Origin of the sequence: Exiguobacterium sp. S22-S28 (assembly GCF_043359615.1) — a bacterium.
Lineage (GTDB): Bacteria > Bacillota > Bacilli > Exiguobacteriales > Exiguobacteriaceae > Exiguobacterium_A.
This window is the reverse complement of record NZ_JBHFFC010000007.1, coordinates 1-57,460: the sequence shown is the minus strand read 5'-3', so window position 1 is coordinate 57,460 and position 57,460 is coordinate 1. Positions and strand designations below refer to the sequence as shown.

At 48.1% G+C, this 57,460-nt stretch carries 54 protein-coding genes and 1 riboswitch; of the genes, 16 read left to right on the top strand and 38 right to left on the bottom strand.

The window, feature by feature from the left end; translation table 11 throughout:
* Window positions 1-21 precede the first annotated feature (21 nt).
* Window positions 22-1,515 (bottom strand): malate:quinone oxidoreductase, encoded by a 1,494-nt coding sequence (locus ACHA8N_RS02345; RefSeq protein WP_393964593.1) that lies wholly within the window; start codon window positions 1,513-1,515, stop codon window positions 22-24.
* A gap of 237 nt (window positions 1,516-1,752) precedes the next feature.
* Between ACHA8N_RS02345 and ACHA8N_RS02340 the strand changes: the two genes are divergently transcribed.
* Window positions 1,753-3,279, top strand: a complete 1,527-nt coding sequence (locus ACHA8N_RS02340; RefSeq protein ID WP_393964592.1) for a cryptochrome/photolyase family protein — start codon at window positions 1,753-1,755, stop codon at window positions 3,277-3,279.
* An 88-nt stretch (window positions 3,280-3,367) separates the two neighbouring features.
* On the opposite strand, the gene ACHA8N_RS02335 is transcribed toward ACHA8N_RS02340, so the two are convergent.
* Window positions 3,368-4,735, bottom strand: a complete 1,368-nt coding sequence (locus tag ACHA8N_RS02335; RefSeq protein WP_147512172.1) for an amino acid permease — start codon at window positions 4,733-4,735, stop codon at window positions 3,368-3,370.
* Window positions 4,736-4,896: 161 nt separating this feature from the next.
* Window positions 4,897-4,972: riboswitch (glycine riboswitch) on the bottom strand.
* A 223-nt stretch (window positions 4,973-5,195) separates the two neighbouring features.
* On the opposite strand from ACHA8N_RS02335, the gene tnpB reads away from it, so the two are divergent.
* The 3 genes from tnpB (at window position 5,196) to ACHA8N_RS02320 (ending at window position 8,543) form a co-directional block, all read left to right on the top strand.
* Window positions 5,196-6,368, top strand: coding sequence for an IS200/IS605 family element RNA-guided endonuclease TnpB (gene tnpB, locus ACHA8N_RS02330; RefSeq protein ID WP_393964594.1), 1,173 nt, complete (start codon window positions 5,196-5,198; stop codon window positions 6,366-6,368).
* A 173-nt stretch (window positions 6,369-6,541) separates the two neighbouring features.
* On the top strand, window positions 6,542-7,096 hold the full coding sequence (locus ACHA8N_RS02325; RefSeq protein ID WP_393964591.1) for a histidine phosphatase family protein: 555 nt from the start codon (window positions 6,542-6,544) through the stop codon (window positions 7,094-7,096).
* A gap of 202 nt (window positions 7,097-7,298) precedes the next feature.
* The gene (locus tag ACHA8N_RS02320) at window positions 7,299-8,543 is read left to right on the top strand and encodes an MFS transporter (RefSeq protein ID WP_393964590.1); all 1,245 of its coding nucleotides are present in this window, start codon (window positions 7,299-7,301) and stop codon (window positions 8,541-8,543) included.
* Between the two features lie 42 nt (window positions 8,544-8,585).
* On the opposite strand, the gene ACHA8N_RS02315 is transcribed toward ACHA8N_RS02320, so the two are convergent.
* The 3 genes from ACHA8N_RS02315 to ACHA8N_RS02305 are packed head-to-tail and all read right to left on the bottom strand — an operon-like array spanning window position 8,586 to window position 10,123.
* Window positions 8,586-9,104: an NUDIX hydrolase gene (locus ACHA8N_RS02315; protein ID WP_393964589.1), complete on the bottom strand. Its 519-nt coding sequence runs from the start codon at window positions 9,102-9,104 to the stop codon at window positions 8,586-8,588.
* Window positions 9,105-9,599, bottom strand: coding sequence for an LURP-one-related/scramblase family protein (locus ACHA8N_RS02310; RefSeq protein ID WP_393964588.1), 495 nt, complete (start codon window positions 9,597-9,599; stop codon window positions 9,105-9,107).
* A 41-nt stretch (window positions 9,600-9,640) separates the two neighbouring features.
* Complete coding sequence (locus tag ACHA8N_RS02305; protein WP_147512178.1) at window positions 9,641-10,123, bottom strand: LURP-one-related/scramblase family protein; 483 nt, start codon at window positions 10,121-10,123, stop codon at window positions 9,641-9,643.
* Window positions 10,124-10,331: 208 nt separating this feature from the next.
* Between ACHA8N_RS02305 and ACHA8N_RS02300 the strand changes: the two genes are divergently transcribed.
* The gene (locus ACHA8N_RS02300; protein ID WP_393964587.1) at window positions 10,332-11,327 is read left to right on the top strand and encodes a tRNA dihydrouridine synthase; all 996 of its coding nucleotides are present in this window, start codon (window positions 10,332-10,334) and stop codon (window positions 11,325-11,327) included.
* Window positions 11,328-11,384: 57 nt separating this feature from the next.
* On the opposite strand, the gene ACHA8N_RS02295 is transcribed toward ACHA8N_RS02300, so the two are convergent.
* The 5 genes from ACHA8N_RS02295 to ACHA8N_RS02275 form a co-directional block, all read right to left on the bottom strand.
* A complete protein-coding gene (locus ACHA8N_RS02295; protein ID WP_393964586.1) occupies window positions 11,385-11,909 on the bottom strand; it encodes an SF0329 family protein in 525 nt (174 codons plus the stop codon).
* A 58-nt stretch (window positions 11,910-11,967) separates the two neighbouring features.
* Window positions 11,968-14,742, bottom strand: coding sequence for a glycoside hydrolase family 3 protein (locus tag ACHA8N_RS02290; RefSeq protein ID WP_393964585.1), 2,775 nt, complete (start codon window positions 14,740-14,742; stop codon window positions 11,968-11,970).
* Window positions 14,743-14,746: 4 nt separating this feature from the next.
* The gene (locus tag ACHA8N_RS02285) at window positions 14,747-15,853 is read right to left on the bottom strand and encodes an alpha/beta hydrolase (RefSeq protein WP_393964584.1); all 1,107 of its coding nucleotides are present in this window, start codon (window positions 15,851-15,853) and stop codon (window positions 14,747-14,749) included.
* Window positions 15,854-16,108: 255 nt separating this feature from the next.
* On the bottom strand, window positions 16,109-17,305 hold the full coding sequence (locus ACHA8N_RS02280) for a DUF4317 domain-containing protein (protein ID WP_026827054.1): 1,197 nt from the start codon (window positions 17,303-17,305) through the stop codon (window positions 16,109-16,111).
* Window positions 17,306-17,430: 125 nt separating this feature from the next.
* The gene (locus ACHA8N_RS02275; protein WP_119923403.1) at window positions 17,431-17,610 is read right to left on the bottom strand and encodes a hypothetical protein; all 180 of its coding nucleotides are present in this window, start codon (window positions 17,608-17,610) and stop codon (window positions 17,431-17,433) included.
* Between the two features lie 75 nt (window positions 17,611-17,685).
* Between ACHA8N_RS02275 and ACHA8N_RS02270 the strand changes: the two genes are divergently transcribed.
* The 3 genes from ACHA8N_RS02270 to ACHA8N_RS02260 all read left to right on the top strand — a co-directional run bounded on the left by ACHA8N_RS02270 (window position 17,686) and on the right by ACHA8N_RS02260 (window position 19,433).
* Entirely contained in the window at window positions 17,686-17,814 is a 129-nt protein-coding gene (locus tag ACHA8N_RS02270; protein ID WP_393964583.1) for a hypothetical protein, read from the top strand.
* A 728-nt stretch (window positions 17,815-18,542) separates the two neighbouring features.
* Complete coding sequence (locus tag ACHA8N_RS02265; protein ID WP_028105361.1) at window positions 18,543-19,175, top strand: HNH endonuclease family protein; 633 nt, start codon at window positions 18,543-18,545, stop codon at window positions 19,173-19,175.
* A gap of 15 nt (window positions 19,176-19,190) precedes the next feature.
* Window positions 19,191-19,433 (top strand): hypothetical protein, encoded by a 243-nt coding sequence (locus ACHA8N_RS02260; RefSeq protein WP_012371879.1) that lies wholly within the window; start codon window positions 19,191-19,193, stop codon window positions 19,431-19,433.
* Window positions 19,434-19,649: 216 nt separating this feature from the next.
* Here ACHA8N_RS02260 and ACHA8N_RS02255 read toward each other — a convergent pair whose 3' ends face one another.
* From ACHA8N_RS02255 to ACHA8N_RS02160, 20 genes are all read right to left on the bottom strand, one after another.
* Window positions 19,650-20,000, bottom strand: coding sequence for a hypothetical protein (locus ACHA8N_RS02255; protein ID WP_147512186.1), 351 nt, complete (start codon window positions 19,998-20,000; stop codon window positions 19,650-19,652).
* Between the two features lie 112 nt (window positions 20,001-20,112).
* Window positions 20,113-20,556, bottom strand: coding sequence for a hypothetical protein (locus tag ACHA8N_RS02250; RefSeq protein ID WP_147512187.1), 444 nt, complete (start codon window positions 20,554-20,556; stop codon window positions 20,113-20,115).
* Window positions 20,557-20,672: 116 nt separating this feature from the next.
* The gene (gene rlmH / locus ACHA8N_RS02245) at window positions 20,673-21,152 is read right to left on the bottom strand and encodes a 23S rRNA (pseudouridine(1915)-N(3))-methyltransferase RlmH (RefSeq protein ID WP_012371884.1); all 480 of its coding nucleotides are present in this window, start codon (window positions 21,150-21,152) and stop codon (window positions 20,673-20,675) included.
* A gap of 72 nt (window positions 21,153-21,224) precedes the next feature.
* Window positions 21,225-21,386, bottom strand: a complete 162-nt coding sequence (locus ACHA8N_RS02240; protein ID WP_012371885.1) for a CxxH/CxxC protein — start codon at window positions 21,384-21,386, stop codon at window positions 21,225-21,227.
* 366 nt (window positions 21,387-21,752) lie between these two features.
* Window positions 21,753-23,045, bottom strand: coding sequence for a S1C family serine protease (locus ACHA8N_RS02235; RefSeq protein WP_393964582.1), 1,293 nt, complete (start codon window positions 23,043-23,045; stop codon window positions 21,753-21,755).
* A 106-nt stretch (window positions 23,046-23,151) separates the two neighbouring features.
* Window positions 23,152-23,943, bottom strand: a complete 792-nt coding sequence (locus ACHA8N_RS02230; RefSeq protein WP_026831603.1) for an MBL fold metallo-hydrolase — start codon at window positions 23,941-23,943, stop codon at window positions 23,152-23,154.
* Between the two features lie 10 nt (window positions 23,944-23,953).
* Window positions 23,954-24,790 carry a two-component system regulatory protein YycI gene (locus ACHA8N_RS02225; protein ID WP_393964581.1) on the bottom strand — a complete coding sequence of 279 codons (837 nt, stop codon included), beginning with the start codon at window positions 24,788-24,790 and terminating at the stop codon, window positions 23,954-23,956.
* Between the two features lie 6 nt (window positions 24,791-24,796).
* Window positions 24,797-26,110, bottom strand: coding sequence for a YycH family regulatory protein (locus tag ACHA8N_RS02220; protein WP_393964580.1), 1,314 nt, complete (start codon window positions 26,108-26,110; stop codon window positions 24,797-24,799).
* Window positions 26,107-27,957, bottom strand: coding sequence for a cell wall metabolism sensor histidine kinase WalK (gene walK, locus ACHA8N_RS02215; protein ID WP_393964579.1), 1,851 nt, complete (start codon window positions 27,955-27,957; stop codon window positions 26,107-26,109). Before walK ends, ACHA8N_RS02220 begins: the two co-directional genes overlap by 4 nt.
* A gap of 2 nt (window positions 27,958-27,959) precedes the next feature.
* On the bottom strand, window positions 27,960-28,667 hold the full coding sequence (yycF, locus tag ACHA8N_RS02210; RefSeq protein WP_147512193.1) for a response regulator YycF: 708 nt from the start codon (window positions 28,665-28,667) through the stop codon (window positions 27,960-27,962).
* Between the two features lie 239 nt (window positions 28,668-28,906).
* Window positions 28,907-30,199 carry an adenylosuccinate synthase gene (locus ACHA8N_RS02205; RefSeq protein ID WP_147512194.1) on the bottom strand — a complete coding sequence of 431 codons (1,293 nt, stop codon included), beginning with the start codon at window positions 30,197-30,199 and terminating at the stop codon, window positions 28,907-28,909.
* A gap of 218 nt (window positions 30,200-30,417) precedes the next feature.
* Window positions 30,418-31,770: a replicative DNA helicase gene (dnaB, locus tag ACHA8N_RS02200; protein ID WP_147512195.1), complete on the bottom strand. Its 1,353-nt coding sequence runs from the start codon at window positions 31,768-31,770 to the stop codon at window positions 30,418-30,420.
* 19 nt (window positions 31,771-31,789) lie between these two features.
* Window positions 31,790-32,233, bottom strand: a complete 444-nt coding sequence (rplI, locus tag ACHA8N_RS02195; RefSeq protein ID WP_147512196.1) for a 50S ribosomal protein L9 — start codon at window positions 32,231-32,233, stop codon at window positions 31,790-31,792.
* The gene (locus tag ACHA8N_RS02190) at window positions 32,230-34,215 is read right to left on the bottom strand and encodes a DHH family phosphoesterase (RefSeq protein WP_147512197.1); all 1,986 of its coding nucleotides are present in this window, start codon (window positions 34,213-34,215) and stop codon (window positions 32,230-32,232) included. Before ACHA8N_RS02190 ends, rplI begins: the two co-directional genes overlap by 4 nt.
* Before the next feature lie 137 nt (window positions 34,216-34,352).
* On the bottom strand, window positions 34,353-34,583 hold the full coding sequence (gene rpsR, locus ACHA8N_RS02185) for a 30S ribosomal protein S18 (RefSeq protein WP_012371896.1): 231 nt from the start codon (window positions 34,581-34,583) through the stop codon (window positions 34,353-34,355).
* 48 nt (window positions 34,584-34,631) lie between these two features.
* Complete coding sequence (locus ACHA8N_RS02180) at window positions 34,632-35,159, bottom strand: single-stranded DNA-binding protein (RefSeq protein ID WP_012371897.1); 528 nt, start codon at window positions 35,157-35,159, stop codon at window positions 34,632-34,634.
* A gap of 23 nt (window positions 35,160-35,182) precedes the next feature.
* Window positions 35,183-35,470 carry a 30S ribosomal protein S6 gene (rpsF, locus tag ACHA8N_RS02175; protein ID WP_012371898.1) on the bottom strand — a complete coding sequence of 96 codons (288 nt, stop codon included), beginning with the start codon at window positions 35,468-35,470 and terminating at the stop codon, window positions 35,183-35,185.
* A gap of 123 nt (window positions 35,471-35,593) precedes the next feature.
* Window positions 35,594-36,694 carry a redox-regulated ATPase YchF gene (ychF, locus tag ACHA8N_RS02170; protein WP_147512198.1) on the bottom strand — a complete coding sequence of 367 codons (1,101 nt, stop codon included), beginning with the start codon at window positions 36,692-36,694 and terminating at the stop codon, window positions 35,594-35,596.
* A 254-nt stretch (window positions 36,695-36,948) separates the two neighbouring features.
* A complete protein-coding gene (locus tag ACHA8N_RS02165; RefSeq protein WP_393964578.1) occupies window positions 36,949-37,137 on the bottom strand; it encodes a DUF951 domain-containing protein in 189 nt (62 codons plus the stop codon).
* A complete protein-coding gene (locus ACHA8N_RS02160) occupies window positions 37,109-38,038 on the bottom strand; it encodes a mechanosensitive ion channel family protein (protein ID WP_147512199.1) in 930 nt (309 codons plus the stop codon). The genes ACHA8N_RS02165 and ACHA8N_RS02160 overlap by 29 nt, the downstream gene beginning before the upstream one ends.
* Window positions 38,039-38,221: 183 nt before the next feature.
* Here ACHA8N_RS02160 and yyaC point away from each other — a divergent pair, with 183 nt between their 5' ends.
* Window positions 38,222-38,839, top strand: coding sequence for a spore protease YyaC (gene yyaC / locus ACHA8N_RS02155; protein ID WP_147512200.1), 618 nt, complete (start codon window positions 38,222-38,224; stop codon window positions 38,837-38,839).
* A gap of 75 nt (window positions 38,840-38,914) precedes the next feature.
* Here the strand turns inward: yyaC and ACHA8N_RS02150 are convergent, their stop codons facing one another.
* The 8 genes from ACHA8N_RS02150 to rpmH form a co-directional block, all read right to left on the bottom strand.
* Window positions 38,915-39,679: a ParB/RepB/Spo0J family partition protein gene (locus tag ACHA8N_RS02150; RefSeq protein WP_393964577.1), complete on the bottom strand. Its 765-nt coding sequence runs from the start codon at window positions 39,677-39,679 to the stop codon at window positions 38,915-38,917.
* Between the two features lie 43 nt (window positions 39,680-39,722).
* Entirely contained in the window at window positions 39,723-40,559 is an 837-nt protein-coding gene (gene noc, locus ACHA8N_RS02145; RefSeq protein ID WP_147512202.1) for a nucleoid occlusion protein, read from the bottom strand.
* 48 nt (window positions 40,560-40,607) lie between these two features.
* Complete coding sequence (gene rsmG, locus ACHA8N_RS02140) at window positions 40,608-41,324, bottom strand: 16S rRNA (guanine(527)-N(7))-methyltransferase RsmG (protein WP_393964576.1); 717 nt, start codon at window positions 41,322-41,324, stop codon at window positions 40,608-40,610.
* A 5-nt stretch (window positions 41,325-41,329) separates the two neighbouring features.
* The gene (gene mnmG, locus ACHA8N_RS02135; protein WP_026831588.1) at window positions 41,330-43,216 is read right to left on the bottom strand and encodes a tRNA uridine-5-carboxymethylaminomethyl(34) synthesis enzyme MnmG; all 1,887 of its coding nucleotides are present in this window, start codon (window positions 43,214-43,216) and stop codon (window positions 41,330-41,332) included.
* A gap of 42 nt (window positions 43,217-43,258) precedes the next feature.
* On the bottom strand, window positions 43,259-44,641 hold the full coding sequence (gene mnmE, locus ACHA8N_RS02130; protein ID WP_147512205.1) for a tRNA uridine-5-carboxymethylaminomethyl(34) synthesis GTPase MnmE: 1,383 nt from the start codon (window positions 44,639-44,641) through the stop codon (window positions 43,259-43,261).
* A 147-nt stretch (window positions 44,642-44,788) separates the two neighbouring features.
* Window positions 44,789-45,643, bottom strand: a complete 855-nt coding sequence (yidC, locus tag ACHA8N_RS02125; RefSeq protein WP_147512206.1) for a membrane protein insertase YidC — start codon at window positions 45,641-45,643, stop codon at window positions 44,789-44,791.
* A 99-nt stretch (window positions 45,644-45,742) separates the two neighbouring features.
* Window positions 45,743-46,093, bottom strand: coding sequence for a ribonuclease P protein component (rnpA, locus tag ACHA8N_RS02120; protein ID WP_012371909.1), 351 nt, complete (start codon window positions 46,091-46,093; stop codon window positions 45,743-45,745).
* Between the two features lie 167 nt (window positions 46,094-46,260).
* On the bottom strand, window positions 46,261-46,395 hold the full coding sequence (rpmH, locus tag ACHA8N_RS02115) for a 50S ribosomal protein L34 (protein WP_012371910.1): 135 nt from the start codon (window positions 46,393-46,395) through the stop codon (window positions 46,261-46,263).
* Between the two features lie 745 nt (window positions 46,396-47,140).
* Between rpmH and dnaA the strand changes: the two genes are divergently transcribed.
* The 7 genes from dnaA to ACHA8N_RS02080 all read left to right on the top strand — a co-directional run bounded on the left by dnaA (window position 47,141) and on the right by ACHA8N_RS02080 (window position 57,116).
* Window positions 47,141-48,535 carry a chromosomal replication initiator protein DnaA gene (gene dnaA, locus ACHA8N_RS02110; RefSeq protein ID WP_147512207.1) on the top strand — a complete coding sequence of 465 codons (1,395 nt, stop codon included), beginning with the start codon at window positions 47,141-47,143 and terminating at the stop codon, window positions 48,533-48,535.
* A 186-nt stretch (window positions 48,536-48,721) separates the two neighbouring features.
* Window positions 48,722-49,855, top strand: a complete 1,134-nt coding sequence (gene dnaN / locus ACHA8N_RS02105) for a DNA polymerase III subunit beta (RefSeq protein ID WP_012368916.1) — start codon at window positions 48,722-48,724, stop codon at window positions 49,853-49,855.
* Between the two features lie 140 nt (window positions 49,856-49,995).
* The gene (yaaA, locus tag ACHA8N_RS02100) at window positions 49,996-50,217 is read left to right on the top strand and encodes a S4 domain-containing protein YaaA (protein WP_012368917.1); all 222 of its coding nucleotides are present in this window, start codon (window positions 49,996-49,998) and stop codon (window positions 50,215-50,217) included.
* Window position 50,218: 1 nt separating this feature from the next.
* Window positions 50,219-51,373, top strand: a complete 1,155-nt coding sequence (recF, locus tag ACHA8N_RS02095) for a DNA replication/repair protein RecF (protein ID WP_147512208.1) — start codon at window positions 50,219-50,221, stop codon at window positions 51,371-51,373.
* 10 nt (window positions 51,374-51,383) lie between these two features.
* The gene (gene gyrB, locus ACHA8N_RS02090) at window positions 51,384-53,297 is read left to right on the top strand and encodes a DNA topoisomerase (ATP-hydrolyzing) subunit B (protein ID WP_200868725.1); all 1,914 of its coding nucleotides are present in this window, start codon (window positions 51,384-51,386) and stop codon (window positions 53,295-53,297) included.
* Between the two features lie 27 nt (window positions 53,298-53,324).
* Complete coding sequence (gyrA, locus tag ACHA8N_RS02085; RefSeq protein ID WP_393964575.1) at window positions 53,325-55,985, top strand: DNA gyrase subunit A; 2,661 nt, start codon at window positions 53,325-53,327, stop codon at window positions 55,983-55,985.
* Between the two features lie 84 nt (window positions 55,986-56,069).
* Window positions 56,070-57,116, top strand: coding sequence for an HD-GYP domain-containing protein (locus ACHA8N_RS02080; RefSeq protein WP_147512210.1), 1,047 nt, complete (start codon window positions 56,070-56,072; stop codon window positions 57,114-57,116).
* Window positions 57,117-57,460 lie beyond the last annotated feature (344 nt).

Sequence of the window (57,460 nt, the reverse complement as noted above, 5' to 3'; positions counted from 1 at the left end):
TTTTATGCCAGACGAATACTGTTAACGAATCGGTTGGGCTTCCGTCAATTCGAGCGTTTTCGTGGTTTCGGCATGAATTTGGTCAAAGAGTTCCGGATTCGCGACGAGTGATGTCCCGTACGACGGAATCATTTCTTTGATTTTCGGTTCCCACTCCGGCATTTGATCCGGGAAACATTTCCCGAGGACTTCCAGCATGACCGGTACTGCTGTTGAGGCACCCGGTGACGCGCCGAGCAACGCTGCGACCGAACCGTCTGCCGCACTGACGACTTCCGTTCCGAATTGAAGTGTCCCCTTGCCTTGCGGTGTATCTTTGATGACCTGAACCCGTTGTCCGGCGACGACGACATCCCAGTCTTCCGTCTTCGCGTTCGGAATGAATTCACGTAGTTCGTTCATCCGTTGCTCCGTCGACAGTAAGACCTGCTCGATCAAATACTTTGTCAGTCCCATCTCTTTTGCGCCTGCCGCAAGCATCGTCAACACGTTGTTCGGTTTGACCGATGTGATCAAATCAAGATTTGATCCGGTTTTCAGGAACTTCGGTGAGAAGCCGGCGAACGGTCCGAACAAGAGTGACTTTTGGCCGTCGATGTAACGTGTGTCTAAATGCGGAACAGACATCGGCGGTGCGCCGACTTTCGCTTTCCCGTAGACTTTCGCGTGATGACGCTCGGCGATTTCTGGATTTTTACAGACGAGGAATAAGCCGCTGACCGGGAATCCGCCAATCTGTTTTGATTCCGGAATGCCTGTTTTTTGAAGCAACGGTAGACTGCCGCCGCCACCGCCGATAAAGACGAACTTCGCGGTATGATGTTCAATCCGGTTGTCACGTTCGTTTTTGACTTTGATCTCCCAACCGCCGTCGACCCGTTTCAAGTCTTCGACACCATGACCATAGTTAATCTCGACATCGAGTTGTTTTAAGTGATCAAACAGAATCCGTGTCAACGCACCGAAATTAACGTCTGTTCCCGAATCGATTTTGGTGGCTGCGATCGGTTCCGGTGACGTCCGGCCTTCCATAATTAATGGAATCCATTGTTTGAGTTGCTCCGGATCTTCCGAAAACTCCATCCCTTTGAACAACGGATTAGCTGAGAGCGCTTCCAATCGTTTTTTCAGAAATGTGACGTTTTCCGCCCCTTCAACCATACTCATATGTGGAATCGGCATGATGAATTCTTTCGGATTCGGCAATACTTGTTCTTTGACGAGGTGCGACCAGAATTGGCGCGACAGTTGGAACTGTTCGTTGACCTTGACCGCCTTGCTGATGTCGATTGTTCCGTCGGCATTTTCCGTCGTGTAATTCAGTTCGCAGAGTGCAGCATGACCCGTCCCTGCATTGTTCCATTCGTTTGAACTTTCTTCTCCCGCACTTGCCAACTTCTCGAACACTTTAATCTTCATGTCCGGCGCAAGCTCTTTTAATAAGACCCCTAACGTTGCGCTCATGACTCCGGCACCAATTAAAATAACATCTGTTTGTTTAGGCATACTGCTCATGATATCCTTCCTATCCCCGTTTGATATTATGGACCTGTCATACCAGTTGAAAGCGCTCGTATGACGACAACTTACCTTTCCAGTATAACCCTATCACAGGTCGTTCATAAATTAAAATATCCGGTGTTTCCCACTAAAAATAAATCCATTTCCCCTGAATCGAACGCGCACATCCCGAGACATACTTTCAGAGAAAGCGGTTATATACTCTTATAGAAGAAAAAGGGGGAACGATTTATGGCGACACGCTGGATTTTCGGCAATCAGCTGAACCACACGTTACCACTTCTGCAGGAAGCAGATCCGAAACACGATGTCATCTTGATGGTCGAAGCAACCTCACGCTCGACCTGGAAAACGTACCATAAACAAAAACTGGTGTTGATTTTTTCAGCGATGCGTCACTTCGCAGACGAACTCCGGGACAAAGGATTTACGGTCGATTACCGGGAAGCGGACTCGTTTGACGACGCTTGGAAGCAGCACCAACAACAATATAAACCGACGCACCTGCTGTATACGGCAATCACCGATCACCCGATGCGCCGCGTCATGGAACGGTTTCAAAACAACCTTCCGAAAACGATCACCGTCGATGTCTGTTCCGATGTTCCGCTCTTTTTATTGACGCAGGACGAAGCCGTCGCCCTGCTCGGGGATAAACCGTGGAAGATGGACCGCTTTTACCGGCAACTCCGCAAGGACCGCCGCCTGTTGATGAACAAAAACAAACCACTCGGCGGAAAATGGTCGTTTGACGCCGACAATCGAAAACCGGCGAAGGACGGCGTTGATTTTAAAGCACCGATCCGATTCCGGCCGGATGAGATCACACGTGACGTCATCCACAAAGTCGAGACGACGTTTGCCGATCATCCGGGGCAGCTCGATGCGTTCCACTGGCCGGTCACACGAGCGAAAGCACAGCGGGCGCTCGCCCGTTTCATCGAGGAACGGCTTGAGACATTCGGAACCTATCAGGATGCCATGCTGACAGAAGAGGATACGTTATCGCATTCCCTGCTCTCCTCATCGATCAATATCGGCTTGCTGTCGCCGGACGAAGTTATCAAAGCCGCTGCCGCAGCGCTTGAAGAGCAGGAGGCGCCGCTCAATGCCGTCGAAGGGTTCATCCGCCAGATTCTCGGGTGGCGTGAGTACATGCGGGCCGTCTATCTGAGTGAGATGCCCGGTTATGAACAGGTCAATGTCCTCAAACACGACCGTGACTTGCCGGACTTTTTCTGGGACGGTCAGACGACGATGACCTGCGTCGCCGAGTCGCTCCGCCCCGTCATCGAAACGGCGCACAATCATCATATCCAGCGGCTGATGGTGCTCGGAAACTTTGCCAACCTGTTTGAGATTTCGCCGCAACAAACAGCGGACTGGTTTAATGAAATGTATATCGATGCCTATGATTGGGTCGTCCTGCCGAATGTGCTCGGGATGGCTTTGCATGCCGACGGTGGTCTCCTGTCGACGAAACCGTACATCGCATCGGCGAACTACATCCACAAGATGAGCGACTACTGCGGGAACTGTCCCTTTAATCAGAAAGATGCCCTTGGGGACAATGCCTGTCCGTTCAATGCCTTGTATTGGGATTTCATCGCCCGGCACGAGGAACGTTTCTCCGGCAACCAACGGATGTCGATGATGTACCGGCAGTGGGCGAAGCGGGACCAGGCGGATCAGCAGGCAATCCGTAAAAAAGCGACAGCCTTGAAACAGCAGTTGGCGGACGGACAGTTCCATCGCTGAGCTTTTCATCAACATCAAGAAAGACCCGGCTCCCTGTCTTGTTCGGCAGGGAATCGGGTCTTTGGTCTTTGTTTATTTCCTTGATGCATCACGCACTGTGTCGTTCTGCTTTTTGATGTTTTTTCGTACGCAACTGGTACAAGACAAACAATCCGATGAACCAGACCGGTGTCAGGAGCAAGGCAGGACGTGTTTCGTCCGCGACGAGCATGACGATCAAAATCAGTGTGAACAGACCGAGTACGAGGTAGTTGACGAACGGTGTCCACGGCGCTTTGAATGTTGAGGCGGCATGCAATTCCGGCTGCGTTTTCTTGTATTTCAAGTGACAGACGAGAATGACGCCCCAGACCCAGATGAAACAGATCGCACTGATCGTCGTGACGATACTGAACGCCTGTCCTGGAATCAATTTGCTTAACAAGGCACCACCCGAGACGACCAATGTCGAGATGAACAAGGCATTTGCCGGCACGTGGTTCTTATTCAGCTTCGAAAAAGATTTCGGTGCTTGCTTTTGATTCCCGAGATTGTACAAAATCCGGCTCGTCGAGAACATTCCGCTGTTACAAGCGGAAGCGGCCGACGTCAGGACAACGAAGTTGATGATTCCGGCAGCAAGCGGAATCCCGATCAGACTAAACGTCTTGACGAACGGACTTTCCGTTGCATTCAGTCCTGTCCATGGATTGATCATCAGAAGGACCAGTAAGGCACCGACGTAGAAGAACAGAATCCGTAACGGAATCTTATTGATCGCTGACGGAATGTTCTTTTTCGGATCGGCTGTTTCTGCTGCCGAGACACCCACGAGTTCAACGCCGACATACGCGAAGACGACCATCTGGAACGACAACAGGAATCCGGTGATGCCGTTCGGGAACATCCCGCCGTGCTGCCACAGATTCTTGACTGTGACCGGTCCGGCATCTGTTTTGAAGCCGATGACGAGCAAGACGATCCCGACCCCAATCAAGGCTAAAATCGTGATGACTTTGATCAAGGCGAACCAAAACTCGAGTTCTCCGAACAGTTTGACCGTCAGAAGATTAAAGCCGAGCAAAATCAACAGAGCGATGACGGCCGGAATCCACTGCGGGATATCAAACCAATATTTGACGTAGACACCAACGGCAATGATATCGGCCATCGCCGTCATGATCCAACAGAACCAATACGTCCAACCGGTCACGAAAGCCGCGCGTGGTCCGAGGTAATCTTCCGCGATATCCGTCAGTGACTGGTAACCGGCTTTTGACAATAACAATTCGCCCAGTGCCCGCATGACGAAGAAAATCGCAATCCCGACAAGCAGGTAGGCAAACACAATCGATGGACCGGCCAGCTGAATCGCTTTCCCCGATCCTAAAAACAACCCTGTTCCGATCGTTCCACCAATCGCAATCAATTGGACGTGACGATTCGATAAATCCCGTTTTAATCCTTGCTGTTCCAAACCTGAACTCCTCCTTTGATGATCTCTCTGTTTCCCCCGGTCAGACTGTTCTGTCAGTCCAACAAAAAAAGAGACTGGACGGGTGTCCAATCTCAAAAAAATCATCAGAATAACAAATAATCATTTTTTGCTTGGCAAAGCCAACACAAAAAATAAAAATTCAGTACTCTTCTGTCCTTTTGCCTGAGATTGTGAACCCTTCGGCGCCGTATACACGGTCTCTCCAGAAGCTGCTCCTGCCATAGTGTGACCCATGACAATCATAGCTTTCTTTTTTTATTCGGTTGCTGAGGTGACATAATCACCTGAATTGTTTCTAATACTAGTAATCTTATGATCGTTTGTCAACCGTTTTATCAAAATTTGGCGAGAATACTCCCACTTCTAAATGAAGTGAAAGTGGGAGAGGAATCGCCAGCCTGCTTTTCGGGTATATTTTCCTTAAAGGAGGTGAAAAATGGTGTTGAAGCATAAGGCCTACAAATTTAGAATCTACCCCACAAAAGAGCAGGAAATCCTGATCGCAAAGACGATCGGGTGTTCGCGCTTCGTTTTTAACCACTTCTTGGCGAAGTGGGATGAAACGTACAAGACCACTGGAAAAGGACTGTCCTACGGTTCTTGTTCCAAAGAAATTCCTTTGTTGAAGCAGGAGTTCGACTGGTTGAAGGAAGTCGATAGTACATCTATTCAGATCAGCGTTAAACACCTTGCCGATGCGTTTGATCGCTTCTTCAAGAAGCAGAACGAACGACCTCGTTTCAAGTCCAAGCGTAATCCCGTCCAGTCGTACAAGACCAACATCCAGGGCAAGTCTCAGCTTCCTGAAGTTTCTATAATCGGGAACAAGCTCAAAGTTCCGAAGCTGAAATGGGTTCGTTTCGCCCATTCGAAACAGGTCACAGGCCGTATTTTGAACGCGACAATTCGACGTAACGCTTCAGGCAAATATTTCGTTTCCCTGCTCGTCGAGCAGGAAATCAACGAGTTGTCGAAGACCGGTTCATCTGTCGGCGTCGATGTCGGACTTAAGAACTTCGCCATCCTGTCGGACGGCACGGTCTATAAGAACGACCGTTACTTCCGAACGCTCAAGAAGAAACTGGCGCACGAACAGCGTAAGCTCTCCCGCCGTCAACGCATCGCTCTGACCAACAAAGTCAAGCTTTCCGAGTCGAAGAACTATCAGAAGCAAAAGCGGAAGGTCGCTCGTATCCACGAGAAGATCGCCAACAAGCGCACTGACTTCCTGCACAAAGTATCGACCGAAATCGTCCAAAACCACGACGTCATCGGCATCGAGACCTTGCAGGTGAAGAACATGCAGAAGAATCGTAAGTTAAGCAAGTCCATCTCGGACGTCAGCTGGTCGGAGTTCTTCCGTATGCTCGAATATAAGGCGGACTGGTACGGGAAAATCGTCGTGAAGGTCGGCAAGACCTTTGCTTCGAGCCAACTGTGCTCGAGTTGCGGACATCAACACAAAGACGTGAAACATCTTGGCTTGCGTGAATGGACATGCCCGAGTTGCGGCATCCATCACGACCGGGATGTGAACGCAGGACTGAATCTCAAACAAGAAGCCGAACGTATCTTAGCTTCTTCAACCGTCGGGACGACGGGGTTAGCCTGATAAATTTTCGACCGGTAGGTCGGATAACTCAGGAATCCTCCACCTCTGAGCAAAGCGTAGGTGGAGGTAGTTCAATTTATTTTTTCATTTCTTCTTTCATAACGTGAAACAGGACTTTACGTGCCGTTTCCAGAAGTCCCCTACAAAGACTACCGCAGGAGGAGGAACTGATCGTGAAGACATATTATATCATTCGCCATTGTGAAGCAACCGGACAAGCACCTGATGCTCCGTTGACGAAACAAGGTTACAAACAAGCAGACGCACTCGCCCGTTTTTTCAAAACCATCCCGGTCGACCGGATTTTATCCAGTCCGTTCCGCCGGGCACAGGAAACGATTTTCCCTGTCGCCGCTCTCCATGATTGTCCGCTTGAAATCGAGGATCAGCTCCAAGAACGAATCCTCAGTACCTCGCCATTAAGCGAGTGGCGTACTGCTTTACAAGAAACGTTCTTCGATTTCAATCTCCGCTTTCCCGGAGGTGAATCGAGTCGTGAAGTGATGGAGCGGATGACGTCTGTTCTGAACGAAGCATCGCTGCATCCCGCCCATCATACGGTGCTTGTGACACATGGAAACGCAATGGCTTTATTGTTGCACACCATCGATTCGACTTTTGGCTTTGATGACTGGCAGCAATTGCAGAACCCTGATGTGTACCGTCTCGTTCAGACTGCCGACGGGATGACCTGTGAACGGATGACGCTTCATCAAACCAAAACGTAAACAGGTGACAGACATTTTTTCAAGTATTCGACAAACGCATACGATTACTTTTGATCTATTCTTTTAACTTATGGAAAACATAAGAATTATCTATTTTACTTCCCCTTCGAACTCCGCTACATTTAACGAATTGATAACAAAGTGAAGTAGTTCGAATCCCCGTCTACCGGGAGATTCGGCTTAGGAAAAGAAGGGGTATCTTATGTCTACACAATCTAATCACGCACGTAAAGGGTACTTGATGATGGCCGTTCTCTGGTTCGCCTATGCGACGTTCGCCATGAACTGGGTCGCCGGGTCTTCCTTGACACCACAGATCACGGCCCATTTTTTCGGTGACCGGACCGTCGATCCGTTGATTTCGCAACTCGTCAACTATTCGATCACGACGGCACGTGTCTTCGCGAACATCTTGGCCGCACTCATCCTGATGAAACTCGGACCCAAAAAAGCACCGATGCTTGCCCTGTTGTTCCTGATGATGTCGATCGTCGCCATCTATCTGCCGAACTACTGGGCGTATACGGCAGCACGGATGATCATGGGGCTTGGTGGCTCGATGGTCATCGTCTACATGAATCCGGTCGTCACCCGCTACATCAGTGATCCGACGGAAAAACTGCGGATCAATGCACTCAATACGGTGTCTTACAATGTCGGAGCGTTTGTCGTTTCCTTGCTGTTCACATTTTTCGCGACACAATTCACGAACAACTGGCAACTGACATTGACGATTTTTGCTGCTTTGACAGCCGTCCTGTTCCTCGCCTGGTTGATCTTCAGTGAAGAATTCGACTTGAATACGGCAAGTGATCAAAACGAAGTCGTCACCGCTTACGGTTACAAAGATGCGATCAAAGACAGCTTTTTATGGAAATATGCGTTGGCGTTCGGCGGTTTCTTGACGCTCTACATTCTGTCGCTCGTCGGACTCAAACCGGTGTTTGACACCTATACCGAATTAAACGGTTCGCTCGTCAATCTGCTTGTGTCCGGTGCCGGGATCATCGGGACCTTTGTTGGTCTGAAAATCGGCAGCCGCGGAACACCGCGAAAACCGATTCTCCTGACCAGCGGACTGATCATGATCGGCAGTTTTATCATCACGGTCGCGTTCGGCAATATCTCGCCACTCGTTTCGTACGTTTTTGCTTTCGTCTCCGGATTTGCGATGTACATTCAGTATCCGATTTTCATGAATCTCGCCCACGAGATGAAAGGCATGACCCCGCAAAAGATTACCGTCTTATTTGGTCTTTTTTGGGCAATTGCGTACGCCACACAGACGATTTTTACGATTCTTTGGAGCTATACGCTCGGACAAATGGGATACACGGCTTCGATGGTCGTCTTTTTCCTTTGCTGTTCGACGTACCTCCTGTTCAGTTTCTTTTTACCGGAGACCAAACCAAAACATGCAGTGCCGGCTTCGAAAAAAACAGCCTGATCCCAACACAACCCCCAAGTCGCTCGCGACCTGGGGGTTGTTTTATTTTTGATGGGCACCATATTGATGCCGTAAGATGAACAGCAACCGGATCAACGGTTCATGGTACGAAATGAACGTTCCTTCCCGTATGCCTGCAATGATGTCGTCTTCCGTCGCCCACTTGACGGCTTGGACTTCTTCTTCCTGTAACGTCAGTGTCGTCAGATCAACGTCTGTTTCGATTAAGTAATAGTCGTCAAACCCGACTTCAAACGGAACCGTCAACTGCGGACGCCGTCCGGCGAACGACAAGGACAGTCCCAGTTCTTCAAACAATTCGCGCTCTGCTGCCATCTGACTCGTATCGCCCGTTGTCGCACTACCGCCGACGCTGAGATCCCACATGTTTGACCAGCCCTCTTTGAACGGCTGACGGTGCTGAATCAACATCTGTCCCTGTTTGTTAAACAGACAGACGTGCACAACAAGATGGTAATCGCCGTCTTTTAATTCTGTTCCACGCGGCCAGGTCCGTCCTGTTTTCTCGCGGTCTGCCGTATAGATATCCCATCGTTCCATTTACTTCTTCCCTCCTGCCCAATTATCCGAAAAGAGCGTTGCGACAGTTTTGTCTGCTTTCGCCCGATCGAGTCCGAGCACGACACTTAAAAACAGTGTCTCCGCCGCTTCATCGAGCAGTGTCAGTTCGTACTGTTTTCCGAAACGGACCCACCGTCTTTTGCCTTGCCCGATTTTGTTTCCTTGATACGTGACACTGAACGTCATCGTCGCCCAGTTGATGTCGATTTGCAGATCACGGCTGTCGATCCGGTAATCCGCAAACATCAAAAATCCGGTTTTTTGAATGGTCGCAACGACACGCCCGTCGACTTCCACCAGGATATGCGGCAACATGCTGAACGTCTGTTTCGTCACCCGACCGACCTCGGCTGCCTCCTGCATGAGTTGCCAGTTTTTCTGCATTTGCAACAACTGTCCGGTCACTTCATGCGTGGTTTGTCCGGTTTCATCTGCAATCGTAAATCGCCGGTTCAGTTCAAACGTCTGTTTCATCAAAAGCTGCTTCATATGCGCTTCCTTTCCTGATTGTTTTCTTATGACGAGCTGGATTCTTCATCTTCTTTGACACAGTCGATAGCAACAACAAGTGCAATCAAAATCTTCTCGATTTCCGGATCAAAGACTTGAATCTCATAACTGTCACCAAACGTGAACCATTTTTTCTCGACACTTCCGACAACTTCGCCGTGACGCTTGATTTCAAAATCCATATCCCACCAGTCTCCGTCGATTTCGAGATCTGCCGCATCAATCGTATAGCGGTCTTTAAAGAACGTAAACGATTTTTCAATCGTCAGTGTCTCACCGTCGACTTCAATAAAAAACTTCGGCAACAGGCTAAGCATTTTCTTTGTGATGACGGCGACTTCCTCACCCTCAACCGTCGAGATCGAAAAAGTTTTCGGTAGCTTCATAAAGCTGCCTTCGACGAGATAGACGTCTTGTTCCTGCTGATCTTGGATGGAGAAGCGTCCGCGCAAACTTAAGACTTTCTGTTTCATGTATAGGGTGTACATGGAGATTTCATCCTTTCCTGGCGACTGTGTTACATCTATTACGACATGAACGGACTAAAAGATTCATTCCTGGTTTCGACAAACAGCTTTAACATTCCCGCATGCAAAGCTCGTCTCCTTGCACTTTTTGTCCAATACGCTTAAAGTATATAGTTGATGAAATTTTAATTGAGCAAAACGAATTACCTTAAGGAAAGGGTTTTATATAATGAAAAACAACTTTTGGCAGGACCTGCCACGACCATTTTTTGTACTTGCACCAATGGAAGATGTCACCGATGTCGTCTTTCGTCACGTCGTTGCGAAAGCGGCACGACCGGATGTCTTCTTTACTGAATTTACGAATACAGAAAGTTACTGTCATCCAAAAGGTAAACAGAGTGTCCGCGGACGACTCGAGTTCACGGAAGATGAACAGCCGATGGTTGCCCACATCTGGGGCGACAAGCCGGAATATTTCCGTGAGATGAGTATCGGGATGGCGGAAATGGGGTTTAAAGGCATCGATATCAACATGGGCTGCCCGGTGCAAAACGTCGCCGTCAACGGAAAAGGATCAGGACTGATCAACCGTCCCGATGTCGCCGCTGAACTGATTCAAGCCGCAAAAGCCGGCGGTCTGCCGGTCAGCGTCAAGACACGTCTCGGCTATTCGAAAGTCGAGGAGTGGCACGACTGGTTACGCCATATTCTCGAGCAGGATATCGCCAACCTCTCGATTCATCTGCGGACCCGCAAAGAGATGAGTGCAGTCCCGGCTCACTTCGAGCTGATTCCGGAAATCAAGAAACTTCGGGATGAAGTCGCGCCGCAAACCCTCTTGACGATCAACGGCGACATCAACGACCGCCAGCACGGGCTTGAACTCGTCGAACAGTACGGTGTTGATGGTGTGATGATCGGCCGCGGGATTTTCCATAATCCGTTTGCGTTTGAAGTCGAAAAGAGAGAGCATTCGAGTGAAGAATTACTTGATTTATTACGTCTGCAACTCGACTTACACGATCAGTACTCATCTGAATTCGAACCCCGCCTCTTCAAGCCGCTCCGTCGTTTCTTCAAGATTTATGTCCGTGGTTTCCGCGGTGCGAGCGAATTGCGTGCCCGTTTGATGGACACGAATTCAACGGATGACGTCCGAACCCTCCTTGACGAGTTCGTCGAACAGGAAGGCATTCACGCCGTCAATTCGTTTTCGATTTAAGAATTTGAATTGAACATGCAAAAGAGCAAGGCATCGCGCCTTGCTCTTTTTTTGTCGTTAGTTGGATTCCGCTTCCAGCCGAATCTTTAAACAGGTGAATTCAAACGGTGTGTCACCATTTATCCGTTCCAGCCGCCGTTTCCCGACCCGCCGATCGAGCAGGGCCAATCCGCGGATAAAGGCATGGCGATGCGTTAACGCTTCCTCAATCGAGAGCGTCGGATACAGCAGCAAATCCTGTTGCACGTCGTAATTGGCATGCCATCCCTCTTCCTTCAGCTCACGTTCAATCTGCTCATTTAATTCACTCGATGCCTTGTACCAATCCGATTGAAAGATATCCAGTGTAAAACGGACGGGTTTTTCAGGTAATCGTGCTTTCGCCAGCTCATAACGACGGTCCGACTCTAATGTAAAACGTAAATCTTCGGCCTTAAAAAAAGGTTCTCCATCCAGTGTCATCCAGACTCGGCTTTCGCCGTCATGAAAATGACGGTCGACTGTGGCATACAGATTTATACGTGATTGAAGTGATGGGGTGACGAACGACAGCACCCGTTTTTTGATTTTTGAGAATTGCATGGGTTCCTCCTTTAAACATATGAAACGTCAGGCAGTCATCCACCGCCTAACGCTTAGTTTACCCGTTTTTCATATGGAACGATTCCGTTAACGTAAAGGTGATGTTTTTGAGTTCAAGCCCTCCGAGTGCAAAGTACAGCTTAAAATAGTTGTGTGGATTAAAGACAAAGACATCTTTTGTCTGTGTCACCCATTCGCCGTTTGTCCCGTTGAACGTAAACGTCGCGACCGGCATGTTGTTCGCAAACAACGTCACCGGCATCTGCGCCAGTTCACCAGCGTACGACCGGGCCTCAAACGTGACGTGATACATCCCGGTTTCTTCTGCCGTCACGGCAAAGACATGACTGCTTCCGGTCGACGTGTCGAGTTCATCAAACACGATCGGGATACCGCTTTGAAGTTGCTGATGCGTCACGGCCTGTTCGTTCAGATCATCTGCCTCTTCCGGTAATCCGGTGACGTCGACTGTCGCTTCCTGACCAAGCGTCCGCTCCATGACCGGTGACCGCAGGATGAACTGACAAATGTTTGCCGCACTCCGTAACAATTCCGCCCGTGTCAACGTGCCGTCCGCAAGCGATGACAGCGTATCATCCTCAAACGGATTTGCCCCCGGTTCTCCGACGACCATGTAGAGGTCATTTTGGGAACGGACCATCGTCGCTGTCTGTTGCCGGTTGGCTTCCGTTCCTTCGGCATTGATCTTCGCCCACCAGTCGGTCATGACGACACCGTCAAAGCCCCACTCGTCCCGGAGAATCCGGGTATTCTGATCGTACAGTCCAGCTGTCCAGAGTCCGTTGACGGCACCGTATGTCGTCATGATCGCATACGCCTGTCCCCGTTTGACGGCGTACTCAAATCCTTTTAGATAAATCTCCCGCAAGGCACGTTCCGAGACAATCGAATCGAGATCATGGCGATGGAATTCCTGGTTGTTGGCACTTAAGTGTTTGAGCGTTCCGGTCACGCCGACCCGGTGCATCCCGTCGAGCTGGGCGACGGCCATCATCCCTGTCAGGTGCGGATCTTCCGAGAAATATTCAAAGTTTCGTCCGTTGAGCGGATGACGATGGATGTTCATCCCCGGTCCAAGCAACGTATCGATGCCGTTTTTCCGGAGTTCGAGCCCTGTCATCTCGAATAAATCAGCCACCAGATCGACGTTGAACGTCGACGCGACGAGTGTCCCGTTCGGCAGTGAGAAGGCTTTGGTTCCGATATCCATCCGGATTCCGGACGGACCGTCAGCACAGCAGGCCGCCGGGATGCCGAACGCTGTCAGCCGGTCAGTCACGCCGCCAAAGGCCGCTGCCGTTCCCGGTGTGACGCGCGGTGAGTTCATCCCCTCGCCGCGGACGATCGCCGCCAGATCCTCATCCGTCAATTGATCGAGGAACACGTCGAGCGACGTGTTACCTTCGTAGACATCCTTCAGTGTCAGGCCTTGATCTTCCGAATGCGTGCGTGCTGCCGGTCGTTCGGCGAGACGACGGGCTTCCGGATCAATTATCCGCAGCGGTGTCGCTTCGTATGTGACGTCATAACCTGTTTCCGTCTTATGTGGCTTCAGGCGGTCAAACGCCGTGACCGGAGCCATGTTTTCGCTTAACGTCTCGGTGACACGTAACGTGTCGATCGTTTGTGTCGCGACGTGCGCCGCGGTCCGCACGTCCGTGCCGACGTACAGATGATACGCTCCTGCTTCAATGACGTAAGACGATTTATGCCCCGTCACACCGGCATCATCGTAGCTCGCGTATTCCGTCAGCGGTACCGTCAACGTTACTGTCTGCTGTTGACCAGGTTCCAGCTGTTGTGTCTTCGCGAACGTCACGAGTCCGCGTGCCGGATTGCCGAGTTGTCCCTGTGGTTTCTCGAGATACACCTGTACGACTTCTTTCCCGCTGCGTGTCCCTGTATTCGTGACGGTGACTGTCAATGTGACCTGTTGCTCCGTCATATCGACCGTTTCTGTTACGACATCAAACGTCGTATAGGATAAACCAAACCCGAACGGATACAGGACGTCATCCTTCGCAAACGTCTCGAAGTAACGATACCCGACGTAGATGTCTTCCTTGTAGATCGCCCGGTCTTCGTGACCGAAGTACGGCGTCGACGGATACGCGTCGAGTGAACGGGCAATCGTATCCGGCAGTTTCCCGGATGGTGTGACCGCTCCCGTCAAGAGATCAACCAAGGCATTCCCGCCCTCCATCCCGCCTTGCCATGCGTACAAAATCGCACTCGGATCAAAATCAAGCGCCCACTTCATGTCGATGACATTGCCGACGTTTAACAAGACAACCGTCTTCGGAAACGCCTGCGAAACTTTTTCGATTAAGGTCAATTCGACGTCCGTCAGCAGGTAACTGCCCGGATCTGCCGTATTGTCACGGTCTTCACCGGCCGTCCGACCGATCATGACGATGGCGACATCCGACTGCCCTGCCGCCTGAGCGACGACTTCGTCCGTAACCGGCATTTCTTCCTGCGACCACGGTTCCGCCGCCCAGCCTTCGCCTTTATCAAACGGATGATCCTGCAGCCAGGCTTCGTAGACGTCGAGCAACGACTGGTTCACGGTCAGATCCGGATGTTGTTGCAGGGCTTCGAGTGGACTTGTCACGTGCGATACGTTGACCATCCCACCCGATCCCGTTCCGCTTTTATAATAGTTAAACTGATTGCGTCCGAAAACTGAGACCGTCGTCCCTGCTAAAAGCGGTAACGTCTGCTTGTCATTTTTCAACAGGACTGTCCCTTCTGCGACCGTCTTCCGGGCCAATGCCGTATAAGCGTTCCAATCTAATGTATAAGTCGTCATCTGCTTATCCCCCTATGGTGTTCGTATCAGATTTCATTACCGCAAAACGGTTCTGAAGACCGTTCGCAATTTCCGTGATACAATCTTCCGCTTGCGGATACTGTCCGAGTTTTTCGATGAAGGCATGATCCATGCCGTTATACTGAATCCGTTTTGTCTTGACGCCGGCCCGCGCGAGTTTCCGCCCGTACGCTTCACCTTCGAGACGAAGATAATCGTATTCCGCCGTGATGATCAGCGCCTCCGGCAGTCCTGCCAGCTTGTCACTGAAGAGTGGCGAGACATGTGGATCCTGCACATCCGTCGTTCCTTGCAGATATAAGCGGTTCAACAAGCCATCCGTGTCTGCAAGAGCGGTGACGATCCCTTCAAGCAACTCCCGATTCTCGTTCATTTCGTAGGCGTCAAGACGCCACTTGAAATCATCCGTCGGTAAGCCGGCAAGATTGACGACCGGATAGAGCAGGACTTGGTACTGGATCATCTGTGTCTGTTGTTCGCGGTCAAGCAGGGTACAGACAGTCGCCAGGTTTCCGCCGGCACTGTCACCGGCGACAGCCAGTTGTGCGCGGTTGATCCCGAGTGCCTCCGCTTGTTCGTAGACCCATGTGACGGCCGTGAAACAATCGTTCAGACCGGCCGGAAATGGATGTTCCGGTGCGAGCCGGTAATCAATCGAAATGACGACGACATTGGCCCGTTCTGCCAGCAACCGGCAAGGATGCTCGACCGGATCAAGTGTCCCGCCGAAAAAGCCGCCTCCGTGAAAATAGACAACCGCCGGTAACGGTTCCGTCGATTGGGGGCGGTAAATTCGTGCCGGAATCGGTTGCTCGGTGCTTGGAATCATGATGTCTTCCGTCGTGATGTCTGTCGTCGTCAGATCGGTATTGACCCAACCCATCCCAGCCCGCGCCGCTTCAAGTGAAAACGGTACTGTTGGCGAACTGTCTTGTTGCTGCTGCATCATGACTTCCAAAACGCGCGGATCAAGTACGCCGCTTTCCGTCCGGTCTGGCACCGGTTTGATGACGACTTCAACGCCATCTTGCTGTTCGCCGACTGTTTTTTCCGCTAACCGGTCGATCAATTGCTGATACTTCTGTCCCATGTTTCTTCCTCCTTTTATCGAATTCCTTACGTGCTTATAAGAGGTCATTCATTTGTAAAAATAAGTATCGAAACCGCTTTCGTAAATAATAAAAAAAATATCGGATATCTCTTTTCGTTAAAAGATACCGCTTACAAAACCAATCATACGCATCTTTATCCGATTAATCAATCATTCTGGATGATTCAAAAAAAGCCACTTGTCTTTCACGTGTTTTCCTTGTCGGAATGACGTGAAACGAGTGGCTTTTTTGACTTAACTTAAAATATTTTCTTCCGAAACGAGTGTAAAGCCGTCAATGACGGTATCTTCCTCGACCTCGATCAGCAGACATTGTTTGCCGTTGTAATTGACCTGCTTGATGTACTTCAAATCCTGGGCGCTGACGGAGATATTCGCGACTTTCGTATTGATTTTAATCGATTTCGCTTCATAGTTCGGGACGATGTTGCTCGCCTTCATTTCGTACGTCGTATCATCGATGACCGTCTTAAAGGCCCGTTCGACCTGTTCCGTACTGACGTCTTCGATGCCGCTCGCTTTTAAGACCCGTTCGACTTCTTTGACGTCCAGCATCGGAATATCTTCCGGCTCGTCTTCCTTTTCGTCCTCAACGACGAGCAGATGATTGACTTCCTCATAGACACCCGCAAGCGTTTTTGAATCTACCGATTCGCCGATGACCAGTTTGACGATCTCTTCAAATACCGCTTTGTCTTCTTCCGCCGTCACGATTTGATCACCGTTCAGGACGTTTTCGATAAACAGCAGGTCCGGTTTATTCGGTTTGCTTGCTGTGTAAAGGACACGGTTGACGTCCGCCGCATTATCCGTGAAGCAGGGGAATAAAAAGCCGCCGATTGGTGACGCCAGTTTGATGACCGGATTGATCAGCAGGTTCGACTTGAACTCGAGATCGACATAGTCGAAGACAAGCGACTGTTTCGGCAGTTCCGTCTGGTTGAGACTGCTGAGAATAAACGGTGTCGTATAGACTTCATCGTTCTTATCCACTTCCGTCTCGTCTGCCTGCCGTTTCGTCGTTTTGTAATACTGTCCCCGGATGAACGTGACGACGATATCGTTCTCGTACTGCACGTCTTGAACCATCTTCAGCGCAATCTGTTGCATCTGCTCCGTCCAGTCTTCCGTCTCTTCCGTGTATAGCCCTTCGTACAACAGTTGTTGCGTATGTCCGGTCGCGCCTTCTTCCGGTTGCTGGAACTTGACCTCAAACAGCTTGATGTCGAGTTTCCCGGTCAGGACTTTCTTGAAGTTCGCGAGGAACAATTCCTGCTGCTCGAGTTCAAGAAAGGCGAACGGTCGGCTTTCTTCATAGAAGATTTCACTCGTTTCTTTGCGGATATATACATTATAAATTTCGTTGATTTTAAGTAGTTCCGAGTCGACCTTAAAATGGCGACGGATATCACTGATGTCTTGTTTGTTCATGGTACGGTCTCAGCTCCTTGGCGTTTGAATTCCTCGTGGCTCCTAAAAAAGGAGTGCCTGCTGTTCAAATCGAACAGAGGTACCCCTTTACTATACAAGATTTGAATCAGATTCGCTGACAGAGTTCAATTCTTCGCTCGTGAACTGAATAAATAATGTTTGATCAGATAACCGACAAGAACAATCAGCAATGCGATGGAAAAGTAGACGATGAAATTTAACGCGACCGGCAGAAAGATCGACACGACATAAATGATCATCACCGTGACGGCGTAGAACAGTAAAAATTGACTGATGGCTTTCAATGGACTTCTCCTTTCGATATGATACTATTTATTTTTTTCGAATGCTCTAAAACTGTAGGAATTCGTGATTGGTTCATGGATCACCAACTCGTAGCCAAAACCTCGTTCGTCTGCCTGCTCAACAATGGATTCAATCTGAATCGAGTTGAGATGACGTTGAACGAAGACAAGCGAAATGACTACCCCGAACGCCAAACCGGTTAAAAGAGCGATGGATGTGACGGATAAATTCAACCTTTTTTCATATTCTCATTCCCTTCCTGAATCAATACGTTTCCCTCTTTTAAAAGTTCCTTATTTTCCCATTATCATTCTTCGATGATACCGGTTCGATAGAAATTTGTTTAAAAAAAGTTCAACTAAGGAAAAAATCATACATACAGATCATGTAAATGAAAGCAGGTGTCTCATGGTGACTCAAATCATCGGTCTCGTGTCAGTCTTCCTGGTTCTCGGCTTGATTTTTACCAATCGTTCTCTTCTGACCATCCTTTTGGTAGTGTTAGTAAGCTCGATCGCTTTGTTTTTTATACGCATTTCGCTGGAAAAAATGTCACTCTTAGATGCTTTCTTTGATTCGTTTGGTTTTTTATCAAACATTGTTCTAGTTTTTTTAGTCGTCCATTTTTTCAAAAAACGATCAGCACACGATAAAAGTCTGTAACCAAAGCATCCCAGTATCGGGTGCTTTTTTATGTTAAAAGTCTCTGTACTTTTAAATCATTCACTTCGTTTTGATCCGATATTGATTTTAATTTTTAAGTAATTTATTTCTCTGTTACTTTAGGCTTAATTCCAGAAAAATATTTTCGGTAAAAAGTATTCAACTTTTGTAATGTTTACATTATTTTAACCCTATCCAAAATATTCGATGGCATACTGAGTGAGTTGAGAGGATTCTCTCATCATACTTACATAAGAGGAGGCAATTCATGTTCCAGAAAATCAAGCTACTCGCCGTATCGTTTGTTTTGTTTCTCACTGCGTTTCAGTTCGACCTCTCACCCGTTTCCGCACTCCCGTCCGGCATCCCGTCAAAAGCGACGGCTCAATCTGAGCTCAACGCACTGACAGTCAAGACCGAAAGTACAATGACCGGTTACTCCCGTGATCTGTTCCCCCATTGGAGCAGCCAAGGAAGCGGGTGTGACACCCGTCAAGTCGTCTTGAAACGCGACGCGGATTCTTACGTCGGCAACTGTCCGGTCACGTCCGGCTCATGGTACAGTTATTATGATGGACTGACATTCACGAACCCGTCCGATCTCGACATCGATCATGTCGTGCCGCTCGCGGAAGCATGGCGTTCAGGTGCAAGCAGCTGGACGACAACGACACGTCAGGCATTCGCAAACGATCTCAACGGTCCGCAATTGATTGCCGTCTCCGCAAGCTCAAACCGTTCAAAGGGTGACCAGGATCCATCGACATGGAAACCAACCCGTGCCGGCGCCAGCTGTGCCTACTCGAAGATGTGGATCAACACGAAAAGCCGTTGGGGCTTAAGTCTCCAATCCTCTGAAAAAACAGCACTGCAAACGATGCTGAACACCTGTACATACTAAGAAGGAGTCGATTCGATGGAAACGAAAACCTCTACGTTTACCGCCACGCACGGTGTGATGACGAATGAAGTCGGCGTCATCAGCGGCGAACTGGAATTACGGACGACCTGCCAGGAAGACGGCACACTCGAACTCGCCATCTCCTATGTTGGCTCAACCGACGTTTACACATTACCCGGCAAGGATTATCAGTTGCATGATGTCCGCGACCATGAAGTCGTGCACCGGATGCTCGCGACGGTGCTGGAACGAACATAAAAAAATTGAATATCCTACAAAAAACACATGTGGAATTGACCTCGCTGTCAGTCCTACATGTGTTTTGGATTGAATTAGACATTCTGCTGGACATATTCCGCAATTGTCCATTTTTTTCATTGTCTCCACATTTAGATGAATCGTAGCGCTATCAACTAAAAAGAAAAACGTAGAAAAACTACTCCTACTTTAATAATCAAAATAGCAGAATCGATACTATTTTTTTTGTTTTGTTTCATTGAAAAGTATCATCGGATCATAAGGTGCATTAGGATCATTTTTCAAATTGATAAAATGTCTTTGATCATTCCAATCTCCAAACTGCTCCGTATAGGGCATTTCCAATGACTGAAACACTTCCTCATTTTTGACCAGACCAATGTAAACTTCGTACCCTTCATCATCTGATGAGAAAAAGCCGCCTTCAGCAGCTGTAGTTTCAACCAGCGCTTCATCGATCAAATCTTTTAATTTCAATAATGCTTGTTTATTGCCAACAATAAAGGATTCTTGATGATTGGTATGCTGAGCATAAATATGTAAATACATCTGGTGTTTCCATGACATGATGCCTTCTCACCTCACCGGTTATTTTTTCAAGTGGACTTTTTATTTATTATTGACTTGAATATGTTCTAAATGTAATTGACGAAATCCTAAAATAAAAGGTTCTTCATTTTTATTCCTTACTCTCATATCGCTGCTGTTTTCCCATCCAATCATTTCTTTCTCTCCATCTAAGTTTTTTAGCTGATATCCAGCTTACGTTCTGTTCGATATTGCTCGGATCGAAATCAATATCATCTGACCAGTAATAAGTATCATGCTGTTTTAAAATGACAGCCTCAAAAATTATCGAGGGGAAATTTTCTGGTGTCGGAAGGATATGAATTCCTGTTACACCTTCAAACCATAATTCAATCGCAGACGGGTTTTTGAACTGACGTTGAAATAACAGTTTGACGTTTGTATCTAATCCGCTTGGAGCAGCCATCGTCAGATTCTCATCAACATACGTTTCGGTCCACATATGCATTTCCTTCAAACACCCGTCATGAAAATAACCAAAGTCCTCAAGTAATTCCCTGATTTCTGATTCCTCTTTTAGTTCAATCCAGTTCATAGGTTACCTCCGGTGCATTTTTTTGATCATCTCTTCTTGTCAGAAAAGCTATGCTATACAAAAGACCATCTCAATTGCGTAACAGCATTTGGGATGGTCTTTTGTATAGACTGAACTTACTTATGATACGGTTCATTCCGATTAATCCGGTACGCCCGGTAAATCTGCTCACACAGAATCATCTTCATCAATTGATGGGGAAATGTCATCTTCGAGAACGAAATCGTATCGTTTGCTCGTTGCATGACTTCCGGTGCGAGACCAAGCGATCCACCGATGACAAACGCGATTTTACTTTTGCCGTACGTCGCTAATCGATCGAGTTCTGTCGCAAACTGTTCACTCGTCCGTTGCTTTCCTTCGATAGCAAGTGCGTAGACATGAACGTCCGGTCCAATCTTCGCTAAAATCCGTTCGCCCTCTTTTTTCTTCACTTGCTGCATCTCGGCGTCACTTAGTTGTTCCGGTGCTTTTTCGTCCGGCACCTCGATTTCTTGAATCGAACAATAGGCGCCAAGACGTTTCGTATATTCGGCAATTCCTTGCTTCAAGTACTTCTCTTTCAGCTTTCCGACCGTGATAATGGTAATTTGCATCATTTTTCTCGCTTTCTGACAGAAAATTCAGGAGTTATCCACAGAGTTATCCACATGTCCACATGTTGATAATTATTTTTTGCTTGACACAAGATATGTCGCGGGCTGGTCACAGTACTCACACGTGACGTTTTTCTCTGCCGGCACCTCTTCCAAAATCGGGTACTCTTCCGTTTCATCGACTACTTCGTCGAGCGCTAACTCGACGTGTTCTAAACAGACATATTTATCCACAGATCTTTTCCTCCTTTTAAGTTATCCACATTTATCCGCTACCAGTATAACAAAAATTGACTTCCCTCACTGAAAAAAGTTATCCACACCTCCTCTTTGGAGGTACTTCTTGATCGGTTTCCCTCTCACGACCAATCCCTTCATCGTGTCCGCTGCACGCGACTCCTACAGGAAAAAGCGCGGCTCGCCCGCGCTGTCAGAGGAAAACGAGAACCGGGCATCGACGCCGACAGGCAAGTAAGCCCGCGGCTTGTTCCTCGCCTGAGGAAAGCGCGTGACAGCGAATCACGATGAGAACCGGAGAGACCATCTTTTTTGTGCACAAAAAAACTACCCGCACGTATACGAGTAGTTGATCTGAATCTGTTATTGTACTGTCGCCGCTTGCGCCGACAGTTTGACATCCAGTGTCTGCTTCTCGCCGCCCCGGTAGAACGTCACTTTGACGTTGTCGCCGACTTTCGCATCCCGATATAGGACACTTTTTAGATCAGCAAACGAGTTGATGTCCTTGCCGTTGATCTCAACGATGACATCATTTTCTTTCATTCCTGCTTTTTCCGCCCCGCTGTTGCCTGTCAAACCGACGACGACAATCCCGCGGTTGACGTCACTCGGTAACTTCAGACGATCTTCCCGGAACCCGCTTGGGAATTCCTGAACGTCACGAATCTGAATCCCGAGTTGCGGGCGAATCACTTCACCGTTTTGTTCGAGATCACGCATGATTGGCAAGGCTTCGTTGATTGGAATCGCAAACCCGACCCCTTCGACGCTTGCTTCCGCAATCTTCATCGAGTTGATTCCAATCAATTGACCGGATGTATTGATCAGTGCGCCGCCTGAGTTACCCGGGTTGATTGCGGCATCGGTCTGAATGACTTCGGTGTTGAAGTCCTGCTGCCCGTCCTTGTTCGTATCGACAGGAACTGTCCGCTCCTGGGCACTGATGACACCACGTGTGACCGAGTTCGCAAAGATTCCGAGCGGATTTCCGATTGCAAGAACCGTCTCCCCGGCACGTAACGTGTCCGAATCCCCAAGCTTCACGACTTGTGTCACTTTTGAAGCATCAATCGACAACACGGCTAAATCGTACGTCGGATCTTCTCCGAGGACTTTCGCTTCCAGTGCCGTTCCGTCCGATAACGTGACCGACAATCGGCTGGCTCCTTCGACGACGTGATAGTTCGTGACGACATAGGCTTTATTGCCATCTTTTTTATAGATGACACCGGATCCGGCACCCGTCTCTTGAGCACCGCCTTGGAATGAGTTTTGCAGGTTCGTCACGCTGACGACGGCTTCTCTCGTCTGACTGACGGCGCCGACGATATCGTTTTCCGATTCCGTCGCGTTTGATGCCGCTTGTTCCGGTGTTGCCGTCGAGACCGGTGCCGGACCCGTCATCTCGTCACGGACGAACGGCCAGGCGATCAAGGCAATCAACAGCGCCCCGATGATCCCGCCGATCAAGCCGACAAAAAAGGCTTTTCCGCCGCCGCGGCGTTTTGGTGCAGGTGATTCTTCTTCATATGATTCACGATAAGGACTGACCGGCTCGTCTTCACTTGGTCGTCGCGGCGGAAAGCCGCTTGTCTCATCGGTCGATGCGTAAGGCTGATCTGATTCGTTCCGTGGTTCTTCTGGTCGATCCATCGACACACGCCTCCTTCTAAACTCTCTTTACACAAGTATACCCCCATCACGTGGCGAGTTAGCCAAATGTGGGGGTCTTTTGAGCATATTCAGTAATTTCCCATAATCAGAGCTTCAAAAGCGGCGTCGGAATGACGGGATCGGTGTCGAGCAACTGGATCTTGCTGAGGTCGACATCGCGGCTCGCGAGCGTCTGGGAGACACTCATCCGGGCCAGCTCCTTCATGTTGTTGTCCTTACTCAAGTGGGCCATATGAATCCGTTTCGTCCGGTCGTCGAGCACTTCGCTCATCGCGATCGCCGCGTCTTCGTTCGAGACGTGACCGTAATCGCCGAGGATCCGCCGCTTGACGCTCCACGGGTAATGCCCCATCTGAAGCATCCCGATATCGTGGTTCGCTTCAAAAATATAGGCGTCGGCGCCACGGATGACGCCTTTCATCCGGTCCGAGACGTAACCCGTATCCGTGATGTGCGCCAGCCGTTTTCCCTCGTGGGCGAACTGGAAAAACATCGGATCGGCCGCGTCATGACTGACGTTAAACGATTCGACTTCGATGTCGCCGAACTGTTTGACCTCGCCGACTTCCCACAGGAACTTCAGTGCGGGATCGATCTTGCCGATCTTCGCTTCCATCGCCGCCCACGTCTTTTCGTTCGCATAGAGCGGGATATTGTACTTCCGCGCCATGATGCCGACGCCTTTGATATGATCCGAATGTTCGTGGGTGACGAACAAACCGTCAATCTGATCCGGTGACCGGTGGATCTGGTCGAACAGGGCGAGCATCGCTTTTCCGGTCAGGCCGGCGTCGACGAGCAGGCGGGTCTGTTCACTTTCGATGTAGAGGGCATTCCCCGTCGAGCCACTGGCAAGAACGCTGTAGTGTAGGCTCATCGTGCATTCCTCATTTCTCTGAAACGGTATCAAGCCGTTCGATGGTCTGGACTCCGCCGTCAATCGCATTGACGAAATACAGTTCTTCTCCGTTCAGTTCAATCTGCCACGTCGGCGGTAGAATCTGAACCGATTTCGTTCCTTCCGTCACGAGACAGAAGTAGCCGAGTTGTTGACTCGTCATCCGTTTTGACGCCGGGAACAAACCTTGCTCCGACAGTTGGATGACGGACTCACTCGCGGACAATAACGTGACATCTTGGGCCTGACGGACGACTTTGTTTAAGTGACGTTGCTTATAACTGACAATTTCTTTTTGATCGTTTAATTGCAGTACGAGTAACGACGGACCAATCATCGCATCGTCTTTTCGGGACTGTTGCGGCGTCGAATACAACGGTTGTTCTTTATACGTCTGAACGAACGTCATCTCGTTGTGTTTGCTGTCATACTTCCAAAATGTATAATCCGTCCCGTAGGCAGCCGCGGACTGAACGAACGCAGTTGCTGAGTCACGCATCGCCTTCGCTTCGAGCGGATACGGCTTCGTCAGCCGAACCGACCACTCACTTTGATTTTTAACAGAGGTCACCGCATCTTTAATCGTCGATCCGATTTTGGGCGCCAAGGAACTGGTATCAACTTCTGCCGTCAGATAGCCGATTTCTTTGGAAACCGGTTGCAATTTTTTCTCATCAATCTTTCGTTCTTTCAAAACGGTTTTTCCGTCCGCATTCGTCGTGACGATCCGGGGATCAATCATCCGATCCATCAGTTGAACGGCCAGGTAGACGTTCAGGATCAGGAACGTCAGAATCAATAACATTTTTGCTTTATTCCAATCCATGATCCCTCACCCTTCTTTTCCGACAGTTTCGAACGGAATCCATTTTCCGCTTCGTTTCATGAACCAAGTGGGTTTAAACAAGGCATATCGGCTGGTATCGATTTCGTACGTCATCTCATAGCCCATCCGGATGCCGGTCATCTCGTTCCGGAGGCCCTTTGCTTCGAGTTGTTGTTCGACTTCCTCGATCGAAGGTAACGTCGTTTCGCGGAGCAACAGTTTCCGGTCTGCCCGGAGCATGCTCCGGCTGAGCGCACGGATTTGATTCTCTTCAAACGTCACCTTGATCGTTGCTAAATCAAAATCAGGTTGCTCAAGCAAGGGACCGGCTTCACCGAACACCGGATAGCGGTTCAAATACAAACGGAACGTCGCCGTCTGTTCTTCACCGACTTTTGACATCTGATCAAAATAATAGCGGAATCCGCTGCGTTGTGTCACGGGATCGAGCCATCCGCCGTGGATGTTGATATAGCTGACAACGGTACTATAGTCGACGGAAGAAGTCTGCGTGTTCGGAGATAACGTATTAAAACGAAACGCATTGTAATCCCGGTCATAGGTCGAGACACTGACACCGTCCGTCAAAACGTCAAGATCGTCCCGGCTTTTAATTTGCTGGACATTCGAATTTTCTGTAAAAAAGGCACTCTCAATCCGACTGAGTGGTTTTGGATTTTCTGAAATATCATCGTAGACGAATACTTCCTCAAGCTTCGGGGCAATACTCGGAACATAGGTGTAGTCCCCGCCCTTGAGCTCGACTTTCGTCATCGGTTTTTTCTTATCATAGGCGAATAGTCGTTTTAAAACGCTGTCGTCACCAATCAATTTAAAGTCCTTGAATCGTCCGTTCGTCGATTCGAGCCTTAGAATCGGACCGTCGTAATCGAGCAGATAAAGCCGTTTGATCGGCTCGGACATGGCAATTTGTTTTTCGCCGAGTAACTCCTCGAGCATCTGCGCGCTGATCGGCGTCGGGAAAATCATCTCGACATTCCGCTTACTGACCGGAATATTCGACGCCTTATCGGTCAACACGAGGACACCGATATCGAAGGATGCCCCGATCCGGTTCAGGATCGTCCGACCGATGATTTGCGTCTGATACGCTTTTTCACCGTTCGAGTAGACGACCAGTTCCGGATTGACAAGCTGATTCCCTTCAACTGTTTTCGAGGCATCAATTTCATTAAACGACACCTGTTCTTGTTCAATCGATTCACTGCTTGGATGATAAGTCCAAAGCATCGCGGTCTGTACAATCGAGCCGCTGACAAGAAGAATCAAGGCAATGGATTTCAGCCGCTGTTTGATCATCCGGCATCCACCTCTTCAATCACTTCATACGGTAGTGTAAAGTAAATCGTCGTGCCGCGTCCCCACTCGCTTTCTGCCCAAATGTCGCCGCCATGTGCCGAGACGACATCTTTCGCAATCGAGAGACCAAGACCGGTCCCTCCGATTTTACGGGCACGGGCTTTATCGACCCGGTAAAACCGTTCAAAAATCTTTTGCAGGTTCGCCTTCGGAATACCGACACCCTCATCCTTGATGCTGATGACAATCCGTTTTGCCCGCAACATTGTCCGGACCGTGATCGTGCCGCCTTCCGGCGAATATTTAATCGCATTCGTTAAAATATTATCCGCAACTTGAATCAACTTATCTTGATCTCCCCGGATATAGACTTTCCGTTTCATGATTTTCCGGCGGAAGCGGATCCGTTCCGGTTTCGTCATATCATGACGGTCAAGGATATCATTGAGGAACTGGATGTAATCAAACCGCACCTTGTTCATCTTGTATTCCTTACTGTCCATTTTTGACAGTTGTAAGAGATCCGTGACAAGGCGGATCATCCGCTCCGTTTCATTTTGTGTCGTCTCGAGGAAACGGGGAGCCAGTTCTTCATCTTGATATGCCCCTTCCGCCAAAGCTTCGAGATAACTGCGCATCGTCGTCAGCGGTGTCCGCAGTTCGTGACTGACGTTCGCGACGAATTCGCGTCGGTCCTGTTCGACTTGTTCCTGCTCCGTGACATCATGCAGGACGATGATCATTCCGGTAATCGGTCCACTGTGCTTTTTGACCGGTGAGAAGAAGGCCCGGACTAGGAACAGTTCATCCTCGCTGCTGAAATCAAGCAGACGCGGCGGCATCGTTCCGTCTTCCGGAATCATGAAGTCATCGCCCAAGGCGAGTAAATCTTTCAAATTTGTTCCGACGACACCGGTCTCATCCACACCGACGATATCTTTCGCCTGATCGTTCATCAAGATGACACGTAACGTCCGGTCCGTGGCGATAACGCCGTCCGTCATATTTTCAAGAACACTCGTCAATTTCCGCCGTTCCGCTTCCGTCGTCGCGTTCGCTTCGAGCAACTCATCCGTCAGCTCATTAAACGAACGCGCGAGCTGACCGATTTCATCATCCGAATAGACTTTAACCTTCCGGGAAAAGTTCCCGCGACGCATCTCGATTGCTTGGCGCCGCATATCCGAAATCGGACGGGTGATCGTCCGTGATAACAGGACCCCGAGAATCGAGGTGATGACAAGTGCAATCACTGTCCCCGTTGCTAAAATGCGTGTGACTTGTTGCATCTGCGCGTAAATCGACTCCATCGAAGCCCGGACATAAATCATACCGGTCGTCGCACCGGTTCGTTCCGATGTGACGGGAACCGCGAAAATCCGGATTTTATCTTCCGTTCCGGGGTCAAGAACCGTATCAATCCGGGACGAACTCGTCGCCTGTGCTTTTTTGATCAACGAGTTCGTCGCCCGTTGTCCGACCGCCGACTGATTGTCCTCGTCAGACGTCGCTTGAATGATCGAGTCCTGATCAATGATCTGGACTTCGAGAATATCGTTTCTTGAAGTGGAGCCACTACTAAACTCAGACAGCAGTTGTCCAAGAGATTCAGACAACTGCCGTTTGGAGGTCTCATCATCGCCTGTCTTATCGAATTCCTTACCGACGTTGTACGCGACAAGTCCGGCCCGGTCCTCAACAGATTTTGAGAAGTTCGTAATGTACTGCTTTTCAAGAGAACGAACGAAGTAAACACCAATGACCTGCATCGCAACTAAAATCAACAATGCGTAAATGACGACAAGTTTCCACTGGATCGATTTAAAGAAGTTCGTTCCTTTTAACATCGTTATTCATTCTCCCCGTCTTGGAGATAATAGCCGACACCACGGCGGGTCATGATATAAATCGGTGTACTTGGGTTGTCCTCAACTTTTTCCCGTAAACGGCGCACTGTGACGTCGACCGTCCGCACGTCTCCAAAGTAATCGTAGCCCCAGACCGTTTGCAACAAGTGCTCGCGCGTCATGACTTGCCCGATATTTTTCGCTAAATAATGCAACAGTTCGAATTCACGTTGCGTGAGTTCGATTTTTTCTTCCCGCTTCGTCACCGTATGTGAGTTCAAATGAATCGTCAATTCACCAATCGTAATATCATCCGGATCGTCCGTCGTCGGTTTTTCTTCCCGTCCGCGTTTTCGCATATTGGCTTTAACACGGGCCAATAATTCCCGTGAACTGAACGGTTTGGTGACGTAATCATCCGCTCCAAGTTCGAGTCCGAGTACTTTATCGATTTCAGAATCCTTCGCTGTCAACATGATGATCGGCGTATCCAGTGTTTTCCGGACTTCACGGCAGACTTCCATGCCGTCCATCAGTGGCAACATGATATCGAGAAGAATCAGATCGGGCTTGAACTCTTCAACTTTCTCGAGTGCTTCGACACCATCGTTTGCTACGGCGACACTATATCCTTCTTTTTCTAATTTAAATTTTAATATATCGGCAATCGGTTGCTCGTCATCGACGACGAGGATTTTACGTTCCGTCACTGGGTGTTCCCCCTTAGAAAATTTCTATTCAATCTATTTTACCTGTTTTTAATCCATATAGAAAGGTGGCGACGGAAACTCCCGGCGCCACTCGCTTGACTACATGACTCGTCCACGCTCGTCGTTCCACGTGAAACATTACTTTTAGTATACGCTTTTTTCGTTCATTTTGTGAATGTTTTCGCTTAGTCATATATAAAAAGCAGCTCCAGATTTGAAATCTGAAACTGCTTCAAGAATTACGCTTCTTCGTACAGGTCACGCAGGACAACCGTCTGTTCCCGTCCGGGTCCGACTGAGAATGTCACGAGTGAGATGCCTGTCAAATCAGCAATTCGTTTCACATAGTTTTGTGCATTGATCGGCAGATCCTCAAACTTGCGGATATGCGTGATATCTTCTTTCCAGCCCGGTAACTCTTCATACACCGGCACACACGCTTCAAGATCACGGAAGCTTGCTGGGTACTCGTCAATCTGTTTGCCGTTAAACTCGTACGACGTACAAATTTTGAGCGTCTCGATTCCTGTCAGGACATCGATCGAGTTGAGCGAAAGGTCTGTTAAACCACTTGTCCGGCGCGAGTGACGCACGACGACCGAATCAAACCAACCGACGCGGCGTGGACGACCTGTCGTCGTACCGTATTCACGACCGACTTCACGGATCTGGTGACCAATCTCGTCAAACAGTTCTGTCGGGAAAGGACCATCGCCGACACGTGACGTGTACGCTTTACAGACACCAACGACATGATCGATCCGGGCTGGACCGACACCGACGCCTGAGGCGACGCCGCCAGCAGATGCGTTGGATGATGTGACGAACGGATACGTACCGTGGTCAAGGTCGAGTAAGACACCTTGTGCGCCTTCGAACAGGACTTTTTCGCCTTTATCGAGGCTGTCATTGACGACGACCGATGTATCACAGACATACTTCGCGAATTCTTGACCATATGCATAATATTCTTCGAAAATATCATCAAACGCAATCGGTTCCGCGTCATACATCTTCGTGAACATCCGATTTTTTTGTTCGAGGACGATTTTCAGTTTTTCAGCGAATGTTTCTTTATCGAGCAAGTCCGCCATCCGGATTCCGATCCGTGCTGCTTTATCCATATAGCACGGTCCGATCCCTTTGAGTGTCGTGCCGACCTTTGCATCGCCTTTTGCTTCTTCTTCGAGCTGATCCTGCAGTTGGTGATATGGCAAGATGACATGTGCCCGGTTTGAAATAAGTAAGTTATCTGTTGAAACACCACGATCGTGCAGATACTTCAATTCCTTGACGAGCGATTTCGGGTTGACGACCAAACCGTTCCCGATGACACATTTCTTGTCTGAGTAAAAGATCCCTGATGGAATCAAGTGCAGCTTATACGTCTCATTGTTAAATACAATCGTATGTCCTGCGTTGTCTCCACCTTGATAACGAGCGACGACATCGGCTTTTTTCGAAAGAAAATCGGTAATTTTCCCTTTTCCTTCGTCGCCCCACTGTGTTCCGACTACTACTACTGATGACATATTCTCATCCACCTCCACGTACGATTCAAAACCACGACTAAGTGTAACGCGGAAAAAAACAGAAGTCAACCAAATACCGAACAATTAATTGTTACATTTCTTTTTCGTTCGTTTAAAAGACGATTTTAAATCACTTTTTTCCTTTCTCTTCAAGATATTCGAACATAACGATTTAAAAAACTCCCCTGCCATAATCGGCAGAGGAGAATGGAATGGATTTAAGCAGGTGGTGCATACGAATTATTCGGTTCAAGGTCAACGAACTTGTTGAACTCTTTCCGGAATGCGAGTTTGACGGTACCGGTCGGACCATTCCGCTGTTTGGCGATAATGATCTCAATCGTATTCGCATCTTCCGTTTCTTTATTGTAATAATCATCGCGGTATAAGAAGGCGACGATGTCGGCATCCTGCTCGATCGCTCCGGACTCCCGGATATCGGACATCATCGGCCGCTTGTCCTGCCGGCTCTCCACTCCCCGTGACAGCTGCGATAACGCAATAACGGGGACTTCGAGTTCACGGGCAAGCGACTTCAAGGACCGGGAAATCTCAGAGACTTCCTGTTGCCGGTTATCACTTGAACGGCCGTTCCCTTGAATCAGTTGGAGGTAATCGATCATGATCATCCCGAGACCGTGTTCCTGCTTCAGACGACGGCATTTTGCCCGGATATCGTTCACCCGGATGCCCGGCGTATCATCGATATAGATACCGGCCTGAGACAGACTGCTCATCGCAAGCGACAACTTGCCCCAGTCCTCATCTTCGAGCTGTCCCGTCCGAAGACGTTGGGCGTCGACGTTGCCTTCTGCACAGAGCATCCGCATGACCAGCTGCTCCGCTCCCATCTCAAGGCTGAAGATGGCGACATTTTCGTCGGCGCGGGTCGCAACGTTTTGTGAAATGTTCAGTGCAAAAGCCGTCTTCCCGACAGACGGACGGGCCGCAACGATAATGAGATCATTCCGCTGGAAACCGGCCGTCACCTTGTCAAGATCACGGAATCCGGTTGGGATTCCGGTTGTCTCACCACTTTGTTTATGCAATTTATCAATTGTCGCATAGGCACTGGTTAAGACATCCGAAATCGGAATAAAGCTCGCGCTTCCTTTTCCTTGCGAGACTTCAAGAATTTTTCGTTCCGCTTCGTTCAGTAGGACATCAACTTCATTTTGCCGTTCGTATCCGTCCGTCACGATTTCATTGGCTGTCCGGATTAAACGGCGAAGCGTGGATTTTTGATCAACGACATTGACATAATAACTGATGTTCGCTGCCGTCGGAACACCCTCTGCCAGTTCACCGAGATACGTCAATCCACCGATTTCTTCGAGAACGCCGAGTGTACTGAGTTCGGCCGTGACTGTGACCAAATCAATCGCTTCTCCGCGATCCGACAATACGAGCATCGCTTCGAAAATCCGTTGATGGGCCGCACGATAAAAGTCTTGTGGCAATAATCGTTCCGACGCACTGATCAGTCGATCCGCATCGATCATGATCGCCCCAAGGACGGCTTGTTCCGCCTCAATGCTTTGGGGTGGCGTATTTTGCATTAGATCACTCATCACCGGTCCCCTTTTCTAGTCACGCTTCTTTGACCTGCACGTTGAGCGTGGCTGTGACTTCATTGTGCAATTTAAGCGGTACTTTCGTGACGCCGAGTGTTTTGATCGGGTGTTCGAGTTCGATTTTGCGTTTATCGATCTTGTAGCCCATCTGTTTTAACTCGTCTGCGATTTGTTTACTTGTGACCGATCCGAAGACACGACCGCCTTCACCGGTTTTCGTTGAGACGATAATCGTTTCTTTTTCAATCTTGTCTTTTAACGCTTGGGCATCAAGTAACGCTTGTTTCGCTTCTTCGGCTGCTCTGCGCTCGTGTGCCTCATGTTGCTTGAGGTTGCCGGTCGTTGCCGGTCTTGCCAATTTCTTTTTGAACAATACGTTGTTTGCATAGGCATCCGCGACTTCTTTAACGTCCCCTGTTTTACCTTGGCCTTTTACATCTTGTAAGAAAATAACTTTCATTCTGTTTCCTCTCCTTTTGTCTCATCTTCTAAATAGTGGTCAATCGCTTTTCGTAATTCTGTTGCGACAGTCAGGACCGATTCGGTCATCTGTGTCGCGGCATTTGTTAAGTGACCGCCACCGCCAAGCGTCTCCATGATCAGCTGGACGTTGACTTCTCCAAGCGATCGGGCACTGATCGCCGTCCGGCCGTCCTGCAGCTCGGCAATAACGAAGGCGGCCCGGATACCTTGAAGCGACAACAATTGATCTGCTGTCTGCGCGATCAGGACTTGATCATGGATAACACCCGGCTCTGCCGTCGCAATCGCCATCCCGGCAGTGTATACTTCCGTTCGCTCCAAAATATGCGATTGTTCGACATACGTCTCAAGATCCTGACTTAAGAATTCTTGAACCAGGACGGTATCAGCGCCTTGTGAACGTAAATACGAGGCGGCGTCAAATGTCCGGGAGCCGGTCCGTAAGGTAAAGCCTTTCGTATCGACGATGATCCCGGCAAGCAAAGCTGTCGCCTCGAGCATCGAAAGCTTTTCGTTCGTCGGTTGGTATTCAATCAGCTCAGTGACGAGTTCTGATGTCGACGATGCGTACGGCTCAAGGTAAACAAGAACCGGTTCTTCGATAAAGTCTTCGCCCCGTCGGTGGTGGTCAATGACGACCATCCGTTCAAACCGTTCCAACAACGCCGGAACGACGACAAGCGACGGTTTATGGGTATCGACGATAATCAGCAATGATTGATCATCAATCAACTGATCCGCCTGGAACGCGTTGACGAACCGGGTCTCAAGTTTCGGTTCCTGACTGATTTCGTTCATCATCCGCCGGATTCCCTGTCCAATCTCTGTTTCCGGCAGAACGATATGTGCTTCTTTATCGTTCATCTCTGCCAGTTTCAGAATTCCGATTGAGGAACCAAGCGAATCCATATCCGGATTCCGGTGCCCCATGATGAGGATACGGCTCGACTCTTGCATCAAGTCCCGTAATGAATTGGCGATGACACGCGCCCGGACACGGGTCCGTTTTTCGGTCGGATTCGTTTTACCGCCATAAAAACGGACTTTCCCATCTCGCTTGATGACGACCTGGTCGCCACCGCGGCCCAAGGCGAGATCTAAACTGGATTGTGCCATCAGACCAAGCGCCGGAATGGGATCACTGCCGCATCCGATACCAATCGACAACGTCAACTGGACACCCCGTTGACTCGTTTCTTCACGAACTGTATCGAGAATCGTAAATTTCGACCGCTCTAAAATCCGTAAATTTTCTTCCGTCGTCACGATGAAGTAACGGTCGGAAGCAGTCCGCTTGATGTAGGTGCCGTGATCGGCCGCCCAGTGGTTCAGCAATTGCGTGACACGGCTGTTTAATTCGCTGCGGAGCTGATCTTCAATTCCTTGTGTCATCTCGTCATAATTATCCAGATAGATGACGCCGATGACCGTTTGATTGTCGACCAGTTGTTGCTCGACTTGAGCTTCTTCCGTCATATCGAACAAGTAAAACGTCCGGTTTTCATTATTTGAGAAAACCCGATAGACCGACTCTCCGATTTCAAGCGTCGCTTGATCTTCATCGACGGCGATCATTTCAACAAACAACGGATCGAGATCTGTTAAAGCATGTCCCATGGCAAGATCGTTAAAAATTTCACGCATTGGATCGTTGAACCACGTGACATGTGCCTCTTCATCATAAAGTAAAATTCCAATTGGCATGTTCGTCAAAGCATCTTGACCGGTCTCTTCGACTTGAATCGAAATACCGGCGACGTAACTTTCCCACGACTTGCGACCACGTCGTTCCTCCAACAAATGAAGGACAAACAGCCCAGTCGTCAAGACGGCACCGATCGCTGCGATAACAGGGTGATCGACGGCAACGACAAAAAGCAGAGCCAGGATTAATAGATACGGAACGAAACGAAATAACCGTTGTTCCCGTTCAGGTGATACTTGTTGACCTAACCCCATCGCGTCCTCCTTATATACTAAATAGACTCATATGAAAAATTCGTTAACTTGTATATTATAACCGAAAAGCAGGACCGGTTGAAAGCGATGCGAAAAAAAGCGCTTTTCCTCCGAAAAGGAAAAGCGCTGGACCGTAATCAGTCAGCTACGTATGGGATTAAAGCCATTTGACGTGAGCGTTTGATTGCGATTGTAAGTGGACGTTGGTATTTCGCTGAAGTACCAGTCACACGACGTGGAAGAATCTTTCCGCGTTCTGAAATGAAACGTTTGAGAAGTTCTACGTCTTTATAATCGATATGAGTGATGTGGTTCGACGTGAAGTAACATACTTTACGACGACGTTTTCCACCTGGACGACGTGCCATGTGATTAACCTCCTTTTTAGAGTAAATTTTTCAGTCCGACGTTCCCGATTAGAACGGAAGATCGTCGTCTGAAAGATCGATCGAACTGCCGCCGCTGAATGGATCAGCGCCGAAGCCCGAGTTCGATGAAGATGAAGCGGGTGCTGGCGAGGAAGAGTTGTTCTGCTGTTGCTGTGAACCCCATCCTGCAGCATTCCCGTTTCCACCTGTATTTGAATTTGAAGAGTAGCTATCACTATCGGAAGAACGGCTTGCATTGCGTGATTCTAGGAATCGAACACTATCCGCGACGACTTCTGCACGATAACGACGTTGACCATCTTTATCGTCATAGCTACTAATCTGAAGGCGACCCTCAACTCCTGCGAGGCTCCCTTTTTTCAAATACTGAGCAACGTTCTCTGCTTGCTTGCGCCAAACGACGCAATCGATGAAGTCAGCTTCTCGCTTCCCATCTTGTCCTGTAAACGGACGGTCACAAGCGAGTGTGAATCGCGTTACCGCAATCCCGCTCTGCGTATAACGCATTTCAGGGTCACGAGTTAACCGACCGACTAAAACGACGCGGTTAATCATCAGAATCACTCTCCTGTTTCAGCTTATTTCTCGTCTTTTGTGATCATTAAGCGAACGATATCGTCACTGATCTTCATGAGACGGTCAAGTTCTTTTGTAGCTGCTGGTTCAGCAGTCACGTTAAGAAGAACGTAGAAACCTTCACGCATATCATTGATTTCGTAAGCAAAACGACGTTTACCCATTTCAGTTGTTTTTTCAACTGTACCACCGTTGTCAGTGAGGACTTTGTTGAAACGCTCAACTAGAGCTTTTCGTGCTTCCTCATCAACTTCCGGACGGATGATGTAAAGTACTTCGTATTTACGCATATCTGTCACCTCCTCTTGGACTGGCGGCTCGATTCATCGAGCAAGGAGCAATAATTCATTACTCACATTTGTTAATACTATCAAAGTATTTTGGTTTATGCAATAAAGATTCGTCTGCTTCTCTTAAACGTTGAAGCGGAATGTGACAACATCGCCGTCTTGGAAGACATATTCTTTTCCTTCAGAACGGTAACGCCCTTGTTCTTTGACGGTCGCCATGTTCCCGGCCGCTGCCAAATCGTCGTATGCGACAACTTCCGCGCGAATGAAACCACGTTCGAAGTCAGAGTGGATAACACCGGCACATTGCGGAGCCTTCATGCCTTTTTTGAACGTCCAGGCACGAACTTCTTTTTCACCGGCTGTGAAGTACGTAGCAAGTCCAAGCGTGTTGTAAGCCGCGTGGATCAACTGATCAAGACCTGATTCTTCGATTCCGAGATCAACGAGGAACTCTTGGCGTTCTTCCGGCTCGAGTTCAGCGATCTCTTCTTCGATCCGGGCACAGATGACGATGACTTCCGCCCCTTCTTTAGCAGCAAACTCACGGACTAAACGAACATTTTCGTTGCTGTCCGCGTCCGCGACTTCGTCTTCTCCGACGTTTGCGACGTAAAGCATCGGTTTCATCGTCAATAATTGGAAGTGTTTGACGATTGCCGCTTGATCTTCGTTCAATTCAGCGAGACGTGCCGGTTTTTCATCTTCCAGCAGCGCTAAAACGATTTCGAGTGCTTCGAGTTCGCCAGCTGCATTTTTGTCCCGTGACTTCACTTGTTTTTGAACACGTTGAATGCGTTTTTCGACCTGCTCGAGATCCGCGAGAATCAACTCGAGGTTGATCGTTTCGATATCATCGATCGGTGACACTTTTCCCGAGACATGTGTGATGTTTTCATCGATAAAACAACGGACAACCTGACAAATCGCGTCCACTTCACGGATATTGGCCAAGAACTTGTTTCCGAGACCTTCTCCTTTTGACGCGCCCTTCACGATTCCCGCGATATCCGTGAATTCGAATGCCGTTGGGATCGTTTTCTTCGGATTGACGAGTTCCGTCAATTTACGGAGACGCGCGTCCGGCACCTCGACGACACCGACGTTTGGATCGATTGTTGCGAACGGATAGTTCGCCGCCTCGACACCTGCTTGTGTAATTGCATTAAAAAGTGTTGATTTTCCTACGTTTGGTAAGCCAACGATTCCTGCTGTTAATCCCACTTGGAATTCCTCCTTTTCGGTATTTCCTAGGAAATCCGTGCTAGCGGCCGCAGTGGGTAGAATGATTACACCACGTCAGCACATCTTTCACAATTATAGATAGTTCAATTTTTTTAAGCAAGGAGATGCTGGTTCTTTTTTAACAGTCCGGCTGTTTAACGTACGTTTTTTCGTAGTCTGAGGCAACGGATGACTTGTTTCCTGTTGTATGAACAAAAAAAGAACCCGGCTCATTTCCGGATTCTCCTTCACAGTCATTCAGGCAATACTTTTTTGAGGCGTTTGTCAAAATCCCGGCGCGGCATCAAAATGCTCGCACCGCATCCCTGGCACTTGATCCGGATGTCCATTCCGACACGGATGACTTGCCAACGGTTTGTTCCGCACGGATGTTGTTTTTTCATTTCGACATAATCATGAAGATTGTACGTTTTTGGCATCATCGGCTTGACCACCATTCCCTTGTTCTGTGTTCATCATGACCATCCGTGGATATGGAATCTTGATTCCTTCCAGTTCGAGTCCTTGTTTCAGTTCTTTCCGGATTAAGCGTCCTGCCTGGAAGTGTTGCATAGGCGGGACTTCCGCCATCAGACGGTAAACGACTTCAGACGGTCCAAGCGTCTGGACGCCAAGCATTTGAATCGGTTCAATAAACATATCTGTATATTTTTCCGTCGTTGCGTTAGCAATTTGATGCAGCACCTGTTCGACCCGTTCCAAATCCTCTTCATACGAAACTTGAACATCGACTAAGGCAAAACTGTTGTCGACGGAGAAGTTCGTCACCTGCAAGATTTGTCCGTTCGGAATGATATGGATTTCTCCATTCAATCCTTTTAATTTCGTTGTCCGGATTCCGAGTTCCGTGACGACCCCTTCAATCAAGCCAACCCGGACGAAATCACCGACTTTAAATTGACGTTCGAAGATGATGAAGGCTCCCGTAATGATATCCTGGACCAGGTTTTTCGCACCAAACGAAATCGCAAGACCCGCGATACCGGCACTGGCGACAAGTCCGGTGATATTGATCCCGAACTGACTGAGCACCGTCAAGAGCATGACGATTCCAAGGACGTACCGAATCGCATTTTGCAACAATTTCAACAACGTCTCGTTTTGGCGTTGTGCCAAAGAATCATGTTCATTGATCTTTCGAATCGTAAATAATCGTGAAACCGCCCCTGTCAAAATACGCATCAGTACATAAAAGCCGACGATGATGATCAGGGCGATCAACAACTTAAGTCCAAAACGGATCCACATATCTGCATCCATTACCTGTTCAAAAATCCGGTCCACCTGAGCGACTGAATCCTGTACATCTTTATTGGTAGCCATTCTCTTCATCCTTTCTTCTCTCTCTATTACGACAGTATACGTGATTTTAAATGACTTTCAACCAAAGAACCGATTTTGACGTTAGATTTTCTTAAAAACCGGGAAAGGAAAATCATTACAGAACACCCTCACTCTCACCATGACACCATGACGCCGACACCAGGAGAAGAAAGGATGATCTAAATGAACTTCCGTTTCCATTCCCATGAGAAAAAGCCCTATTCCTTCTTTTTAGAATATACGGAGCCCTTCGCAAAAGAACGGCTTGCCGAACAACTACATGAGCAAATTAGCACCATTCAGGAAAACCGTCCGGTCGTTCTTGTCTGTATCGGCTCCGACCGATCGACAGGCGATTCACTCGGTCCGCTCGTTGGTACCTTTTTGGAAAAAAATCGTCCGACGAATCTTCATGTCTACGGAACTTTGTCCAAACCGGTCCATGCCTTGAATCTCGCAGAAACCATTCATTCGATTCAAACCACACATTATCGTCCGTTTGTCATTGCCATCGATGCCTGTCTCGGTCGGTTGTCGAGCGTCGGTCATGTCTTTTTCTCTGAAGGACCGCTTGCGCCGGGTGCCGGTGTTCAAAAAGAATTACCGGCAGTGGGTGATTTCAACATCAAAGCCGTCGTTAACGTCAGCGGCTTCATGGAAATGATGATTCTTCAAAATACCCGCCTGCACCTCGTATACGAATTGGCGGAACTGGTCGCCGAAAGTTTCGCCTTGCTGGATACGAAATTAACAGCAGAAACAACACGGACAACGATTTCCTTTACTCCACGTTCGATTTAACATGTCGCTTTTCCTTTCATTCACTCCAGTCCGTTCAAAAAAGATCCACTCCAAAATTGGAATGGATCTTTTTAATTACTCTTCTTCCGGTACAAGTAAGTCAAGAATCCGATTCAAGTCTTCTTCATCCGTAAAATCAATTTCAATTTTTCCGGCTTGTTTGGTCGTTTTAATCCGAACTATCGCACCGATGCGTTCCCGTAATGTATCTTCAATAAAATCCAGTTCAGTGGATTGCCGGACCGTTTTTTGGACCTGTTTCTTTTCCCGTAATTCCTGTTCGAGACGGCGGACCGTCCAATTTTCCCGGATGACCCGTTCCGCCATCTGTTCAATCTTCCGCGGACTTTTTAATGACAATAAAGCACGTGCATGCCCCATCGATAATCGTTCTTCCATGACAGCCTGTTGAACTTCTGTCGGCAACTGCAACAACCGAAGGCTGTTCGTGATATGGGACCGGCTTTTCCCAACCCGGGTTGCGAGCTCCACTTGCGTGACTTGAAATTCCTGAAGCATCTCGGCATATGCCATCGCTTCTTCGATCGCACTTAAATCAGCGCGCTGGATGTTTTCAATCAATGCCAGCTCCATGACACGGGTTTCATTGGCTTCGATGACCAGTACCGGAACACGTTCAAATCCCGCCTGCTTCGCTGCCTGATAACGACGTTCACCAGCGACGATTTCATAATAGCCGTCACCCGGACGAACGACAATCGGTTGAATCATGCCATGCCGCTTCAAAGAGTTGGTCAGTTCGGCCAGTGCCTTTTCATGGAACTGTTTACGCGGTTGTCCCGGATTTGGCCGGATGACCCCAATCGGTATTTCATTCATGCTTTAATCTCTCCTAAACGTAGCGGAAGGCACGACCGCTTGTTCACGGACGTGCCTTCACGATGCGAATCCGCACCTCGACATATTCTTCACAATCCAGTTCTTCTTTTTCGACCGTCAAACCGGTCCGTTCGATCATATCCACAGAATCACGAATTGTATTTAAGGCAATCCGCGTGTCCCGGGCAAAACTTTTATGCCGTTTTTTCGGAACTTTCGGTGTTAACAATCGTTCGACCCGTTGTTCCGTTTCTTTGACGTTCCATTCCCGTTCGATGATTTCACTTAAGACTTGAACTTGCAGCTCCGTCTCTTTTAGCGGCAACAAAGCGCGGGCATGCCGTTCCGTAATCTTCCGTTGCTTCAATGCTTCGCGAACGGCATTCGGTAAACGGAGTAGGCGCAGTTTATTCGCAATCGTCGACTGGCTTCGTCCGAGTCTGCGCGCCAACACTTCCTGCGTGATTTCTTGCATCGCAAGCAACCGGGCATACGCTTCTGCTTCTTCGATGGGTGTCAGTTCTTCACGTTGTAGATTTTCGATGAGTGCGAGGGCAGCCGTCGTCTCGTCTGTCATCTGTTTAATGATAGCGGGAATTGTATCCCATCCGAGCGATTGAACCGCCCGAAAACGACGTTCGCCGGCGATGATTTCATATCCTTCGCCTTGTTTTCGGACGACAATCGGTTGCAGTAAACCATGTTCTTCAATCGTGGTCGCTAGTTCGGTAATCCGTTCCCCGTCAAAAACGGTCCGCGGCTGGAACTGGTTTGCGACCAGTTCCGTTAATTTCAACTCACGGACGGTATCGTGTGGATCTAGCTCAAGGGAAACGGTTTGTCCTCCCTTACCGAGCAGTTTGGCAATTGCATTCTTCACGTTGGTGTACCTCGCCTTCATCAGTCATCGTTTCACGTGAAACGGTGTTTAACCCAGTGGATCTTTTGCCGGTGTACCTGCTTTACGCGGATATTTCCCGGGTGTTAATCGTTTTTTATCGACAATTACGATATTACGCTCACTTTCTTCCCCTGGCAATTGGAATTGGAAACTTTCCCGCAAATTTCCACCTAACACTTTCAAGGCTGTTGCCCCTTCTTCGAGCTCTTCTCCCAGTTTAGCGGCTTTTAAGGCGACGAATTGACCGCCGACTTTTGCAAGCGGCAGACAGTATTCCGCAAGAACTGACATCCGGGCGACGGCACGCGCCGTCACGACATCAAAATGTTCCCGGAACTGTTTATTTTTCCCGAATTCTTCCGCCCGACCGTGATGGAAGGCGACACCTTCGAGTCCGAGTTCCGTTGCAAGCATATTCAAGAAGCCGATCCGCTTATTCAGCGAATCGATGATCGTGACTTTCAGATGCGGGAACATGATTTTGATCGGCAGACTCGGGAAACCGGCACCGGCACCGACATCACAGACCGTTTCGACTTCCGTGAAGTCAAAATAGAAAGCTGCTGTGATCGAATCATAAAAGTGTTTCAGATAAACACCTTCCTCATCCGTGATCGCCGTCAAATTCATTTTTTCGTTCCATTCGACTAGTAGTTCATAATACCGTCGGAACTGTTGTAATTGATGCTCCGAGACCTCAAGTCCTTGTTCCGCCAATGCTATTACGAATTGCTGTTGATTCATTCTCTTCACTCCGCAGTCAATGCGTATTGGCCTTGTTCGATATAGACGAGCAAAATCGAAATATCAGACGGATTGACCCCTGAGATTCGTGATGCTTGTCCAATCGAGAGCGGACGCACTTGGTTTAGTTTTTGTTTCGCTTCAATCGCAAGACCACTGATGACGTCATAATCGAGACGTTCCGGGATCCGTTTTTTCTCCATCCGCATCATCCGTTCGACTTGATCAAGCTGTTTGTCGATATAACCGGCGTATTTGACCTGGATTTCGACCTGTTCCGCTGCTTCCGGAGACAGCGCGACTGGTGCCGGTGTCATCTCGGCGATCATCGCATACGTGATTTCAGGCCGTTTGAGCAACGTGATGGCGTGCAAGGCTTCTTTTAACGGGGAAACACCGATTGCCGTCAACTGTTCGTTGACCTCACTCGTTGCTTTAATGACGACTTTTTCGAGTCGTTTCATTTCTCGCTTAATCTCGTCTTTTTTCTCGGCCAATTTCGCATGGCGTGTCTCATTGATCAGACCCAGTTCATGTCCGATATCGGACAAACGTAAATCGGCATTGTCATGACGCAACAACAAGCGGTATTCAGCACGTGATGTCAACAGACGATACGGCTCATTTGTTCCTTTAGTCACGAGGTCATCGATCATGACACCAATGTACCCTTGGGAACGCGACAGAATGAGTGGTTCTTTTTCCTGAACTTTGAGTGCGGCATTGATGCCGGCCATGATCCCTTGTCCGGCCGCTTCTTCATAACCGCTTGTCCCGTTGATTTGTCCGGCTGTAAATAATCCGGCAATTCGCTTCGTTTCAAGTGTCGGCCAGAGTTGTGTCGGCACGACGGCATCGTATTCGATCGCATAACCGGGACGCATCATCTCTGATTTCTCAAGCCCTGGAATTGACCGTAAAATATCATGTTGGACATCTTCCGGCAGACTCGTTGACAGACCTTGGACATAGACTTCTTCCGTGTCACGACCTTCCGGCTCCAGGAAAATCTGGTGACGCGGTTTATCGCTGAACCGGACGACCTTGTCTTCGATCGACGGGCAGTAACGGGGACCCGTTCCTTTGATCATCCCGGAGAACATCGGGGAACGATGGAGATTCGCATCGATCAATTGGTGCGTATATTCGGTCGTATACGTCAACCAACATGGAATCTGTTCCGTAATCATCTGTGTCGTTTCATGACTGAACGGCAATGCGACAGCGTCACCCGGTTGGATTTCCGTTTTCGAATAATCGATCGTCTTCCCGTCAATCCGCGGTGGTGTGCCTGTTTTGAAACGCGCGAGTTCGAAGCCCAGTTCTTCCAGATGTTTCGACAAGTTGACCGATGGCATCTGATTGTTCGGACCGCTCTCATACGACAACTCACCGATGATGATTTTCCCACGCATGAATGTCCCGGTCGTGATGATGACCGCTTTTGCCCGGTACTCGGCTCCTGTATTCGTGACGACGCCGACACACGTGTCGTCTTCGATCAATAACCGTTCGACGAGGGCTTGGCGCAGCAACAGATTCGGTTCATCTTCGAGGGCTTTTTTCATCCGATTTTGGTATTCGAATTTATCCGCCTGTGCCCGAAGTGCACGAACGGCTGGACCTTTTGATGTGTTGAGCATCTTCATTTGAATGTACGTGGCATCAATCGCCCGTGCCATTTCTCCGCCGAGAGCATCAATTTCCCGGACGACGATTCCTTTTGCCGGACCGCCGATCGACGGATTACAATACATGAATCCGACCATGTCGGGGTTCATCGTCAACATGACAGTTTTTGAACCCATACGAGCGGCTGCGAGGGATGCTTCAATCCCTGCATGACCGGCTCCGATGACGATGACGTCGAATTCGCCTGCTTGATAAGCCATAACTGTGGTTCCTCCTTTTAAAAATCAACAACCTGACAACGTTTATTTCCCTAAACAAAATTGCGAGAACAATTTATCGAGTAAACTGTCTTGCGCTGTATCTCCATTAATTTCACCAAGTGTATCCCACGCCCGGCGTAAGTCGATCTGGACCATATCAATCGGCATCGACGCTTCCGCCGCACCGAGTGCATCTTCAATCATCTGACTCGCCTGTTTGATCAATTGGATGTGACGGGCATTCGATACGTACGTCATGTCCTGACCTTCGACTCCTTGTTCAAAGAAGAGCGCGGCAATCGCCGCTTCCAGATCCATGACTCCCGCTTCTTCGAGCAGGGACGTCGTAACGACAGGACGACCGTCTGCCAGCTGCTTTACGCGCTCGAGATCAATCTGTTGCGGTAAATCACTTTTATTGACGATGATGATGGCGTTCATGCCCCGAATCGCTTCGAATAACAAAACATCTTCTTCCGTCAATGGATCGTTCCCGTTTAAGACGAGTAAAATCAAGTCGGCTGAGTTAAGCGCCTGACGTGACTTCTCGACACCCATCCGTTCGACGATATCTTCTGTTTCCCGGATTCCGGCCGTATCAATTAATTTCAGCGGAACACCGCGTACATTGACGTATTCTTCAATTGTATCCCGTGTCGTCCCGGCGATATCGGTGACGATTGCTTTTGCTTCTTGCACCAATGTGTTGAGCAAAGACGATTTTCCGACATTCGGACGTCCGATGATTGCGGTCGACAAGCCTTCCCGCAGGATTTTCCCTTGTCGGGCCGTCGCAAGCAGTTCGGTTAGAATCCGGCGGACTTCGCCGGCATCTTTTTGGACGATTTGCTGCGTCATTTCTTCCGCATCATATTCCGGATAATCGATGTTGACTTCAATCGAAGCAATCGTCTGCAACAATTGTTCCCGTAAATCTTGGACCAGTTTCGATAACCGTCCTTCGATTTGACCGACGGCAACGGTCATCGCCCGATCCGTTTTCGCCCGAATCAAGTCCATGACGGCTTCTGCTTGTGACAAGTCAATCCGACCGTTCAAAAAAGCCCGTTTCGTAAATTCACCCGGTTCCGCCAGACGGACGTCCGGTTGTTCGAGAATCAGTTCGAGCACCCGATTGACGGCAACGATTCCGCCATGACAATTCAGTTCAACGACATCTTCCCGCGTAAAGGTTTTCGGTGCCCGCATGACACTGACCATTACTTCATCGACAACTTGTTTTGTCGTTTGTTCGACCAATTTGCCGTAATGAATTGTATGTGTCGGGACTTCAGTCAGCCGGTTTGCTCCCCGGTAGACCCGATCGGCCGTTTCCACTGCTTTAGGACCGGATAAACGAACAATCGCGATCGCTCCTTCACCCATCGGCGTCGAAATGGCGGCTATCGTATCAAATTCCATCATCAGTTGTTCACACCTCGTTTTCTGCAATCTTTTCTATAGTTAATGTTCAGGAATATATAAATGGGTATAACGTGACAACTATACACGAAATAGCGCAAAAGAAAAAGAGCGACACTCTGTAAAACGGAGTATCGCTCTCATTTGTGATTAACGTTTCTTTTTCGGCTTTTTCGGAGCTTGTGCTACTTCTGCCGCTTCTTTTTCACGTTTTGAAGCAATCGTTGCTTCTGTCTGCACTTTAATCTTCTCACGCATCGGTTTCATGATGACGATTGTCACGATAATCGAGAAGATGTAACCCACGACCCAGTACAGCGACAAGGCGGATGGTAACGTCACACCCATGACGAAGATCATGATCGGGAAGACGTACAACATGATTTTCATCTGTGGATTGTCGTCTTGACCTGCCATTGAGATTTTCTGTTGCAAGTACGTAAAGATTGCCGACAGAATCGGAAGAATGAAGTACGGATCTGGTTTTCCGAGATCGAACCAAAGGAACGAGTGTTGGAAAATGGCCGGTGTATAAATGATTGCATTGTAGAAGGCAATCAAAATCGGCATTTGAATCAAGATCGGTAAACAGCCGGCAAGCGGATTGACGTTGTGCTCTTGGTACAACTTCATCATCTCTTGTTGCAGTTTTTGCTGTGTTTCTTGATCTTTCGAGCTATATTTCTCACGAAGTTTCATCATTTCCGGCTGGATGACTTGCATCCCACCCATACTCTTCGTTTGTTTAATCATCAACGGTAAGATGACAAGGCGGACGATTAATGTTGTGATAACGATCGCAATCCCGTAATCTCCATTAAAATACTTAGCAAATGTACCGATCAACCATGCCATCGGCCAAACAAAGTAGTGTTTCCAGAAACCTTCTGTATCAGCGGTAATCGGTTCACCTGTCCCGTATGTTCCAGGGGTACAACCAGATAGAACGATTGCGAGTACGGACATCAGCCCAAGCGTCAGCCAAATCTTAGTTCTCTTGTTCATAATTCCTCCTAGTAATGTTTACACGTGGTCGGTCCTCGTATTTCTATATGATAGAAGTAGGCGAGCGGCCGCTACAAATCAACAGGATATACTACACGTTTATTTAACTTGCCGCTTCCAGACACCAGAACGTTTAAAGACGTGGCGCAAACTGTCCGCGACTTCTTGAGCCGTCATCTTCGCAGCCGGATTGCGCGCGATGATCACAAAATCATAATTCGGGGCAAGCGACGCTTCATGAAGCTGACACGCTTCACGAACGTAACGTTTGACTTGATTGCGAACAACGGCGTTCCCGATTTTCTTACTCACCGATAAACCAATCCGAAAGTGAGTCTGCTGCTCTTTCTTTAGTGCATATACGACAAATTGCCGATTTGCGACAGAGGCTCCTCGAGTAAACACCGCTTGGAACTCCTTGTCTTTCTTGACGCGGTATTCCTTCTTCACCTTGATCACACTCCATCCTGACATCACGAAAATTCGTCGTCTTTCATCATATCATAGAATAAACCCGCTCTGCGAGAGTCGTCTTGTGACAAATGGACGAACATCCTCAAAACAACAAAAAAAAGATCACTCCAGGCAGCGCCAGAAGTGATCTCCTCATTGCTCGATTATACAGTCAAGGCTTTGCGGCCTTTAAGACGGCGAGCAGCCAAGATCCGGCGGCCACTCTTCGTTGCCATGCGCGCACGGAATCCGTGAACTTTTTTGCGCTTACGGTTGTTTGGGTTGAAAGTTGGTTTCATTAGTCTGCACCTCCTTTAAAAATTACTCTATAAAAATCATCGTTTTCTACTTTAAGGCAGTCTTGTATATTATATAAATCAAAAGTGACCTTGTCAATGAAAGTTCATAAGAATTATCACGAGCATTTTCAGCAAACAATGACAGGAGTTGTGAAAATAGGATTCTCCAGTCGATTTCATATCATACGATACAAGTTGTAGATCGTTGTCAGGAAAAACGAAAGAAACAATCCCCTTTTCAAACTATCCACAGACTTATCCACATTATCCACACTTTCCGTGGATAACTCATCACTTTGTCTACAATAGTATTTTTTAAAATCAACGTCAAGGTTTGTTTTAGGATTTTTTATCCCCGTTTTTTTTATTTTGTGCATAACTTTTTTTGAACGCTTCCTCTTTTAAAAAGTTATACACATCTTATCCACAGTTTATCCACACTATCCACAGCCTGTGGGTAACTGCCTGTGTATATGTGGATTTACTTGTGGATAAATCGTTCTAAGCATTGCCAGACCTCATTTCATTTGATACACTAATTGTGCATAACAAGAACGTAAGACAAATTGATTCTTCAAGTTATACACAACCTGTGGATAACTTTATACACAGAAATTAGCCCCTGTGGATAACGTTATCCACAGTTTTTATGTTCTGGGGATAAGTCGTGTTCCTTCATTAACTTTGGCCTGTGCATAAACCTGTGTATAGTTTTTTATATCATGATAGAAAAAGGGGGGTATTTATGAAAAACGCTGCCGAACTTTGGCACAATGTATTATCTGTAATCGAGGAAGAACAACGTACCCCAAAAGCAAGTTACGATATGTGGTTAAAGTCAACGGAAGGCGTAACGCTTAATGGCACGACTTTAATCGTTTCTGCACCAGCCGCTTTTACCGTAACCTGGTTGGAGCGTCAGTACTTATCTCTATTAGAAGATACTGTCGAGGAAGTAACAGGTAGTCGGCTTGATATTCAATTTATCGAGGAAGGTCAAGCAAAACATATGCTCGATCGTCAAAATGAGGAAGTAGAAGTGATGGAAGTCGCACCACCGAAGACCAAAACACCAAAGACTCGTAAATCATCTGATGAACTGGTCATGAGTGAACTGGGACAGCTGAATGAAAAATATACGTTCGATACATTCGTCATCGGATCAGGGAACCGTTTTGCGCATGCTGCTTCTTTGGCCGTAGCCGAAGCTCCCGCGAAAGCCTATAATCCGCTCTTCATCTATGGTGGGGTAGGACTTGGGAAAACACACTTGATGCATGCGATTGGTCAGTATGTACAGGATCAAAAGCTGGGAACCAAAATTGCGTATGTTTCCTCCGAACAGTTCACGAACGACTTCATCAATTCCATTCGAGATAACAAAACGGTTCAGTTCCGGAATAAGTACCGGAACATCGATGTTCTATTAATAGATGATATTCAGTTCCTTGCCGGAAAAGAACAAACACAAGAAGAGTTTTTCCATACGTTTAATGCGTTGCATAACGATCAGAAACAAATCATCATCTCAAGTGACCGGCCACCTAAAGAAATTCCGACACTTGAAGACCGGTTACGTTCCCGTTTCGAGTGGGGCTTGATTACAGACATCACACCACCGGATCTCGAAACACGAATTGCCATTCTTCGTAAAAAAGCGAATGCGGAACAACTCGATGTTTCCAATGAAGTCATGCTTTACATCGCAAGCCAGATTGATACGAACATCCGGGAACTCGAAGGCGCATTGACCCGCGTCATTGCTTACGCCAATCTGGTCGGACGGACGATTGATCCGAATGTTGCTGCTGAAGCCTTGCATAACATCATGCCGGCGAGTGAACCACGAAAAGTCACGATTCGTGATATTCAAGAATCAGTCAGCAAACACTTTAATCTGCCGTTTGATGATTTAAAAGCTAAAAAACGAACAAAATCGATTGCTTTTCCCCGTCAGATTGCAATGTACCTGTCGCGGGAGATGACAGAAAGCTCCTTACCGAAAATCGGTGAAGAATTTGGGGGGCGTGATCACACGACCGTCATCCATGCACATGAAAAAATCAGTACACTCGTCAAACTGGATGGAGAAACGGGAAAAGTCATCGAACAAATCAAGCATGAATTGAAACATTCGTAAACCTGTGGATAAGCTGTGGATAAAAGAGGCTAGTTATCCACAAGTTATCCACATGCGTTTTGGCTCTATACCAAGTTATCCACCGACTTATCCACACTATCCACAGCCCCTAATACTATTATTAAAAAAATATATTATTATGTTATGATGATGTAACGCCCATTTTGAGAGGAGCTTAACGACAATATGCATATTACAATTCAACGTGATACTTTAATCCAAGCAATTCAAGATGTAGCAAAAGCAGTCTCATCCCGAACGACGATTCCGATTTTGACAGGAATTAAACTCGAGGCTCATGGAGACGGCATGACGCTCACTGGAAGTGATACAGAAATCTCAATCGAGCGCACGATCTATGCGGAAGAGAACGGTACATCATACGTCACCGTCCACCGTGCAGGAAGTGTCGTCTTAAACGCCCGTTTCTTTGGAGATATCGTGAAAAAGTTACCCACAGACGAAGTCATCTTGGAAGTGTCACCAAACTTCATGACACGCATTCAATCAGGTACGGCAGAATTTCATTTGAACGGACTCGATCCAGATGAGTTCCCGCGCTTGCCGCAAGTGGACGGGGGACAACAGTTCCGTTTACCGGCTGATCTGTTACGGTCAATGATCCGTCAAACGAGTTTTGCAGTCGCAGTACAGGAAACACGTCCTGTGTTGACGGGTGTTAACTTCTCAGCGGACAAAGACATCTTGACATGCGTCTCGACGGACAGTCACCGGCTTGCCTTACGACGTGCACAGTTTGAGACGGACAATGAGATTTCGTTCCAAAACGTCATCGTTCCAGGAAAAAGCTTAAACGAATTATCCAAATTACTTAGTGATGGTCACGTCGACATTACGATTACGAATCAACAGATCCTGTTTAAGATGAAACATGTCTTGTTCTTCTCGCGTCTGCTTGACGGAAACTACCCGGATACATCACGTTTGATTCCAGAAGAGTACCGGACAGCAGTCCGCATGAATGCGAAGGAATTGCTTCAGGCGATCGATCGCGCGTCTCTGTTGGCACGAGAAGACCGTAACAACGTCATCAAGTTCGCAGCAGAAGGAACGACGGCTGTCGAAATCTCTTCTCACTCACCGGAAGTTGGTAAAGTATCGGAACAAGTCAGTATCTTGTCGCTTGAAGGAGAAGAGTTAAAAATCTCATTCAACTCGAAATACATGATGGATGCGTTAAAAGCTTTGGATGCGACGGATATTGAAATCCAATTCACAGGTTCGATCCGACCGTTCATCTTACATCCGGTTGACCAAGATAACGTCTTACAGCTGATCCTGCCTGTCCGAACAGCATGATTCATACCCAAGGAACCATTCGTGTTCCTTGGGCTTTTTTTGAAATCCGTATATACGTTCGTTCATTTTGCCAAATCGTAAGTTTTTTAGTACAATAAAGAGTACGTCATTTATAATATGTAGGTAGGAGGAGTCAAACCATGAATCAAATCAAGATTTCAACAGAATATGTCACACTAGGTCAATTCCTGAAACTTTCTGATATCATCTCGAGCGGTGGACAAGCAAAACCATTTCTCGCCGAGGTACCCATTCTTGTCAACGGTGAAGTCGATCAGCGACGTGGTCGTAAATTACGGGATGGAGATGTGATTGACGTAGAAGATTACGGTCAGTTCATCATTAAGAACGAGGGAAACTAACGTGCGACTGGATTCGGTCCGGCTCAGTCACTATCGCAACTATGAGTCGTTGGAATTATCTTTTTCAGAAAAGACGAATGTGCTGATTGGTGAGAATGCGCAAGGGAAGACGAATCTTCTTGAAGCCATCTATGTTCTTGCTCTTGCGAAGTCTCACCGGACGACGCATGACAAGGAATTGATTCAGTGGGATGCCGAAACAGCGCGTGTCGAAGGACGAATTCATAAAAGAAGAGGATCGCACTCGCAGGAAATCGCGATTTCAAGCCGCGGTAAAAAAGCGAAGCTGAATCATCTCGAACAGCGCCGGCTCAGTGATTACGTCGGAGCATTGAATATCGTGTTGTTTGCACCGGAAGACTTACACATCGTCAAGGGCAGCCCACAAATCAGACGTCGCTTTTTGGATATGGAAATTGGTCAGGTCAGCCCGGTCTATCTACATGAACTGAGTCAATATTTAAAAGTTCTCAAACAACGGAATGCGTTGCTTAAACAGTTATCGATCAAAGGTGGGGATGAAACGTTCCTGGATGTCTTGACGGAGCAGATGATTACGCTTGCCGTTAAAATCGTTCAGCGCCGTCATCACTTCATTGCCCAGCTTGAGAAGTGGGCACGTCCGATTCATGAAGGAATCAGTCGTGGACAGGAACAGCTTGTCCTTATTTACCGTTCGGATACATTTAGCAATGATTTGCTCGATGTTGAAGGAATGACTGCTTCTTACATGCAGAAGTTTGGTAAAATGAAGACAAACGAAATTCGAAGAGGTGTGACGTTGTTCGGTCCGCATCGCGATGACTTCGAAATGGAAGTCAACGGTCGGAACGTCCAGACCTATGGTTCACAAGGGCAACAACGAACAGCAGCACTCTCTTTGAAGTTAGCAGAAATTGAATTGATTCATGAAGAAGTGGGAGAATATCCATTGCTACTTCTAGACGATGTCTTATCCGAGCTCGATGATCATCGTCAAACCCATTTGCTCGATACGATGCAACAAAAGGTGCAGACCATCCTGACGACAACGAGTGTCGATGGAATTGCACATGAAACGATCAAACAGGCGAAGTTGTTCCACGTGAAACAGGGGGCCGTCATTTTGGAAGAGACATCATACAAAGAAATAGTAGGTGAGAAAACCGATGAGTAATCATGAAGATATGGAATTAGAACAAGGGTACGGTGCCGATCAAATTCAGGTGCTTGAAGGTCTAGAAGCTGTTCGGAAACGTCCGGGTATGTATATCGGATCGACTGCATCGAAGGGACTTCACCATTTAGTCTGGGAAATCGTCGATAACTCGATTGATGAAGCACTTGCAGGATATTGCGATACGATCAAAGTCACGATTGAACCGGGTAATTCGATTTTGGTCGAGGATAACGGACGGGGAATTCCGGTCGACATTCAAGAGAAGATGGGACGTCCGGCAGTCGAAGTCATTTTGACAGTGCTTCATGCCGGCGGTAAATTCGGCGGCGGCGGATACAAAGTATCCGGTGGTCTGCACGGTGTTGGGGCATCTGTCGTTAACGCACTCTCAACGAAACTTGAAGTTTTCGTCAAACGGAATGAAAAATTGTATTACCAAGCGTATCATCGCGGTGTACCCGCAGCTGATTTGGAGATTATCGGCACGTCGGAAGAAACCGGAACGATGATCCGTTTCTTCCCGGATGATGAAATTTTCCAAGAAACACTCGAATACGACTATGATCTGCTTGCGACACGACTTCGTGAGCTGGCATTCTTAAATAAAGGATTGACGATTGAAATTACGGATGATCGTGCGGACGAGCCGATTACGCGCAGCTTCCATTACGAAGGCGGAATCAAGTCTTACGTCGAGCATTTAAACCGTTCGAAAGAAGTCGTTCACGAAGAACCGGTGTATGTACACGGTAACCGCGACGGCATCGAAGTCGAAGTCGCGTTGCAGTACAATGACGGATTCGCAGCCAACATCTATTCGTTCACGAACAACATCCCGACGCATGAGGGCGGAACGCACGAAACCGGTTTTAAAACCGCGTTGACCCGTGTCATCAACGATTATGCGAAGAAGTTTGGTCTGATGAAAGAGGCGGACGGCACGTTGTCCGGAGAAGATGTCCGAGAAGGGATGACGGCGATCGTTTCGATCAAACACCCGAATCCACAGTTTGAAGGACAGACGAAAACGAAACTCGGTAACTCGGATGCCCGGACGGCAACGGATACGTTGTTCTCGTCTGCGTTTGAACAGTTCATGATGGAAAATCCGACAAGTGCCCGTGCGATCGTTGAAAAGGGTATGATGGCGTCACGCGCCCGGATGGCCGCGAAACGTGCCCGCGAATTGACACGACGTAAAGGGGTTCTCGAAGTCAGTTCACTTCCAGGAAAGCTTGCCGACTGTTCGTCACGCGATGCGACGATCTCTGAAATCTACATCGTTGAGGGTGACTCAGCCGGTGGTTCAGCCAAATCAGGTCGTGACCGTCATTTCCAAGCGATCTTACCGATCCGCGGTAAAATCTTGAACGTTGAAAAAGCACGTCTTGATAAGATTCTCGGTAGTAATGAGATCCGGACGATCATCACGGCGCTCGGGACAAGCATCGGTTCTGAATTCAACATCGAGAAGGCACGGTATCATAAAGTCATCATCATGACCGATGCCGATGTCGATGGTGCCCACATTCGGACACTGTTGCTGACATTCTTCTACCGCTACATGCGTCCGCTTGTCGAGCATGGTTACGTCTACATTGCCCAACCGCCGCTTTACGGGATTAAACAAGGGAAAAACATCACGTACGTCCACAACGAACGTGAGTTGAATGAAGCATTAGCAGCACTTCCGGAAAATGCACGATACGACATTCAGCGTTACAAAGGTCTCGGTGAGATGGATCCGGAGCAACTGTGGGAAACCACGATGGATCCGAGTGGTCGTCAAATGCTGCGCGTCGAATTACAAGACGCGATCGAAGCAGATGAGGTCTTTGATATTTTGATGGGAGACCAGGTAGAACCACGTCGTGACTTTATCCAGTCGCACGCACACTATGTGAAGAACTTGGATATTTAACGTTGAATAGAGAGGGTGGCCATACGAATGTCCGATCAACAAGGGATCATTAAAGATATCAACATCAGTCAAGAAATGCGTACATCCTTCATGGATTATGCGATGAGCGTTATCGTCGCACGTGCTTTACCGGATGTCCGTGATGGTTTAAAACCGGGTCATCGTCGTATTTTGTATGCGATGAATGATCTCGGTATCCGTGCGGATAAACCGCATAAGAAGTCTGCCCGTATCGTCGGTGAAGTCATCGGTAAGTATCACCCGCACGGTGACTCTGCTGTTTACGACACAATGGTTCGGATGGCACAGGACTTCAGTTACCGGTATGAACTCGTCGACGGTCACGGAAACTTTGGATCCGTCGACGGCGATTCAGCCGCTGCCATGCGATATACGGAAGCCCGTATGTCAAAAATCGCGATGGAAATCATTCGTGATATTAATAAAAATACCGTCAATTTCAAAGATAACTACGATGGATCAGAGCGGGAACCGGAAGTGTTACCATCCCGCTTCCCAAACTTGCTCGTCAACGGTTCGAGCGGGATTGCGGTCGGGATGGCAACGAACATTCCGCCTCACCAACTCGGTGAAGTCATCGATGGCGTTCTTGCCTTGTCGCATAATCCGGACATTACGATCTCGGAATTGATGCAACACATTCCAGGACCTGATTTCCCGACAGCCGGTGAAATCTTGGGACGCAGTGGAATCCGCCGCGCCTATGAAACCGGCCGCGGATCGATCATCGTCCGGGCGAAAGCCGAAATTGAGCAGACGAAAAAAGACCGCGAACGGATTATCGTGACGGAGTTGCCGTATCAGGTCAACAAAGCCCGTCTCGTTGAAAAGATTGCCGATCTCGTCCGTGAGAAAAAAATCGAAGGCATCACTGATTTACGTGATGAATCCGATCGCCGCGGTATGCGTGTCGTCATGGAGATTCGTCGTGATGCCAATGCGAGTGTCATCTTAAACAACCTGTATAAACAGACGTCGATGCAAACAACGTTTGGGGTCAACATGCTCGCGATCGTCGCCGGTCGTCCGCGTACCTTGACGCTGAAGGAAATGTTGTACCACTATCTCGAGCATCAAAAAGAAATCGTCCGTCGCCGGACCCAGTTTGATCTCGAGAAAGCAGAGGCACGCGAACATCTCTTAGCGGGTTTACGGATCGCCCTTGATCATCTCGATGAAGTCATCAAGATCATCCGTGCGAACCGGACAGCGGATGCTGCCCGTGAACAGTTGATGGAACGGTTTGCTTTATCCGAGAAACAATCACAGGCGATTCTTGATATGCGTCTCCAACGGTTGACCGGTCTTGAGCGCGAGAAGATTGACGCCGAGTACGAAGAGATCATGCAATTGATCACGGAACTCAAAACAATCCTCGAAAGTGACGAAGTTTTACTCGAACTGATTCGGACGGAACTCGAAGAAGTGAAAGAACGCTTCAACGATAAACGCCGGACCGAAATTCGAATGGACCACATCGAATTCGAAGATGAAGATTTGATTCCGGAAAAAGACATCATCATCACGTTGACAAGCAGCGGATACATCAAACGTTTGACGACGGATTCATACCGCGCTCAACGCCGCGGTGGACGAGGTGTTCAAGGAATCGGAACAAATGATACCGATTATGTAACGCGTCTATTATCATGTTCGACGCATGATACAATTCTCTTCTTTACGAATCGTGGAAAAGTCTATCGAATCCGTGGTTATGAAGTACCGGAGATGAGCCGGACTTCAAAAGGTGTACCGATCATCAACTTGATCCAGATTGAACGGGATGAAAAAGTCGAGACGATGATTCCGGTCAACTTCAAACGATATCTGGAAGAGCAAGAGGCAGCGGAAGCAACAGGCAATATCATTGATACAGAGGTCGCTCCGACCGAAATCGTTGAAGGACTGGATGATTCGGAAGAAGCACTTGAGACGGAAGAAGTCATGCAGGATGAACAGAAGTCGTTGATCTTCATGACCCGCAAAGGCCGTGTCAAACGTTCACCGTTATCAGCCTATGCACGAATCAATAAAAACGGATTGATTGCGATTCGTTTGTTTGAAGATGACGAATTGACATCGGTTCGTTTAGCTTCGACAGAGGATGAAGTGTTCACCGTTTCAAATAACGGGAAAGCGATCCGTTTCCCTATCACGAACGTCCGTTCAATGGGACGTGGTGCACGAGGTGTCAAGGCGATGAACTTGTCTCAAGATGCCATCGTTATCGGAATGGAACTGGCCCGGGACGAACAGGATGTACTCGTCATCACGGAAAAAGGGTTCGGTAAACGGACACCAATGACGGAATTCCGGACGCAGTCACGTGGTGGTAAAGGATTGATTGCCAGTAAGGTGACCGATCGTGTTGGTCAAATCGTCGCCCTTCGGATTGTGGATGTCGATGATGACATCATGATCATGACGGAGAGTGGTATCGTCATTCGAACGGATTCACAAAATATCTCAAGTGTCGGACGTAACGCACAAGGGGTAAAAGTCATCCGGATCGAAGAAGGTGATCGTGTTGCAACGGTTGCGAAGCTGAAAAAAGAAGAAGCTGTCGAAGAAGAAATTGCTGTCTTAGAAGAAGGAGTACCTGTTTCAGAGGAACAGACACTTTCCGATTCTGAGGTGAGTGAAGAATCCGAACAGACGGAAGAATAAAGCAAGTGCAGCAGAGCGAGGGCAATTTTGTCTTTTCTCTGCTGTTTTTCTAAAAATCTCTTACAGGAAAGGAACGAGAAAAAGATGCGTGTGGCAAGTGAGCAACTCATTTTGGGTGACCGGATAACAGAGTCTCTGTTTTTACATACTGATATTCCAATCGTAGAAGCGGGAAAAAAAATAGGGACAGATGAGCTAAGGCGAATCAAACGTTTTTTAATCAAAGAAGTTGAAATCGAAGAACGTCCGGAAGGTATGCAGATTGAATTGCCGACAAACCTTGAGTTGGACGATGTAACAGGAAAACATATGTTTGATTCGTTAATCGAAACGTATAATCAAGTATTTACTTCCTGGGAACAAGGAATGACCCCGAATGTATATGATGCATTGCGTTGGGTGAAGGAATCGATGCCCGATGAGATGAATCGGGAAGATATTCTACCTTACTTCCTTGATCGTGGAACAGAAGCGTATGCGGTCAGACATGCGATCTATCGGGGAGCAGTGGCACAACTGCTTGCGGAAGCAGCCGGGAAAGAGCGGAAGATGGTTCATGATTTATGGGTGGCTTCTTATTTTGCTGATTGTGGCTTAGCACGAATCATGGAGTGGCGTCATACAAAACGATATGAAGCGATGCAACAGGAGATTTTCCACAGGCACCCAGCGATGGCCTTCCAAGCGTTGCAAAAAGAGAACATCATTTCTGATACAGTCAAGCGTCTTATTGTCCAACACCATGAGCGGTTGGATGGATCGGGTTATCCGTTAAAGGTAAGAGGAGATAAAATCATGGATCATACCCGGCTGTTCATTGTAGCGGATGTTTTTGCTGCGATGACGAGTTGGCGTCCATATCGGGAAGCTTACACAGTTTATGATGCGTACCGTCATCTAAAGGCAAGACCGATGCAGTATGATTCAAAATATGTCCTACTCCTCGGACAATTGCTGTTCCCGATTGAAGTAGGCGACCGTGTCCTGATCAGTAATGGAAAAATTGCAACGGTCCTTCGAAAAAGTGCGGTATTTGACCGCCCGGAGATTGTATATGAAGAACACAACCAACGGATCGTCAAAGATTTAATGGAAGAGCGACAACTCCATATCATTCAACTTATGGATTAACATCGATTCATTTGATATTTTGATTCTGTTATATATAGAAGAAACGCTCTTTTTTCGTTGAAGAAACCGCGGAAAAAAGAGTTTTTCTTTTTTTTATAAAAAACGCTTGTGCAATAATAAATCACATGGTATATTATTTCTTGTCCTTAAGAGGACGAGCGCACTGCTGGAAACAAGAAAAAAACTTCTTTCAAAAAGTTGTTGACTTATTGTTTCAGACTTGGTATTCTAATTGAGTCGCCAAAACAGGCGCGGACGAACTTTGAAAACTGAACGATGAGGCAAAAAACGTATCTTCGGATACAAACAATGAATGAAGCGCAAGCTTCGTCAACGTGACATCT

Bases quoted from the DNA above. Each gene is read 5' to 3' on its own strand.
- ACHA8N_RS02300 (WP_393964587.1), top strand. From the start codon at position 10,332: ATGAAAAACAACTTTTGGCAGGACCTGCCACGACCATTTTTTGTACTT.
- ACHA8N_RS02150 (WP_393964577.1), bottom strand. From the start codon at position 39,679: ATGAATGAAATACCGATTGGGGTCATCCGGCCAAATCCGGGACAACCG.
- rplI (WP_147512196.1), bottom strand. From the start codon at position 32,233: ATGAAAGTTATTTTCTTACAAGATGTAAAAGGCCAAGGTAAAACAGGG.
- ACHA8N_RS02315 (WP_393964589.1), bottom strand. From the start codon at position 9,104: ATGGAACGATGGGATATCTATACGGCAGACCGCGAGAAAACAGGACGG.
- rsmG (WP_393964576.1), bottom strand. From the start codon at position 41,324: ATGAATCAACAGCAATTCGTAATAGCATTGGCGGAACAAGGACTTGAG.
- gyrB (WP_200868725.1), top strand. From the start codon at position 51,384: ATGGAATTAGAACAAGGGTACGGTGCCGATCAAATTCAGGTGCTTGAA.
- mnmE (WP_147512205.1), bottom strand. From the start codon at position 44,641: ATGATGGAATTTGATACGATAGCCGCCATTTCGACGCCGATGGGTGAA.
- mnmG (WP_026831588.1), bottom strand. From the start codon at position 43,216: ATGGCTTATCAAGCAGGCGAATTCGACGTCATCGTCATCGGAGCCGGT.
- ACHA8N_RS02340 (WP_393964592.1), top strand. From the start codon at position 1,753: ATGGCGACACGCTGGATTTTCGGCAATCAGCTGAACCACACGTTACCA.
- ACHA8N_RS02260 (WP_012371879.1), top strand. From the start codon at position 19,191: ATGGAAACGAAAACCTCTACGTTTACCGCCACGCACGGTGTGATGACG.
- ACHA8N_RS02230 (WP_026831603.1), bottom strand. From the start codon at position 23,943: ATGAGCCTACACTACAGCGTTCTTGCCAGTGGCTCGACGGGGAATGCC.
- yaaA (WP_012368917.1), top strand. From the start codon at position 49,996: ATGAATCAAATCAAGATTTCAACAGAATATGTCACACTAGGTCAATTC.
- dnaA (WP_147512207.1), top strand. From the start codon at position 47,141: ATGAAAAACGCTGCCGAACTTTGGCACAATGTATTATCTGTAATCGAG.
- ACHA8N_RS02305 (WP_147512178.1), bottom strand. From the start codon at position 10,123: ATGTACACCCTATACATGAAACAGAAAGTCTTAAGTTTGCGCGGACGC.
- ACHA8N_RS02345 (WP_393964593.1), bottom strand. From the start codon at position 1,515: ATGAGCAGTATGCCTAAACAAACAGATGTTATTTTAATTGGTGCCGGA.
- rpmH (WP_012371910.1), bottom strand. From the start codon at position 46,395: ATGAAACCAACTTTCAACCCAAACAACCGTAAGCGCAAAAAAGTTCAC.
- rpsR (WP_012371896.1), bottom strand. From the start codon at position 34,583: ATGGCACGTCGTCCAGGTGGAAAACGTCGTCGTAAAGTATGTTACTTC.
- ACHA8N_RS02165 (WP_393964578.1), bottom strand. From the start codon at position 37,137: ATGATGCCAAAAACGTACAATCTTCATGATTATGTCGAAATGAAAAAA.
- ACHA8N_RS02295 (WP_393964586.1), bottom strand. From the start codon at position 11,909: ATGCAATTCTCAAAAATCAAAAAACGGGTGCTGTCGTTCGTCACCCCA.
- ACHA8N_RS02310 (WP_393964588.1), bottom strand. From the start codon at position 9,599: ATGAAACAGACGTTTGAACTGAACCGGCGATTTACGATTGCAGATGAA.
- ACHA8N_RS02225 (WP_393964581.1), bottom strand. From the start codon at position 24,790: ATGGATTGGAATAAAGCAAAAATGTTATTGATTCTGACGTTCCTGATC.
- yidC (WP_147512206.1), bottom strand. From the start codon at position 45,643: ATGAACAAGAGAACTAAGATTTGGCTGACGCTTGGGCTGATGTCCGTA.
- gyrA (WP_393964575.1), top strand. From the start codon at position 53,325: ATGTCCGATCAACAAGGGATCATTAAAGATATCAACATCAGTCAAGAA.
- ACHA8N_RS02235 (WP_393964582.1), bottom strand. From the start codon at position 23,045: ATGGATCGACCAGAAGAACCACGGAACGAATCAGATCAGCCTTACGCA.
- rlmH (WP_012371884.1), bottom strand. From the start codon at position 21,152: ATGCAAATTACCATTATCACGGTCGGAAAGCTGAAAGAGAAGTACTTG.
- ACHA8N_RS02320 (WP_393964590.1), top strand. From the start codon at position 7,299: ATGTCTACACAATCTAATCACGCACGTAAAGGGTACTTGATGATGGCC.
- ACHA8N_RS02250 (WP_147512187.1), bottom strand. From the start codon at position 20,556: ATGAACTGGATTGAACTAAAAGAGGAATCAGAAATCAGGGAATTACTT.
- yyaC (WP_147512200.1), top strand. From the start codon at position 38,222: ATGAACTTCCGTTTCCATTCCCATGAGAAAAAGCCCTATTCCTTCTTT.
- rpsF (WP_012371898.1), bottom strand. From the start codon at position 35,470: ATGCGTAAATACGAAGTACTTTACATCATCCGTCCGGAAGTTGATGAG.
- ACHA8N_RS02280 (WP_026827054.1), bottom strand. From the start codon at position 17,305: ATGAACAAACAAGACATCAGTGATATCCGTCGCCATTTTAAGGTCGAC.
- walK (WP_393964579.1), bottom strand. From the start codon at position 27,957: ATGTTAAAAGGAACGAACTTCTTTAAATCGATCCAGTGGAAACTTGTC.
- ACHA8N_RS02080 (WP_147512210.1), top strand. From the start codon at position 56,070: ATGCGTGTGGCAAGTGAGCAACTCATTTTGGGTGACCGGATAACAGAG.
- ACHA8N_RS02270 (WP_393964583.1), top strand. From the start codon at position 17,686: ATGGATCACCAACTCGTAGCCAAAACCTCGTTCGTCTGCCTGCTCAAC.
- dnaB (WP_147512195.1), bottom strand. From the start codon at position 31,770: ATGAGTGATCTAATGCAAAATACGCCACCCCAAAGCATTGAGGCGGAA.
- ACHA8N_RS02180 (WP_012371897.1), bottom strand. From the start codon at position 35,159: ATGATTAACCGCGTCGTTTTAGTCGGTCGGTTAACTCGTGACCCTGAA.
- dnaN (WP_012368916.1), top strand. From the start codon at position 48,722: ATGCATATTACAATTCAACGTGATACTTTAATCCAAGCAATTCAAGAT.
- ACHA8N_RS02190 (WP_147512197.1), bottom strand. From the start codon at position 34,215: ATGGGGTTAGGTCAACAAGTATCACCTGAACGGGAACAACGGTTATTT.
- ACHA8N_RS02265 (WP_028105361.1), top strand. From the start codon at position 18,543: ATGTTCCAGAAAATCAAGCTACTCGCCGTATCGTTTGTTTTGTTTCTC.
- ACHA8N_RS02205 (WP_147512194.1), bottom strand. From the start codon at position 30,199: ATGTCATCAGTAGTAGTAGTCGGAACACAGTGGGGCGACGAAGGAAAA.
- ACHA8N_RS02285 (WP_393964584.1), bottom strand. From the start codon at position 15,853: ATGGGACAGAAGTATCAGCAATTGATCGACCGGTTAGCGGAAAAAACA.
- ACHA8N_RS02160 (WP_147512199.1), bottom strand. From the start codon at position 38,038: ATGGCTACCAATAAAGATGTACAGGATTCAGTCGCTCAGGTGGACCGG.
- ACHA8N_RS02255 (WP_147512186.1), bottom strand. From the start codon at position 20,000: ATGTCATGGAAACACCAGATGTATTTACATATTTATGCTCAGCATACC.
- ACHA8N_RS02220 (WP_393964580.1), bottom strand. From the start codon at position 26,110: ATGATCAAACAGCGGCTGAAATCCATTGCCTTGATTCTTCTTGTCAGC.
- ACHA8N_RS02290 (WP_393964585.1), bottom strand. From the start codon at position 14,742: ATGACGACTTATACATTAGATTGGAACGCTTATACGGCATTGGCCCGG.